General features: G+C 43.7%; 46 protein-coding genes (1 of these 46 running past the window's edge). 27 read left to right on the forward strand and 19 right to left on the reverse strand.

All coding sequences use genetic code 11. The features are described from left to right. Positions 1-50 precede the first annotated feature (50 nt). The 5 genes from Q0081_RS13140 to mltG form a co-directional block, all read right to left on the reverse strand. Positions 51-461, reverse strand: coding sequence for a hypothetical protein (locus tag Q0081_RS13140; RefSeq protein WP_298353970.1), 411 nt, complete (start codon positions 459-461; stop codon positions 51-53). Between the two features lie 11 nt (positions 462-472). After that, complete coding sequence (locus Q0081_RS13145) at positions 473-1,795, reverse strand: tetratricopeptide repeat protein (RefSeq protein ID WP_298353973.1); 1,323 nt, start codon at positions 1,793-1,795, stop codon at positions 473-475. Positions 1,796-1,937: 142 nt separating this feature from the next. Next, positions 1,938-3,959 carry a DUF4331 family protein gene (locus tag Q0081_RS13150; RefSeq protein ID WP_298354145.1) on the reverse strand — a complete coding sequence of 674 codons (2,022 nt, stop codon included), beginning with the start codon at positions 3,957-3,959 and terminating at the stop codon, positions 1,938-1,940. Between the two features lie 369 nt (positions 3,960-4,328). Further along, the gene (locus Q0081_RS13155) at positions 4,329-4,745 is read right to left on the reverse strand and encodes a thioesterase family protein (protein WP_298353975.1); all 417 of its coding nucleotides are present in this window, start codon (positions 4,743-4,745) and stop codon (positions 4,329-4,331) included. 82 nt (positions 4,746-4,827) lie between these two features. Beyond that, a complete protein-coding gene (mltG, locus tag Q0081_RS13160; RefSeq protein ID WP_298353977.1) occupies positions 4,828-5,871 on the reverse strand; it encodes an endolytic transglycosylase MltG in 1,044 nt (347 codons plus the stop codon). A 417-nt stretch (positions 5,872-6,288) separates the two neighbouring features. On the opposite strand from mltG, the gene Q0081_RS13165 reads away from it, so the two are divergent. From Q0081_RS13165 to Q0081_RS13180, 4 genes are all read left to right on the forward strand, one after another. Further along, positions 6,289-6,852 carry a DinB family protein gene (locus tag Q0081_RS13165; RefSeq protein ID WP_298353979.1) on the forward strand — a complete coding sequence of 188 codons (564 nt, stop codon included), beginning with the start codon at positions 6,289-6,291 and terminating at the stop codon, positions 6,850-6,852. Positions 6,853-6,897: 45 nt separating this feature from the next. After that, entirely contained in the window at positions 6,898-7,755 is an 858-nt protein-coding gene (locus Q0081_RS13170) for an alpha/beta fold hydrolase (RefSeq protein ID WP_298353981.1), read from the forward strand. After that, positions 7,756-7,947, forward strand: coding sequence for a hypothetical protein (locus Q0081_RS13175; protein ID WP_298353984.1), 192 nt, complete (start codon positions 7,756-7,758; stop codon positions 7,945-7,947). It begins immediately after the preceding gene. A gap of 64 nt (positions 7,948-8,011) precedes the next feature. Further along, on the forward strand, positions 8,012-10,588 hold the full coding sequence (locus tag Q0081_RS13180) for a phosphocholine-specific phospholipase C (RefSeq protein WP_298353986.1): 2,577 nt from the start codon (positions 8,012-8,014) through the stop codon (positions 10,586-10,588). A gap of 100 nt (positions 10,589-10,688) precedes the next feature. Here Q0081_RS13180 and yidC read toward each other — a convergent pair whose 3' ends face one another. Then, a complete protein-coding gene (gene yidC, locus Q0081_RS13185) occupies positions 10,689-12,563 on the reverse strand; it encodes a membrane protein insertase YidC (RefSeq protein WP_298353988.1) in 1,875 nt (624 codons plus the stop codon). Positions 12,564-13,004: 441 nt separating this feature from the next. On the opposite strand from yidC, the gene rho reads away from it, so the two are divergent. From rho to Q0081_RS13220, 7 genes are all read left to right on the forward strand, one after another. Then, the gene (rho, locus tag Q0081_RS13190) at positions 13,005-14,789 is read left to right on the forward strand and encodes a transcription termination factor Rho (RefSeq protein WP_298353991.1); all 1,785 of its coding nucleotides are present in this window, start codon (positions 13,005-13,007) and stop codon (positions 14,787-14,789) included. Positions 14,790-15,008: 219 nt separating this feature from the next. After that, on the forward strand, positions 15,009-15,815 hold the full coding sequence (locus Q0081_RS13195) for a hypothetical protein (RefSeq protein WP_298353994.1): 807 nt from the start codon (positions 15,009-15,011) through the stop codon (positions 15,813-15,815). A gap of 235 nt (positions 15,816-16,050) precedes the next feature. Then, a complete protein-coding gene (locus tag Q0081_RS13200) occupies positions 16,051-17,841 on the forward strand; it encodes a 7TM diverse intracellular signaling domain-containing protein (protein ID WP_298353997.1) in 1,791 nt (596 codons plus the stop codon). Between the two features lie 54 nt (positions 17,842-17,895). After that, positions 17,896-18,537, forward strand: a complete 642-nt coding sequence (locus Q0081_RS13205) for a response regulator transcription factor (RefSeq protein WP_298354002.1) — start codon at positions 17,896-17,898, stop codon at positions 18,535-18,537. 133 nt (positions 18,538-18,670) lie between these two features. Continuing rightward, positions 18,671-19,720: a C1 family peptidase gene (locus Q0081_RS13210; RefSeq protein WP_298354005.1), complete on the forward strand. Its 1,050-nt coding sequence runs from the start codon at positions 18,671-18,673 to the stop codon at positions 19,718-19,720. 10 nt (positions 19,721-19,730) lie between these two features. Beyond that, positions 19,731-20,390, forward strand: coding sequence for a hypothetical protein (locus tag Q0081_RS13215; RefSeq protein ID WP_298354008.1), 660 nt, complete (start codon positions 19,731-19,733; stop codon positions 20,388-20,390). A gap of 54 nt (positions 20,391-20,444) precedes the next feature. Further along, entirely contained in the window at positions 20,445-21,692 is a 1,248-nt protein-coding gene (locus Q0081_RS13220) for a hypothetical protein (protein WP_298354010.1), read from the forward strand. Between the two features lie 47 nt (positions 21,693-21,739). Here Q0081_RS13220 and Q0081_RS13225 read toward each other — a convergent pair whose 3' ends face one another. From Q0081_RS13225 to Q0081_RS13250, 6 genes are read right to left on the reverse strand one after another with little or no spacing between them, the layout of a single operon-like run. Continuing rightward, the gene (locus Q0081_RS13225; RefSeq protein WP_298354011.1) at positions 21,740-22,441 is read right to left on the reverse strand and encodes an SAM-dependent methyltransferase; all 702 of its coding nucleotides are present in this window, start codon (positions 22,439-22,441) and stop codon (positions 21,740-21,742) included. Next, positions 22,438-23,202 carry an alpha/beta fold hydrolase gene (locus Q0081_RS13230; RefSeq protein WP_298354015.1) on the reverse strand — a complete coding sequence of 255 codons (765 nt, stop codon included), beginning with the start codon at positions 23,200-23,202 and terminating at the stop codon, positions 22,438-22,440. Before Q0081_RS13230 ends, Q0081_RS13225 begins: the two co-directional genes overlap by 4 nt. A 13-nt stretch (positions 23,203-23,215) precedes the next feature. Next, positions 23,216-25,258 carry a M23 family metallopeptidase gene (locus tag Q0081_RS13235; protein ID WP_298354018.1) on the reverse strand — a complete coding sequence of 681 codons (2,043 nt, stop codon included), beginning with the start codon at positions 25,256-25,258 and terminating at the stop codon, positions 23,216-23,218. A 16-nt stretch (positions 25,259-25,274) separates the two neighbouring features. Next, positions 25,275-25,508, reverse strand: coding sequence for a hypothetical protein (locus Q0081_RS13240; RefSeq protein WP_298354020.1), 234 nt, complete (start codon positions 25,506-25,508; stop codon positions 25,275-25,277). Next, positions 25,505-25,693, reverse strand: a complete 189-nt coding sequence (locus Q0081_RS13245; RefSeq protein WP_298354023.1) for a hypothetical protein — start codon at positions 25,691-25,693, stop codon at positions 25,505-25,507. Before Q0081_RS13245 ends, Q0081_RS13240 begins: the two co-directional genes overlap by 4 nt. Positions 25,694-25,750: 57 nt before the next feature. After that, complete coding sequence (locus tag Q0081_RS13250) at positions 25,751-26,362, reverse strand: fumarylacetoacetate hydrolase family protein (RefSeq protein WP_298354026.1); 612 nt, start codon at positions 26,360-26,362, stop codon at positions 25,751-25,753. Positions 26,363-26,437: 75 nt separating this feature from the next. Here Q0081_RS13250 and Q0081_RS13255 point away from each other — a divergent pair, with 75 nt between their 5' ends. From Q0081_RS13255 to Q0081_RS13305, 11 genes are all read left to right on the forward strand, one after another. Continuing rightward, on the forward strand, positions 26,438-27,010 hold the full coding sequence (locus Q0081_RS13255) for a hypothetical protein (RefSeq protein ID WP_298354029.1): 573 nt from the start codon (positions 26,438-26,440) through the stop codon (positions 27,008-27,010). Positions 27,011-27,020: 10 nt separating this feature from the next. Further along, the gene (locus Q0081_RS13260) at positions 27,021-29,951 is read left to right on the forward strand and encodes a T9SS type A sorting domain-containing protein (protein WP_298354032.1); all 2,931 of its coding nucleotides are present in this window, start codon (positions 27,021-27,023) and stop codon (positions 29,949-29,951) included. Between the two features lie 94 nt (positions 29,952-30,045). Next, positions 30,046-31,254, forward strand: coding sequence for an acetyl-CoA C-acetyltransferase (locus Q0081_RS13265; RefSeq protein ID WP_298354035.1), 1,209 nt, complete (start codon positions 30,046-30,048; stop codon positions 31,252-31,254). A 92-nt stretch (positions 31,255-31,346) separates the two neighbouring features. Beyond that, entirely contained in the window at positions 31,347-32,867 is a 1,521-nt protein-coding gene (locus Q0081_RS13270) for a capsule assembly Wzi family protein (RefSeq protein ID WP_298354038.1), read from the forward strand. 101 nt (positions 32,868-32,968) lie between these two features. Then, positions 32,969-35,356 (forward strand): exo-alpha-sialidase, encoded by a 2,388-nt coding sequence (locus Q0081_RS13275; protein ID WP_298354041.1) that lies wholly within the window; start codon positions 32,969-32,971, stop codon positions 35,354-35,356. Between the two features lie 131 nt (positions 35,357-35,487). After that, positions 35,488-37,569, forward strand: coding sequence for an FG-GAP-like repeat-containing protein (locus Q0081_RS13280; protein ID WP_298354043.1), 2,082 nt, complete (start codon positions 35,488-35,490; stop codon positions 37,567-37,569). Between the two features lie 233 nt (positions 37,570-37,802). Beyond that, a complete protein-coding gene (locus Q0081_RS13285) occupies positions 37,803-39,329 on the forward strand; it encodes a DUF4394 domain-containing protein (protein WP_298354046.1) in 1,527 nt (508 codons plus the stop codon). Between the two features lie 156 nt (positions 39,330-39,485). Beyond that, entirely contained in the window at positions 39,486-40,028 is a 543-nt protein-coding gene (locus Q0081_RS13290) for a hypothetical protein (RefSeq protein ID WP_298354049.1), read from the forward strand. 21 nt (positions 40,029-40,049) lie between these two features. Next, positions 40,050-40,343 (forward strand): hypothetical protein, encoded by a 294-nt coding sequence (locus tag Q0081_RS13295; protein WP_298354052.1) that lies wholly within the window; start codon positions 40,050-40,052, stop codon positions 40,341-40,343. A 51-nt stretch (positions 40,344-40,394) separates the two neighbouring features. Further along, a complete protein-coding gene (locus Q0081_RS13300) occupies positions 40,395-43,055 on the forward strand; it encodes a T9SS type A sorting domain-containing protein (protein ID WP_298354056.1) in 2,661 nt (886 codons plus the stop codon). A 185-nt stretch (positions 43,056-43,240) separates the two neighbouring features. Further along, entirely contained in the window at positions 43,241-44,893 is a 1,653-nt protein-coding gene (locus Q0081_RS13305) for a hypothetical protein (RefSeq protein ID WP_298354059.1), read from the forward strand. Between the two features lie 116 nt (positions 44,894-45,009). Here Q0081_RS13305 and Q0081_RS13310 read toward each other — a convergent pair whose 3' ends face one another. Together Q0081_RS13310 and Q0081_RS13315 are read right to left on the reverse strand one after the other, a co-directional pair. Then, entirely contained in the window at positions 45,010-47,484 is a 2,475-nt protein-coding gene (locus tag Q0081_RS13310; protein ID WP_298354062.1) for a hypothetical protein, read from the reverse strand. Between the two features lie 59 nt (positions 47,485-47,543). Beyond that, positions 47,544-48,374: a class I SAM-dependent methyltransferase gene (locus tag Q0081_RS13315; protein WP_298354066.1), complete on the reverse strand. Its 831-nt coding sequence runs from the start codon at positions 48,372-48,374 to the stop codon at positions 47,544-47,546. A gap of 315 nt (positions 48,375-48,689) precedes the next feature. Between Q0081_RS13315 and pfkA the strand changes: the two genes are divergently transcribed. Next, the gene (gene pfkA / locus Q0081_RS13320) at positions 48,690-49,664 is read left to right on the forward strand and encodes a 6-phosphofructokinase (RefSeq protein ID WP_298354148.1); all 975 of its coding nucleotides are present in this window, start codon (positions 48,690-48,692) and stop codon (positions 49,662-49,664) included. Between the two features lie 50 nt (positions 49,665-49,714). On the opposite strand, the gene Q0081_RS13325 is transcribed toward pfkA, so the two are convergent. Beyond that, positions 49,715-50,479, reverse strand: a complete 765-nt coding sequence (locus tag Q0081_RS13325; RefSeq protein ID WP_298354069.1) for a YdcF family protein — start codon at positions 50,477-50,479, stop codon at positions 49,715-49,717. A gap of 100 nt (positions 50,480-50,579) precedes the next feature. Between Q0081_RS13325 and Q0081_RS13330 the strand changes: the two genes are divergently transcribed. Together Q0081_RS13330 and Q0081_RS13335 are read left to right on the forward strand one after the other, a co-directional pair. After that, positions 50,580-52,025, forward strand: coding sequence for a TlpA family protein disulfide reductase (locus Q0081_RS13330; protein WP_298354072.1), 1,446 nt, complete (start codon positions 50,580-50,582; stop codon positions 52,023-52,025). A 45-nt stretch (positions 52,026-52,070) separates the two neighbouring features. Then, positions 52,071-53,486: a TlpA family protein disulfide reductase gene (locus tag Q0081_RS13335; RefSeq protein WP_298354075.1), complete on the forward strand. Its 1,416-nt coding sequence runs from the start codon at positions 52,071-52,073 to the stop codon at positions 53,484-53,486. Positions 53,487-53,571: 85 nt separating this feature from the next. Here Q0081_RS13335 and Q0081_RS13340 read toward each other — a convergent pair whose 3' ends face one another. The 3 genes from Q0081_RS13340 to hisS all read right to left on the reverse strand — a co-directional run bounded on the left by Q0081_RS13340 (position 53,572) and on the right by hisS (position 56,747). Beyond that, the gene (locus Q0081_RS13340) at positions 53,572-54,711 is read right to left on the reverse strand and encodes a hypothetical protein (protein ID WP_298354077.1); all 1,140 of its coding nucleotides are present in this window, start codon (positions 54,709-54,711) and stop codon (positions 53,572-53,574) included. A 74-nt stretch (positions 54,712-54,785) separates the two neighbouring features. Then, positions 54,786-55,373, reverse strand: a complete 588-nt coding sequence (locus Q0081_RS13345; RefSeq protein ID WP_298354080.1) for a Uma2 family endonuclease — start codon at positions 55,371-55,373, stop codon at positions 54,786-54,788. 12 nt (positions 55,374-55,385) lie between these two features. After that, positions 55,386-56,747 carry a histidine--tRNA ligase gene (gene hisS, locus Q0081_RS13350; protein ID WP_298354083.1) on the reverse strand — a complete coding sequence of 454 codons (1,362 nt, stop codon included), beginning with the start codon at positions 56,745-56,747 and terminating at the stop codon, positions 55,386-55,388. Positions 56,748-56,942: 195 nt separating this feature from the next. Here hisS and Q0081_RS13355 point away from each other — a divergent pair, with 195 nt between their 5' ends. Beyond that, positions 56,943-57,092, forward strand: coding sequence for a hypothetical protein (locus Q0081_RS13355; RefSeq protein ID WP_298354086.1), 150 nt, complete (start codon positions 56,943-56,945; stop codon positions 57,090-57,092). Here Q0081_RS13355 and Q0081_RS13360 read toward each other — a convergent pair. Beyond that, positions 57,089-57,397 carry a hypothetical protein gene (locus tag Q0081_RS13360; RefSeq protein ID WP_298354089.1) on the reverse strand — a complete coding sequence of 103 codons (309 nt, stop codon included), beginning with the start codon at positions 57,395-57,397 and terminating at the stop codon, positions 57,089-57,091. The two genes, Q0081_RS13355 and Q0081_RS13360, sit on opposite strands and share 4 nt — an antisense overlap. Positions 57,398-57,536: 139 nt before the next feature. On the opposite strand from Q0081_RS13360, the gene Q0081_RS13365 reads away from it, so the two are divergent. Further along, positions 57,537-57,671, forward strand: partial view of a class I SAM-dependent methyltransferase gene (locus tag Q0081_RS13365; protein ID WP_298354092.1) — the start only. 630 nt of this gene lie beyond the right edge of the window; 135 of the gene's 765 nt are visible here — the first part of the coding sequence; it begins with the start codon at positions 57,537-57,539; its stop codon lies beyond the right edge, outside the window.

Consider the following 57,671-nt stretch of genomic DNA (forward strand, 5'->3'; position numbering starts at 1 on the left):
CATAGCGGTGTCCCTGACTTCGACGTGAATCTGGTAAATCTTTGAAAAATTCATTTAGTGTCATATTCCATATAATATTTGGTCAAATGTAACAAAAAAATAGAACTTAACAGCCCTGTGACCTTTGGGGTATCTGCCAAAGTCAATTCCCGAAAATCGGGAGTAAAGGAGAAGTGAAGTTCGTCAGGCAAGCAGTGGGTATCCACGGCATTTACTACTGACATACTATGATGCGGGGGAAGTTGGGGAGCGTTCTGATAACGACTTTCCATGGATTCAATCAGAAGGTCTTCCAAGCCATCCATGCGCAAATACCGACATTCCTGATAATGTTGCCCTTCGTAGGTCGTTTGCACCATCAAAAGCGTCTGTTGCTCGTATGGTTGCATAATGCAGCCCATCCCCGCTATCAGCAGGTAATTGGCAAGCAGTAAGAAAGCAATCCAAGAGCGAACTAACATGACTCAGAAAATTAAAGCGTAAATTGAGGATTCGTTTTCTTTGCCTGAGCAATCAATTTATTTCCTTCACCGGCATTTCCGGACGCCAATTCGATGGCACCCGCTTTTTGTAACAATTCAGGATTCTTACTGCCTGTACGCAAAGCGGTCTGAATGTGTTGTTGTGCCTGTTTGATATTATTTTCTTTGAAATAAACCCAAGCTAAGGCGTGATTGACATCAATATTTTTAGGTCTTTTCTTGTACTCTTTTAGTCCATACACTAAGGCCGAGTCCAATTTTCCGGCTTGCGTATAGAGTTTACACATTTCTAAATCCACTGCATGACCTGATTTTGCGTCTTCGTCGAGCATTTGGGCTACTTCTGCGTATTTTTTCTGCGCTTTTTCTTTATCTCCCTGTAAATCATAGATTTCAGCCATTTCTTCGTGAAACGAGAATTCAGGCATGATTGCGGCGGCTTTGTCCAATAGTACCAGTGCTTTGTCGTATTCTTTGCGGGCTTTATGAACTCTTGCCAATCCACCTAAAGCAAAAGCATAACTTGGACGCATCACTAATATTTCCTTGTATTGTTGCTCCGCATTCGCCAATTGACCGGTTGTTTCGTATAATTGTCCAAGGATATTTTTACTCCAACATTGGGGTTCCGAGCCCGGCAAACCGGCAACTACGGCCAATTTCATGGCTTCAATCGAACTGGGGTATTGCCCGTAAATCTCCCGTAAGTAAGATGCCCGCGAGTATGATTCCAACGAAGGTTTCAACTGTTGCATTTTGTCCGACATGGCTACGGCTTCTTCATAGTTGCCGAGTTCTACATTGGCACCTACCAACACACCATATACGTATGCATTATTTGGATTCAATTGGCGGGCTTTTTCGGCCAATTCACGTGCTTCCGCAAACTGGTGTTGCGACATTTTTACCGATGCTTTGAACGTAGTGGCTTCAAAATTTTTGTAATCCATCGCCAAAACACCGTCTAAAATGGTCAGAATAGCCGGATAATAATAAGGGTGCTCGCCCGTAATTCTGGCTTCTGCCAAGTAAATCATGGCAATCTGCAAGCGTGGCTTTACGTCACCGGGACTTTTCTTGATCTGTTGCTTTATTTCTTCCACTTTTTCTTTGGTCCGTTGCCATTCTTCGGCTTTGGCCAGTTCGCCTCTGCGCTCATAAAGAGGAGGGATTTCCATCGTTGGAGTGGTAGAAGCGGCCGTTTCGCTACCTGTCTTACTGCTTTTTGTACAGCTGATTTGGAGCACTCCAATCATTAAAATGGGAATCGAGAGCAATAAAGCTCGTTTTTTCAGTATTAATAGTGTTTTCATTTTTAGCAAGGGATGGTTTTTAAATTTTACCCGCAGATTATCGCTGATTTTAAGTCGCAGATTTCAGTATTTTTTTTAAAATCTGTACTATCTGCGTGGCTTTAATCTGTGAAAATCTGCGGGTGAAAAACTATACATTTAATTAATTACGCAGAAGTTTTACGCTCTTCCGGCCGGTGGCAGTTGTCACCTGTAGAACGTACACACCCGGTTGGCGACCCAATTTCATCGTTTGGCGTTCAATCACATTGGCCTTACTGATGATTTGTTGACCCACCAACTGTCCTTGGCTGTTGACCAATCCGATGCGCATTTCCTGACCTTCGACGCCGGTTATTTCTACCATTACCTCATCGTTCAGGATTGGATTGCCCAACACCTTGATTTTAATTCCATTTGTCGCGTCTATTGGCTCAGCCGCTATCCGAACCGGTGCATTGGTAGGTCCTACGTAGCTGTTGCCACGGAAACCTCTCCAAGGATTTTGCTCGTAAGGGAATACCGCTTTCAACGTAGTGTCGTTTTTGGTAACACCCGCATTGTAGGTAAGTACACTCAACAAATTCGGAGTGACCGGACTTGCCGTTACACCAGGTGTAAAGTCATCGTACCACAAACCGATGGCGGCCAATACAACGCCTCCCACTGCCTGCAGTTCAATGGTAGTTACATCATCTTCCAAACGACGTCCGTTCGGGAAGCCATCCATGTTAGGAATAAATTGTAACGCGGTAGAGCCGTTGTAATCAGGGTCGGTCAATCCCAATACCGCCGCCTGAACCAAACCTAATGAACTGAATTTAGGGTGGTTACGCGGTGTAGCAGGTACGGCCATGTTCAGTCGAAGCATATCACCCAAGGTAGGCAGGAAGTTGTTAATGAAAGGTTTTCCTGCTGCCAACGGATTGCCGGATTTACCGGTTGCCAATTGATAAGGAGCTAAATTAGGAACTCCTGTGTATAATATAGGAAGCAAATCCACCGCACGAGGGCTTTTGTCATCGGGCAACAACACACTTCCGAAAGCTGCTTCCGAAAGAGCCGTTCCGTTTAAGGCAGCGTTGCCTTTCAAACCAAACAAGCCGGGTTTGCCGTTACGGAAATCAAATGAACCCAATGATTTACCTTGGATACGCAACTGATTCAACGAGGGTACGGCACCTCCAAATTGCGAATCGTCCATGTACAAGGCCAACTCAGGGTTGGTAAAATACTTGGCAAACTGCAAATCTTCACCATTGTAAGGAGTAGCAGCGTTCCATCTGTCTTTCATTCCAATTGGAATAACGGCTTCGTTGGTCAAAGGCATTCCTAAACGCGAAACTTGTACAAATTTTCCATCGTAACCTACATCAGCACCTTTATACAACGTCTGAATCATTTGACGACTGGCCGAAGCCCAAACGCCGATCACGTAATCAGGGTCAAGAATATTGGCTGCCTGAGATACGCTTTTTCCATCTTTTTGAAGGACATTTACCGGAATTTTAAGCGCAATGGTATGCACGTTAAAACGGTTCAAACCATCTTTGGGAGGATTGGTTGAGTTGCCTTCAGGACGGAAATTGCCTACGTCAAACGCACTGGCCAAATCCACAAAGAAAGGATCATCTACGGGACCGCAGAAGATTTTCTCGCCCGAATTAGCCGTAGAAATAGCGCCCTGCACCAACGCATCGTACGAAGTATTTAACCCAACTCCGCTTTCAATGGAACGAGGTCCGATGTTATTGGGCGGAACCATTCCATTCATCACGATAGTGGTCAAGGTCATCCCACCGTCGGTGCTTTTCTCGCATTTGTAGGTGGTTTTGAGGTTTTGCTTCCCTAAACGAATATTAAAGAAGGTACTTGGGTCTTCGTTGGTAGTAGAGAAAGTGAAGCGATAGGTAATGTCGTCGCCTTTGGTGGTCGTTTTGTTTTTAATGTGAATTTCATAACGAACATTTTGGCCGAAATTATAATAATTGGGGCCACCTTCCGGCGATTCAAACGGAATGTAATTGGCGATAATCGTAATCGTGTTAGGATCATCGGGGCTCTTAAACGCGTACACATCGGTGTTGTCAGCCAACGGGTCTTGGGAAATAAGCTTTGCCTCCCGGTGACTGGAGGCAAAGCTGCTGACCGTTAATAGCAGGAAGGCAGAACTTAGGAATCCCATCCTGAGTTTGCCGCAAAGCAACGGAAACATTCGCATAATGAATAATTGTTTAAACATGAGAAATAGATTGGTGAAAAATTTGAACTTTAATCAGGAAGAAAGAAGCCGTGGTTTTGAAGCCACATCCATACATACGCCAAAGCGTAGCCCAATAGATTTTGAAAAAAGATTAAATTTTTAACCCAGAAAGAATTTTCACCTTTCAATGAAGGGACGTATATACCTCAAAAACATCTCGTATTTACTCAAAAAATTATATTATTCACAGGTATGCTATTGAAAAAATAAAGACACAGGGAATTAGAGCGTGTTTTAAAAAACACAAATAGAAGAAAACAAAGAAGAAAAATGAAAGAAATCAGCGAACTTTTAAGCTATTTCAAAATAGGGTTTCAGCTTTTCAATCAAACCTTTTGGAGCGCGATTGGGGCGATTGGTGTCACGGTTCAGAAAAACCAGCGTTGTTTCGCCAGTATTGATTAAGAGGTTGTCTTGGTTACGAATTTCATATCGAAACACCACCCGTGCGGTGGGCAAATCGGGTATTGTCACTTTTATTGTTAGTTCATCGTCGTAGCGAGCGGGTTGCAAATAGCGGGAATAGTTCTCATAAACGGGCATCATCATGCCGCTTTCTTCCATATCACGGTACGAAAAACCAATACTGCGCAGGGCTTCTACCCGACCGATTTCGTAAAACCGCCCATAATTTCCGTAATAAACATATCCCATTTGATCGGTATCGGCGTAGCGAACTCGAATCCCTTTGTGTTCGTAGATAAACATATTTTAGGAGTCAGGAGTCAGGAGTGAGTAATCAGGAGTAGTACGTTTTTTATTCTCACTTCTGGCTCCTCACTCCTGACTCCTATTTGATATTCAATTTGTTTAAAGCTGCTTGATAGATCCTTGCATTATTGAGGTGGTCTTCGTAGGTGACGGCAAAATCGTGGTAGCCCAGCAGCTTGCCATCGGGGTCAATTTTGACGCAGAAATACAAATAATCGTGCTTTTCGGCATTCAATACGGCGTCTATTGCCACCGTGCTCGGAACATTGATAGGGCCAGGCGGCAATCCCAATACTCGGTAGGTATTGTAGGGCGAATTTAAAGATGATAACTTGCTCGTCACGCGCTTGATGCTAAAATCCCGCCAGGCAAAAATTACCGTAGGGTCCGCCTGAAGCGGCATACTTTGGCTAATCCGATTGAGATAAACCCCCGCAATGCGCGGCATCTCGTCGTTTCTATTCGTTTCAGCATCTACAATGGAAGCTAAAACGGATACCTGTGCCTTGCTGTAACCCAGTGCTTTGGCTTTTTCAATGCGGGCAGGCGTCCAAAACTTTTGGTACTCATCATACATTCGCCCTAAAAACTTATTGGCGTTGGTCGTCCAATAGATTTCGTACGTATTGGGTAAAAACATACTGACCACATTGGTCGTATCAAACCCAAATTTTTCGCATACCTGCGGTTCATCAAGTAGTTTTCCCAAGGAGTCAGCTCCAAATTCAAACTTGTTTCCTATGCGCTGAATAAGGTCCTGTTTCAGTCGAATGTTATTGAAAGTCAATCGTACAGCGTCCTGTTTACCATTGCGCAATTTTTGAATTACGTCCAAGTTTCCCATCGTCCGCGTCAGTACGTAGCGCCCGGGTTTGAGGCGTTCGGGAAGTTTAAGCAACTTGGCCAAAAAACGAAACGACATCGGGTCGTTAAGGACATCGTTTTTTTTGAGCGTATCCAATACGCCTTCGTACGTCCCTCCCGTAGCAATCAACAGGGCAAAATCTTTGTCTTTTTCTACCTGAAAATTAGGCGTTTTGGCTACTTGCCAGAAATAAAAAGAAAAGGTAGTGATGATAACCGATACAGCAATAAATAAGCCTATTTTGAAACTACGCGACATTTCGTTGAGTGGTTTTTAATGAATAATTAAAGGCTGCTAATTCCTAAATGCACCGCAAAAGTACAAGTTAGGTTTGTTTTTTTACGGAAAAACTATTCAAGTTTACTCATTTGAAATTTATGGTACTCTAACAATTTTTGCGTTCGACCTCATCCCTGCCCCTTCTCCTTTCCGGAGAAGGGAGTTAATTAGCTGACTTTCAAAGTCCCTCACCTGAAAGGAGAGGGATTTAGGGCGAGGTTAAAAAGGAGTAATACAAAGAATATTAAACGCTCCAATTTTAAACAGGCTGTGCTTTCCTAAACTGATTCTCAAAAACATGAAAATAATAAGTTTTGAGTAACTTTGGGGTTTCCTGTTCTCTAACAGGCAAAAGCAGTAATAAATAACGAAACATATTGCACGAAAAACACAAAAATGGACGCGAAAGAAGAGTTATTACGGATTATTGACCAGTTTAATCTGATTTATGAAAGTGAAGAAGCATGGCATGGCCCATCAGTAGTGGAAGTATTAAGCGATGTATCATGGGAAATGGCCGCCGAAAAAATCATGCCCAACACACATAGCGTTGCTGAGTTAGTATATCACATGACCACTTGGCGGATTTTCGTCGTAAAACGCCTGCAGGGAGACGGCGAATACGAAGTGACAAAATCCCGCGATTGGAAAACATTCCCTATTTTTGATGAATTTGAGTGGGAGGCCCTCCAAATGGAATTAAGTCTCAGTCAGGAAGAGCTCATTACCGAACTCGAAAAGCGCGAAGATGATGAGTTTTTGGAAGAAATTGTTCCAGGTAGAGAATATGATTACTACACCATGCTTCACGGCATTTTACAACACGATTTGTACCATGCTGGACAAATATCCATTCTCAAAAAAGCCCTCATTTATAAAGGTCTTGGCAAAAAAAGTCGCAGTGAAGACGATGATTACTACGGCAATAGCGGCGCCAATGATTTTGATGATATGTATTGATTTGAAATACGAGCACCTATTAGACTCATACTAACCATTTCTGACATGCGCGTGCTTGTATTCTTGATTTTATTGTCATTTTCCAGTCCAATTATTTTTGCCCAATCCCTCTCATCCGGTATGGCCCCCGTCAACGGGTCACGTCTGTATTATGAAATGGCGGGACAGGGCGATCCCGTTGTTTTCATTCACGGAATGGCGCTTGATAACCGCCTGTGGGATTCACAGTGGGCGAGTTTTGCAAAAAAACACAAAGTAATACGTTACGATGTGCGCGGTTTTGGTCAGTCCGACCGCGCACACGACCCTCATAACCCTACTGAGGACCTGAAAGCATTGCTCGATTATCTAAAAATCGACAAAGCTCATTTAGTAGGGCTTTCGATGGGAGGCACTATTGCTCTTAATTTTGCCGCCAACTACCCCGAACGAGTCAGTAAAATTGTGGCCGTGGATGCTGACATTGATGGGTTTACGAATTACACACCAGAACATAACGGTATGTTCGATAAAATTATCTACTTGGCTTCTCATCAGGGTTGGCACGACGAAGAACAGGCCGTTTGGCTGCGTTCTCGGATAATGCGGCTGTACTCTGCTGACGATAAAGCCATCATTAATCTCAGCGAAATTACCGCCGACTACAACGGTGACCACTTCATCAACCCTCGCATTAATCCTGCTTTCGGTACCCCTACCACTCTGGAATTACTGCCAAACATTAAAGCTCCCACTTTAGTTATTGTTGGCGAAAAAGACGAAGAAAGCATTCATCGCATCGGTCTTGTGCTTACTGAGAAAATCCCTTCTACTCAAAAAGTAATTATCAAAGATGCAGGCCATTTGTCAAACATGGACAAGCCAAAAGTGTTTAATAAAACAGTTATGCAATTTTTAAAATAAATGGAGCCGGAAAAACGTCGTAAATGGTCGAAAATCGCAACCATCGGAATGGGAATTGCGGCTGTATTGAGTGTAGCAGCGGGCTTTTTTCAAGGGTGGAATTTGCCGCGCATCCTGATGACAATCTGTTTCAGCGCCAGTTCTGTCCTCTATTACGTGCAGTATAACAATTTGTTAAAGGAAGAGGATTAGTATTCATTGTACCTTTGCAAGTACTGTAAATTTCCTTCTCACCTCACTACTTTAGTTAAAAATCATGGACTCCAGAAGAGATTTTCTCAAAAAAGCGGTTCTCCTTTCGGGTGGTACAAGTATTTGGGGTATGTTACCTGCCTCCATCCAAAAAGCATTGGAAATCAATCCGGCCCAAGGAAGCACCTATCTGGATGCCGAGCATATCGTGGTTTTGATGCAGGAAAACCGCTCTTTTGACCACTGTTTCGGCACATTAAGGGGAGTAAGAGGCTACAACGACCCGCGTGCCATTACGTTGCCTAACAAAAATTTGGTATGGCTGCAACAAAACGCGGCAGGAGATACTTACGCGCCTTTCCGACTGGATATAAAAGATACCAAAGCTACGTGGATGAGTGCTCTTCCTCACTCGTGGGAAAATCAGGTAGATGCCCGTAACGACGGTAAATACGACCGATGGCTGGATGTAAAAAAATCAGGCAACAAAGAATATGCTCCCATGCCTCTAACCATGGGTTATTACAACCGCGAAGACATTCCGTTTTACTACGCGTTGGCCGACGCCTTTACCGTTTGTGACCAACATTTTTGTTCCTCGCTTACGGGAACCACTCCCAATCGCCTCTATCTCTGGACAGGTACCGTCCGCGAAAAGCCCAGCATTGAATCTAAAGCAAACGTCAGAAATTCCGACGTTGATTACGACGATTTAGCGCATTGGACTACTTTTCCCGAACGATTGGAAAACAACAATATATCGTGGAAAATTTACCAGAATGAACTGAGCCTTCCGATGGGTTTTAAGGATGAAGAAGAAGATTGGCTCGCCAACTTTACCGACAATCCAATTGAATGGTTTTCGCAATATAACGTCCGATTTTCAACCGGTTTTCAAAAATTCCTTGCTGCTCAAGCCAAACAATTGCCCAATGAAATAGCGGATTTAGAGCAGAAACTTAAGGCACTTCCCGAAACGGGCAAGGAAACGGAACTCGCACAAAAATTATTAAAATCAAAACGGGATTCGTTGGTTTTGGTAAAACAAGAACGGGAAAAATGGAGTCCCGAAAACTTTGAAAAACTCTCTCAACGAGAAAAGAACTTACACCAAAAAGCGTTTACAACTAATAGTAACGACCCTCATTACCACGAGTTAACACAACTTCGCTACAAAGACGGTGATACCGAACGTGAAGTATCAATTCCCAAAGGAGATATTTTGCACCAACTCCGAGAAGATGTAAATAAGGGGAAATTGCCCACCGTCTCCTGGGTGGTTGCACCTTCCAACTTCTCCGACCACCCTGGTTCTCCCTGGTACGGTGCCTGGTATATTTCAGAAGTGATGGATATTCTTACCAAAAATCCTGATGTCTGGAAAAAGACCATTTTCGTAGTTACTTACGACGAAAACGACGGATACTTTGACCACGTTCCACCTTTTGTTGCTCCTAAGTCTGACCTTTCAGATGGCTTAGTTTCCAAAGGTATCGACCCAAGCGTAGAACACGTCAGCATAGAGCAGGAAAATAAACGCAAAGAAGCAAGCGCTCAAAACAAGGGCAGAGCAGGTTCCATCGGATTGGGCTACCGTGTTCCAATGCTGATAGCCTCTCCTTGGAGTCGAGGAGGCTATGTCAACTCTCAGGTATTCGATCATACATCGGTGTTGCAGTTTATGGAGCATTTTTTGAGTCATAAAACCAAGAAAAAAATTCAAGAAACTAACATAAGTGCTTGGCGGCGTACGGTTTGCGGAGATCTAACGTCAACATTCCGACCTTACAACGGCGAAGAAATCAAGTTACCGTCGTCGGTGGTCAAAGACAGTTTTATCCAAAGTGTCCACCAAGCCAAATTCAAAAAAGCACCTTCTAATTTTAAAAAACTGACTCCTGAGGAAATTGCGCAAATTAACCGTAATCCCTCCTCGTCACCGTTGCTGCCTCAGCAAGAACAGGGCATTCGTCTGGCGTCGCCTCTCCCCTATCAGCTTTATACCGAAGGAAAATTGAGTGATGATAAAAAGTCATTTCAAATTAAATTGAGTGCTCAAAACGAAATTTTCGGCAAAAATGCCGCAGGCTCACCCTTCCACATATACGCACCCGGCAAATACCGTAAAAATAAAGACACCGCCTTTGAAGATATAAGGGCGTGGTCTTACGCAGTAAGTGCAGGCGATACGTTGACCGATACCTGGCCACTTCAAAATTTCGAAAATGACACGTATCACCTTTGCGTATATGGCCCAAACGGTTACTTCCGCGAATACCGAGGCAACACCAATAACCCACCATTGACAGTTCAATGCGATTACCAACGTTTAAGCCCTCAGGCAAAACAATTGACGGGAAATATTGAATTAAAACTGTGCAACCTTGACTCACAACGGAAGTTGAAAGTAGAGATAACCGACAATGCTTACAAGAAAGGTACTCAATCTAAAACACTCGACATTGTTACCCACAAAGGAAGCATGCTTACAGTACTTCTTGATCTTAAAGCAAGCTTTGGTTGGTACGACTTCAGTGTTAAAGCAGAAGGTTTTGAAGCCTTTGAACAACGTTTTGCGGGAAGAGTGGAAACGGGCAAAGAATCGTTCAGCGATCCTTTAATGGGAAGAATTGAGATATAATCTAAGCAGAGTTAAAACTAAAAAGGGTTAGGAAGTCGTAGCTTCTTAACCCTTTTTAGCAAAACTTATTAACCGTAAACAGTCTACTGTAAACTGCCCACTATTTTTTCTTCGTTTGTTTTTTTGCTTCTACTTGCTTTTTAGCATCTTCTGCCTGTTTTTTGGCATCTTCGGCGGCTCTCATGGAGCGTTCCAAAATATCCGAAAACTTCGATTTCTTTTTCTCACCCGAAGCAATTTTCTTACGGTTTTCTTCCAAAATCTTACGGATTTTATCATCATTGACAAAACGACGGATAATTTGCTGCTGAAGAATCGTAACTACGTTTGAAACCAGATAGTAAAAGCTTAATCCCGCAGGGAAAGAGTTCATAATAAACATAAACATCACGGGCATGAAGTACGTCAGCATCTTCATATCTGGCATACCGGGCTGCTGCACCTGCGTTGGCGTGATTTGGTTGTTGTACCACGCATACACCAACTGAGATATCGTCATGGCCAAGGTGAAAATACTTACGTGTGCTCCATAAAAGGGAATCGAGAAAGGCAGTTTGATAGGAGCATCGTAGGTAGAAAGGTCACTCGCCCAAAGAAACGCCTCCTGACGAAGTTCTATTAAGTTAGGAAACAAAAAGAACAATGACATTAAAATAGGCATCGTAGCCAAAACAGGAATACAACCGCTTAATGGACTCACCCCTACCTGCTGATACAATTTCATTTGCTCTTGCTGCATCTTGGCAGCATCATCTCCTACTTTCTCTTTGAGAATCGCCAATTCAGGAGCAAGCATCCGCATTTTGGCCATACTTACGTACGATTTATACACGAGCGGCGTCATCAACAACTTCACAATCAATACCAGTACGATAATCAACACCCCGTAATTGAGGAAATATTTTTCCAGGAAGTTGAACATAGGCACAAAGAAAAACTTGTTAAGCGGCCTTAGGAAAGCATATCCCAAATCTACGTTATCGCCAAAATCCGGGGCAGCTTTCACATCTTTGACAATCTGGTAGTCATTTGGGCCAAAGAACAATTGAAAATTACCTTTTCCAGCTTTCAGGTCAGCAGTGGCAATGGAACCTTCACTCTGCATCGTTTTGATGTAGGTAGTATCAGTTGCATCCACCAGCGATTTAAGCGTTACGTTGCTCAAGCCTGCGTTTTTCGTGATAAAAGCCGTTAAGAAATATTTGTTTTTGTGAGAAAACCACGAAACAGGTTTCTCAATTTTATCCTCTACGTTATCGCTTTGTCCACGACCAATATCAGACAGACTTCCGTCGGCGTAGTAATTGGTAGTTACTACTTTACGGTTTTCAGCCATGTCATTCTCCAATTGTTTGAGTTTGTCCTGCCATATCAGGCGAGTAGGCTCATTTTTGACGAATCCATCCAATCCTACCAACTGCACGTCGTAATCAATCAAATAACCGCTTCCCTGCACTGTGTAGGTCTGTTCAACATATTGATTAGGGCCTAAAGGCAAACGGAAACTGATTTTAGCAGATTTGCCGGCAGTAATTGTTTGGCTCTTGTCATCGGTAGTAAAGTATAAATCTGCAAGATTGACCGTTCCTTTATTGGTAGGCAGTTCAAGATTAAATTTACTGCTTTGTTCGTCAATTAAATACAAAGGTTGTTTTTGGTACGTTTTGTATTTTTTGAGCAACACCTCTTTTACATTTCCCCCTCTGGTACTGAACGTAAGTTTTACATCCTCATTTTCAACAACAATGTCTTGGGCAGTACCTTGTGTTGCAGCCGCAAAATCTCCGTAGGCTGCTTTAGCAGCTACTGAATCTAACTGCCTTACAGCTTGAGGCGCTGCAACGGCAGTATTGGATTTGTTTTTGACTTGGCTTGCGGGATTGGGCTTTGTGGGTTCGGGACTCGGGACAAGCAACTGATATCCAATCAGCATCGTCATAATCAGCACTAATCCAATGATTTGATTTCTCTCCATTTGTTTGGTTTATACGTTATTTGTAATTCGTTATCCGTAAATCTGTTATCCGCATATCCGTAAATTTGATTATCATCGTTTCTCAATTAACGGTTAACATTTAACTCTCTTTTCAGAAAGCGGCTGCAAAGTTAGTGAGTTTTCAAGAATTCGCACTTGAAGGATGGATAAGCGGTCATATTTTAGTAAAAAAATAACGTATTCGATTAAAAAATCAACAAATGGAAAAATTTTCTTGACACAATCGCGTTTTAGAGTTATAATTGCAAAACAATTCTGACAGTTCGCGGCTATAATCTGATACTATTTCACCCAAACGCCGCCTCTCTAGTTCAGTGCAAGCTATCATCCTAATAATTTCTCGGGTTACTCTCAAATTGTTAAATATCTAATAATAAACAATCTCCTTGCGTAAAGGCTCTCTTTACCTTTCCTTTATTTATGCTCAGCATTGACGATCTGAACCTTAAACTCTTGTCGGAGTTACGGGTACTTGCCGAACAAATCGGTATCAAAGACCAAAATAAGTATTCTAAAAAAGACCTGATTAACAAAATTTTAGAACAGCAGTCAGCCACCGCGGCTGTCGCCGCTAAACCTGTGCCAACAGCAGCTCCCTCAAAGCGTCCACGAAAACCGGCTGAACCCGTAGCGGTTGCGCCTCTTAAAAAATCGCAACCATTACCCGAAGTTTCCATGTCGGTTTCGGCTCAGGAAGCGGCCGATAAACGTTCTAGACGTCAACGTATTCATAAACCCGCTGAGCCGTCGTTGTTTGGCTCGATTCCCGAACCCGTAGAACTACAGGAAGAAGTTGCAGTGACTGAGGCAGAATCCGTACAACCGACAGAGCCGGCTTTCATTTCAGAAGAACTTGTTCTTTCTGCTTTGTTAGAAGAAGATTTTAATGATTCTAAAATAGATTTGCCAGAAGAGGAGTTTTTGGATACTTCTTTTATTACAGAAAGTCTCGAAGCTGACATTTCTTCGGAATCCGAACCGGAAACACCTAAAAACGGAGAGCGGCCTGTCGAAGAACGCCCTCGTGAATACCGCGATGATTATCAAAACAAAATCAAACGTCAGTATAACAACTACGTAAAAGAATTTGATGGCCTCATCGTAAATGAAGGAGTTCTTGAAATCATGTCCGACGGCGGATATGGATTTTTGCGCTCCGCAGATTATAATTATTTAGCCAGTCCCGATGATATTTATGTATCACCGTCACAAATCAAATTATTTGGTTTGAAAACGGGAGATAGCATTCGCGGCTCGGTTCGTCCTCCCAAAGAAGGTGAAAAGTATTTTGCGTTGCTACGCGTCGAAACTGTCAACGGAAAAACAACGGAAGAAATTCGTGACCGTATTCCTTTTGAATACCTGACACCTTTATTTCCCGAAGAACATATCAAATTGAGTGGCAAAAACAGCAATTATTCAGCTCGTATTTTGGACTTGTTTGCCCCAATCGGGAAAGGACAGCGCGGGATGATTGTGGCACAGCCTAAAACGGGCAAAACGGTACTGCTCAAAGAAATAGCCAACGCAATCACTCGTAATCACCCCGAAATCTACCTCATCATTCTCCTCATTGACGAACGTCCTGAGGAGGTTACCGATATGCAGCGAAGCGTGAGAGCCGAGGTAATTTCATCCACTTTTGATGAGCAGGCCGACCGCCACGTAAAAGTGACCGGAATGGTGTTGGAAAAAGCAAAACGAATGGTAGAATGCGGTCATGACGTTGTTATCCTTCTGGATTCTATTACCCGTCTGGCACGTGCCTACAATACCGTTACTCCTGCATCAGGTAAAATTCTTTCGGGTGGGGTAGATGCCAATGCCTTACATAAACCAAAACGATTCTTTGGTGCAGCACGTAACGTTGAAAATGGCGGCTCGCTCACCATCATCGCTACGGCACTGATTGATACTGGTTCTAAAATGGACGAAGTAATCTTTGAAGAATTCAAAGGTACGGGTAACATGGAACTTCAATTGGATCGTCGTTTGGCCAACAAACGTGTATATCCTGCCGTGGATGTCAACGCTTCGGGTACACGCCGCGAAGATTTACTCCTCGACAAGGAAACTCTCCAACGTATGTGGATATTACGTAAGTATCTTTCAGACATGAATCCCAACGAAGCAATGGACTTTTTGCTGGAACGCATGAAAGGTACGCGTAGTAATGAAGAGTTCCTGATTTCGATGAACCGCTAAGAAAATCATATCAATCCAAATCGATTGTGAACTTTACTATTCAAATCCCCAAGCCTGAAAATGGTTTGGGAATTTTTTATTGCTCAAAAAACGTCTTCCAAAACTAAAATCTCTTAAACCGTTTAATAAAATCACAGATACAGGTATTTGATTAGGATGTTGAATTTTAGACTTTTACTTTGCCAATTAATCAAATCTTTCTAAGTTATCCAAGGTTTTATGAAAAATGCGATTCACTTTTTCAGCTTTATCTTCTTGAGTGTAAGCCTCAACGCCCAAATGATAACTTTGCCTACTACTCCTACCAGTAATCTGCCCGTAGATTTTACGATACGCACTTTTAATTTAGATGCGTATATCAACGCCAAGGTGGGACGCGTTGATAATGCCACGAATGGGAATATTTATCTTAATACTGGAGGCTATGACAATGGGAACGTCGGAATTGGCGTAAATGGAGCATTACCCGCTAAACTTACCATCAGAGAAGACTTCGCAACTGATACTCGATTCAGAATTTTAGCCACCGACCTTTTCGGTCAAGTGCAGGGTTTGGAGTTGCGGGTAGAGGGCAACTCGGGAGATAAACACGCGCACATCATACAAAAGGACAATGCCAATCTTTATTTAGGCACTAACAACCTAAATCGAATGTCTATCGCCGCCGGTGGCAATGTAGTTGTGGGAACTACAACACCCAATTCAAAATTGCAGATAGACGGCGATTTTTCACTCAATAAAAAACTGCTTGTCACAACAACGGGTGCTCTCAACAATCTTGACCGAACCGGTTCTTCCATCATCAAGTTTACGGGTAGCGGTTCAGTTACTTTAACGGGAGTAGCAGGAGGTCAGGATGGAATGCTTCTCTATATTTATTCCAACGCAAGTACGACTCTCAATCTGACTGATGAATCAGGCAGCTCTTTGGCAGCAAATCGTCTGAAAATGGGTGCTAACCAAACCATTACGGGCGTAGGCGGCTGCAGAACATCCTGCACACTCTCAGCCGTCACGCCGTGCTAACCAAACCATTACGGGCGTAGGCGGTGCTACTTTTGTATATGATGGAGATGATGACCGCTGGCGATTGGTCTCGTTGCAACAATAATAATTTCACCGATACACAGAATGTTGACAACAACATCCCAATCATAACTTCTCAATTATTATCTCGTCACATCTGCTCCACTTTTGGGCAACTCCTGCGCAGTTAGTATCTTTTGGAAAGTTTTGAAAAACTACCTCCGGATTAAAGCAGATGAACCGTATTTATGCAGGAATTTTATGTGTGTGGTTTGTAGTAGAATGGAAGGCCCGGGCTCAGGTACCTATTGTTTTAGGCGCCTCGAAAGCCCCCATTGCAGTAGGATTGAACTGCACAGTGTTAGAGGACAAAAAGGGGACTTTTACGCTTCATGATGTCCAAAAAGCAGCGTTTGGAAGCATAACCTCAACCATTCATAATTCGGGCTATACTGAATCAGTAATATGGCTGAAAATCAATGCAATAAATACAGAAAAGCATCCGTGGTTTTTAGAGATTGACAACCCTCGCCTCAATGACATTACCCTCTTTGCAGTGCAAAATGGCAAAGTAATTTATACCCAACAATTAGGAGATGCTTTGCCTTTTGAAACTTACCCCATTCCTGACCGAATACCCATTTTCAATCTGCCTTTAGTAGCCCATCAACCGTACACTCTGTACCTGCGTGCCGTTTCTACCGAAGACTTAAAATTTCCGATGACGTTTTGGGGGGAACATCAGTTGTATGCACACTTGGCGGGGCGCAATCTTATTTGGGGAATTTATTTTGGGTTTATTTTGCTGATTACCCTTTATAATTTCTTTTTATGGTTCATGACCCGTGAGGCGATTTACGGCTATTATTGCCTATATGTACTGTTTTTCGGCGCGTTCCAGTTTAGTTTATACGGCTTTGGTTATCAATACGTTTGGGGCAATGCTGCCTTCAACGACCTTTCTCATATCTTCTTTTTAGGCATCTCTATTTTTTTTCTTGCCGTTTTTTCATTGGCTTTTCTGGAACCTTATAAGCGGTTTCCCCGATTAAAAACGGTCATGAAAACGGCGGGTTATGTATTTGTAATAGGGTTTCCCATTTGTCTGATCGGGTATGACTCTTTTATCAATGTCATCACTATTGCGACAGGGACAATAATGGTTGGCATCCAATGTTATTGTGCCATTTTTATGGCTTGGTACGGGTCCAAAGCCGCACAACTTTATTTAGTCGCTTCGGGTACACTTTCGTTGGCCGTTTTGGTGGTTGGGATGAAAAATTTAGGCTGGATACCCGCTGAAAACCAAGACTATTACCTCATGGGTGGCTCTATGCTCGAAATTGTTTTATTTTCGTTGGCGCTGGGTTATCGGCTGCGTTCCATGCAACTTGAAAAGTTACGTCAACAACAGTTAAGGGACGAAATCTCAACCAATCTGCACGATGACTTGGGTGCTACATTGAGTAGTTTGACCCTGTTTTCAGAACTGAATCGCCGCAAAATGCAAAAACAATTGCCCGAACTTGCCGATACCTTTGGACTCATCAGCGAGCGTTCCCGCGAAGCCATGCGTTTGGTGCGGGAAGCCGTTTGGGAAATTAATCCTCAGAACGATACCTCTGATGAGTGGATAGACCGCATGATTACTTTTGCGCAGGAAACCTTAGGAGCTGCACAAATTGAAGTTGAATTGTTGATGGATGATGCGCTCCGAAATGAGCCGTTTTCCATTGAGCGACGACGGAGTTTATTCCTGTTTTTTAAAGAAGCGGTAAACAATATTGCCAAACATTCGGGGGCCACTTACGCACAAATCCTGTTTCAACAAACTAATGGAATATTGAAATTAGTGATCAGTGATAACGGACATGGATTTGAGGTAACTCAAACGACGGAAGGAAATGGGCTGAAAAATTTTAAAAAGCGGGCAGAATCTCTTGGTGCACAGCTAAAAATCAATTCAAACCCGCATTCCGGGACGTCAATCGAGTTAGCTTTTCGGGCACCTGCCTACTTGAATTAACAGTTGACAGACCTACCGTTTATTCAGATATTTACCCGTAGAAAACCGCCCGCTATGATACGTGTTGCTTTATTTGAAGACATAAAAGAAATCCGTGAACTTCTCACGGAGGCCATCCAAAACAGCGAGGGCCTCTTCATAACAGGTGCTTATGCCAATGCCAACGATGCCCTAAGAATCATGAAACGAGACCGTCCTGATGTGGTGCTTATGGATATTCAGATGCCCGGCATATCGGGCATAGAGGCCGTGCGGACTATCAAAGCCAATTTTCCCGAAATACAGATTTTGATGCAAACGGTGTTTGAGGACAACGCCCGCATTTTTGCAGCGCTCTGTGCGGGGGCTTCGGGCTATATTTTAAAAGATGCTTCACCCGAGCGTTATCTGGAAGCCATTGTTGAAGTAGCGCAGGGAGGTGCACCTATGTCGCCGGTGATTGCCCGCAAAGTACTAACCATGTTTCAGGGACAAAATCCGGTATCTCCTAAAGAAGAATACCATGAGTTGAGTCAAACCGAACAGAAAATACTCGGACATTTAGTAAAAGGGTTAAGTTATAAATTGATTGCCGATGAATGCAACATAAGCACCTCGACGGTTAATTTTCACTTAAAAAATATTTACCGCAAACTCCACGTTAATTCCGCTACTGAAGCCATCTCCAAAGCACTCCGGCAGAAATTATCCAATTAGATAGACCCGCCGCCCTCTGTCCTTTGAAAGAGTTTACCTGTTTGATTTAGTAGTTTACACGGGTTTAGTAAAGTCCTACTTTTGAGTCGTTCAAAGTTTAAATAAAAACTCAAAATTACCCTTCTTATTTCTTATGAAAGTAAATACCCTATTGCTTGCGCTGTGTTTATGTATTGGAACTATTTTGTGCAGCTATGCCCAAGAGGAAGAAGAACAGGAACCTGATACACCGGTCAGGAAAGTAAATTTGCAATTACTGATGCAAAATGCGTCTACCCTGCAAAAAAGTAAATTGTCGCAGTTGAAATCATTGGCGCAGGCCAAAAAGTTTTCCTTCACTCCAAGAGTGACAACGGTTTTGGGTACTGACCTGACTAAAATTACGGGTTATAAAGTGGACAAAACGCTCACCGCCGATAAAATGCAGAAGCAAATAGAAGCGGCCAACAAATCATTAAGCGAAGCAAACGAAGGTGGCAACGTAACTACCTTTTCATCAACCCCACCGCCACCGGCTTTTCGCACTGCGGGCTTACCCGCCATCAGAAATCAGGAAACCTGCGGTAGTTGTTGGGCTTTTGCGGCCTGTGCCGCAACCGAAATAAGCTTTCGAAAAAAATACAACTATAGAACCAATCTGGCTGAACAACAACTCGTTGACTGTGCCACTCCTGCTTTTGACGGCTGCTCGGGCTTTTTCTCCGAAGGAGCCATGACATACATGCAGATTTTTGGAGTATTGTACGAAACCCGCTACGATTACAACGCCCGCGATAATAACCGTTGTCTCGACAACGTACCCAAACGCAAGCATAAACTGCTGGCATGGTCATGGTTGGATGCAAACCCCTTCAATATGGACGATGCCACCGCCATCAAAAGAGCCATTATGCGCTATGGTTCCGTTACCTGCGGCATTGCTGCAACGGATGCCTTTTGCAGCTATGGCGGTAGCGAAGGCGAAATATTTGACGAAATTCCTCCGCAGGATTTTAAGTCCGAAGATATTAATCATGCTGTTGTTATTGTAGGATGGGACAATACCAAAGATGCGTGGTTAGTGCGTAATTCGTGGGGAACAGGCTGGGGAAATGATGGCTACGCCTGGGTAAAATACCGCCACAATGGCATTGGGTTTAATTCGGTTTGGGTGAGTGGCCTAAAAACATGGACAAACAATTAATCCTTCAAACATGAAACCATTCCTTTTTCTGGTATTGATTTGGATGTGTTGGAATCAATATTCCTTACAGGCTCAATCGGACGTTTCGTTTGAAAAAGTGAGCATTTGCTTTGCCAATAACGCAACCCGTTGCCTGAGCCGCACTCGGGTTGAAACAGCGGGAGAGAATGACCCATTTACAGTAGAAGTAGTACTGAAAAGCAATAACCCTCGCTTTCTTCAGGATAATGTGCAGCATATTTATGTAGAAGCAGCCCGAATGTCCCCTAACTGTTTAAGAGCCTCTTCCAATCCCGACAACTGCCCACCGGATTCGTATTTCGGATGGTTTGGATTATACACCTCTCCCACTTCATCCGCCTCTCCGCCGCCTTTGATAGAAGATGCCGATTTTATTCGCCCTCAGTTGGCAGCAGTAAAAAAACTGCGTCAGGAAATGCTGAAAATTCCCGTAGAAATCATTGAGAATCGTCCCGGGGTCCCGAACGACAAGCCGGTCGGTCGCTTGGATTGGCCTGATAACAAGCAAAAACCGCCTTACACTTTTCGTTTCAAGGCCAACGGAATGCGATTTCTTACTCAAAATTTTCACAAATACTTGCGAGTGACGGTCACCTTGCGAAACGGCGAAAAAATTTCGTCTGATCATGTCCGCATCAATGTGCAATGAGTCGTATCTTTAAAAGTAGGAAATCAAAACCAACGTTTTTAAAAATCTTAATTCATGATTAAAATCTCATTGATTTCAAGTACCTGTTCTGCCTTCTGGAGCACATTTAAACGCCTGTTGCTCTTGTGTATTTTTGGGATTATTCCTTTTTGTACATTCTCCCAAACTCCCGACCCCTACGTCGGAACTTTCAAGGCTGAACAAGCTGATATTGTACTCAACATTACGCAGCGTAACAATCGCTACGAAGGTATTTTTACGGCAGAAGGCAAGCAATACAATTGTATAGCGACTCGGGTGGTGGCCGGAGTGTCGGGCACCTACACTGACAATGGGCAGGCCATTGAATTTTCATTGGGCAAACTGTTGGGCGAGTATTTCATCACTACCCAGGGTGTCAACATTTCGATGAAGCGAACATCCATCACTCCTTCTTTTTCCAATTCAGCTATTACAAACCCTCCAACCAACAGTACTCAATCAGCTCAAACAACCGTACCCTCCGCTTCTAAATCTTCGGGAAAAATGTATACAAGTGCTTCCGGTTTCAGTTTCAATGGCCCTACCGGCTGGAATTTGCAGGGACAGCAAAACGATGGCTTTGTTTTTATGCGTACCGCACAGCAGACAATTTTATCGGTGACGCCTCATGCCTATTCAAGTATCGAAGCCATCTCCAATGACCTATTTGACCAAAATGATGCCGCCTCCAATACGCATTTGAAGGTACGGAAAGAGCGGTATGGCTCCAACGGAGTTTTGGCAGTTTTTGAAGGAACCATGCAGGGTACTCCTGTCGTTATAACAACCCTCTCGCTACTCTCACCATACGGCGGCGGTGTAAGTTTCTCAACCATTACACCTCGTACTGAGTACAGCAATGAGTTTTTGCAGATACTCAAATCCATGGCCGCGAGTGCCCTATTCAACAAACCACAATCGTCACCTGCGGCGGAACAATGGCGTAATCGACTCAATGGAAAGCAGTTGTTGTATCTTTATACCGGCAGCGGTTATTCCGAGAAAAAGACCTTTGATTTATGCTCCAACGGAACTTTCATATCGGGAGGCGACACATCTGCCAGCAGTTCGGGAGGATTTGGCGGGGATTTTTCGGCCGTTACACAGGGCGGAGGTTCCGGCACTTGGCGCACCGGCTCTGAAGGTGGACAAGTGGTTTTGATATTTACATTTCGCAACGGAAGCACGTCCCGGTTTTCTTTAGCAACGGCTCCCAACGGAACAAGCGTTTTGCTCAACGGTAAAAAATACTTTGTACAGGCAAGCCCAAGCTGTCGATAATTCAGCGCTGCAATAATTGTTTTAGGCAGCAATTATTGCAGCGCTGCTTAACTTCCTATCAAAAATACGGTCGGTTTTTTGTGCAAATCCAACGTTTTTGTTTTCCAGTCTTTAATGGTATACGTTTTTACAAAACTATCGGGGGCAGTCAATTGGCAGGCTACGCAAAGCCGGGTAGTAGGCTGGCAGTGGATGAGAATATCTTCAAAAACTTGATTATTACGGTAAGGCGTTTCAATAAAAAGCTGGGTTTGATGCCGACCAAGTGCCTCTTTTTCTAAACTCTTAATTACTTTTACCCGTTGAGGACGGTCTATCGGCAGGTAACCGTGAAACACAAACGATTGTCCGCTCATTCCCGATGCCATCAGCGCAAGCAGCAACGACGAAGGTCCCACCAACGGTACGACCTCAATCCCCAATTGATGCGCCAGTTTCACAGCCACCGCACCGGGATCGGCTACACCGGGGCAGCCTGCTTCCGAAAGTACCCCCGCATCTTTGCCTTCTTTCAAAAGCGCTTTGAGTTGCGCAAGCGTATCGGCTTCGGGTGTCTTTTTGTGAAGTTCGTAAAAAGTCAACGATTCGATGACCTTCCCTACTCTCAAACCACTGATAAAACGCCGTGCCGTTCGGAGTTCCTCCGCGAAAAACACGTCCAGTTCTTTCACAGAATCAGGCACTTGCGATGGCAAAACAACGTTGGAAGTATTGTCGGCGAGGGGCGTGGGAATCAGATATAACTTCATTTCAAAAAATTAACCAACGATTTTACAAACGCCTCGGGCTGTTCGGCCTGTACCCAATGACCGGCACCTTCGATGGTATCTATTTGCGCATTGGTGAAAATCTCGTTGATGTGCGGAATATCCGAATCTTTAACGTAGTGAGAGGTGGCACCGCGCATAAAAAGCGTTGGTTCCGTCACGGTACGGACATTTACCAAGTCATTGCCGATTATCTCAATATTTTTGTCAATGACGGGTAAATTCAATCGCCAGGCAAATCCTCCTTCGTCGTTGCGATAAAGATTTTTGAGCAAAAATTGACGTACCGAAAGACTTGGTTCGTATTGACTCAGTATTTCATCGGCTTGGTTCCTACTTTGCAAAGTAGTCAATGGAATTGCTTTGAGCCCCTTCAAAATTTCAATATGATGAACCGGATAGTATTTGGGGGCAATATCAACCACCACCAATTCACTGAAACTATCAGGGTATTGCATCGCGTATTGCATCACTGTTTTCCCTCCCATCGAATGCCCGACAAGAATGGGTCTTTCCAATCCCTGTTGTTGCAAAAACTCGTGCAAATCATCCGCTAATTCCGGATATGAGTGCGTATCGGCATGAGGTGAGCGACCGTGATTGCGCTGATCTACAGCATAGACCGAAAAACCTTGATCTGCAATGACCTTACTGATGGTGAGCCAGTTATCGCACGACCCAAACAGGCCGTGAAGAATAATCATCGGGCGGCCTGTACCTACTTGACGGAAAAAAAGTTGCATATCAATACTAGTGTTATCGTTTTCGGCGCTTAGCCGACTTTTTAGCTTTGGATGAAGATTTTGATTTTGCTCGGGATTTACCGCGTTTTACGGCAGCTGCTCGTTTTGATTTTGAACGGGCAGCAGGTCGAGGAGTGGCCTCCTTGATTTCAGTTTCTATCAAGGTACTGTTTCCTGCTCTGTCAGTCACTTCAAGCCGTAACGGCCCTTCAAAATCAAGCGAGTCAACGAGTTTATCCGACCAAATGTAGTTGCGTTTGTAATCATAATTCATCAAAACCCATTCTCCATTTACATACGCATTGAATTTATCAATGCCCGACATTCCATCAGAAATACGCGCTGAAATATTTTTTTTGTTGGACTGAGTCAGGTGAACGGAAGGCGGTGCTGTATCGGTACCAAGAGCAAAATTCCCTAATTCCCGCGTTGTAAAATCAATAAAATTGTCTTGCCATGTTCCGCCGACAAAGCGCATTCGACCACCGTCAATCCGATACGCATGGGTTTTTTCGGGATTTTCAGGCATAAAATCAGGGCGAAAACTTACACCGACCGCATCCCTCAACGGCGTATCTTCATCGTTGATAATAAGCCCGTTAGGTCGTGGCTGTACAGCTAAATACAGCGTATCAAAAATGCTTTTACTGCCAAATCGTATCGTATAGCGGTCGTCTTTGTAGGTTTCCACCCTATCAGAAACAATACGTTGTCGGAAGTCAGTTTTCAGTATTTTGTTGCCAATTCGGATAGAATCCGGAAGCGCTTCCCGTAAATCAAGCAGGTACACGGTTTCACCGCTTGATTTATACGCCGGTGCTAAAAGAAAACTACCTTTTTTCATGAATACCTCTGCGGGCACCAATTGAGAAAGCCCTAACGCATTGATTTTAAATACGTTTTCATCCACTTCTGTTTTCATATAGGCCAAATTCGGCGAACCTTCAGGTTCTACCGCAGGCAGAGGCAAATCTTCTGGAGGCTCTCCTTTGATTTTCAGGCGCAGCACCGATGAGTTTTCGTAGGAATCAAAAAGGGTAACTTGTACTTCGTGCGTAAGCGTGTCCCGAATTTGTAATTTCCCTCGAAAAGCATCCGTTTTTTGAATGGCAAATTGATTCCCATCGGGATTATAACAACGCAAAAACCGCGAACCGGTACGCTGCTCAGTGGCGTAATCAATCAGGTTATTATAATCACGGGTTGACCAGCTTGGAAACGAGGTCATGTTATAAGCAAAGATTTCCTGACCATCAATTTTGATTTCAACGCAGTTGACTCCATTCCGAAAATTGACCCCGTTCATGGCATCAAAAGCAATAAGTTCAAGCCCGAGTTCTCCCCATGCTTTTACTGGTTGGGAAAGCGTATAACTGCCGTCTTTTTGGCGAACAGGTCGAAAACTTACCCGCTCAAATTCGCCGTTTACCCGACTTTGTAACGACATCGGCCGAATAGCCAATGCATTGAAATAAGGGGATACATCGTCTTCCACTTCAGGAAAGTCAAAAAAGAGCGGGTTGAGATAGCTGTCTTTCGAGTCGCGAATTTCAAAATGCAAATGCGGTCCCGCCGAACCTCCCGTATTGCCCGAAAGCGCAATCAACTGTCCTTTTCGGACAGGGAATTGCTCGGGTGAAGGGTTCAATTCAATGTCAAACGTTTTACGTTCGTACTGCTTTTGGCGCAGGTAACTCCCCATCGGCTCGGCATACGACAGCAAATGCCCGTACACCGTCGTCATTCCGTTGGGGTGTTTGATAAAAATTACGTTTCCGTAGCCCGTCGTTTGCACTTTGATTCGGGAAATATACCCGTCGGCAGCGGCCAAAACCTCCAATCCTTCCCGTTGCTGCGTTCGAACATCTATTCCTGCGTGAAAGTGATTGCTGCGAAGATCACCCAAAACCCCCGCCAAGGTATTTTTCTGTCCGGGATTGATAGGAAATAAAAAATAGCCTTTGGGAAATGTTTGTTGCTGTGTACGCTGTGAAAATGAGTAATAAGAGGCAAGAATTAAGAAATAGAGAACGGGCAAAAAAAGTTTTTTTATCATGCTTTACATGTCTTTTTTAAGAAGCAAATTGGATATAATCATTTTTCAAGGCTTGATAAGCATCTACCAATTTATCCATAACCTCAAATTTGCTTTCAATAGAAGCAATCACAGTTTCCCGATAGCGTTTTTGTTCTTCAACCGACAGGCCATTGATGTGAATCTTTAACTCGGCAATCAGTTTCTGTTTTACTTCTGCTTCTTCGGCAACCCGTATCTTATTGTAGAAATCTTTGATTATTTGATTCATAGCTCCTCTAACTCTTGGTTTATTCTAACAATTACATCTCGATAGCTTCTCGCTTTTTTAATGAGAAAGTCAAACTTTTCATCGTATTCTCTTGGGTCGTAAGCTTCAATCTGAAAATCAACTTCTTTTAATAACTGAACTAACATACGTCTCAGCTCAAGTAATTCTTGTTTAGTCAAATTCATTAGTCAAATAAAGGAAATTTTTGTGAAAATTCAAAGGCAAAAAACCGTGTTTCAGTCTCATTTTACCTCGAACTCCAACATTCTCTTTCCTTCAATATAAGCCGTAAGGGTATCACCTGCTTTAACGGCACTTACGCCTTTAGGCGTACCAGTAAAGAGCAAATCGCCTGTTTTAAGCGTAAAGAATCTTGAAATGAACGAGATAATATAGTCAATCTTGAACAACATTAATGACGTATTCCCTTTTTGACGGGTTTCACCGTTGACTTCCAAATGAAAATTCAGGTCTTGTAAATCAGCAAATTCTGATTTTGAAACAAAAGAGGATAGTGGAGCTGACCCATCAAATGCTTTAGCCAATTCCCACGGCAATCCTTTTGCTTTGAGTTTGGATTGCAAGTCCCGCGCCGTGAAATCAATACCGATTCCGATTTCGTCGTAGTACTTGTGAGCAAACTTCTCGTCAATATTTTTTCCCATCTTGCTGATTTTGACCACAATCTCTACTTCGTGGTGAATGTCTTCCGAAAAATCTGGCAGGTAAAATGCCGAATTTTCCTTTAACAGCGCGGTGTCAGGCTTCTGAAAAATAACGGGATCTTCAGGAATGGCATTTTGAAGTTCGTGAATATGATCAACGTAGTTACGACCGATGCAAATGATTTTCATAGAATTAGGCTTTTTTAAGGACACAAAACTAAGTACTCCAACGCGGAAAAGGAAATCTATTCTTAGCTTTGTGGGATGAAGTCCTTCTATCAACTCCTGTTTCAAAACGAAACGCTTTACCGATCGCAAGAGGTAGAAGCCGTTGAAAAAATTGTAGCCCAAGTAGCCACCTCTTTAGTGGCCGAAGCAAAAAATGAGCCCATTAAAGTTGCTCCACCAAAGCCCATTGCCCCCACAATGCCACCTGTTCTGGTTCAGCCGCCGTCTGCTATTCCTGCGCTTAATCATCAAATCCTGATTTTGGTCAATGAAGCCCCGGCCATGTCGCCAAGCAATACTATTTTTCTGGAAAAGGTATTAAAGGCGGTCAATTTAAACTTGGACGGGGTGGACATTTTGAACCTATCGGGGGCTAAACAAATGGATTTCAGGCCGTTGCTTCAAAACAAAAAAGTGCATCATTTTATCTCTTTCGGCGTACCGTTTATCCAGATCAATTTGGAAATCATGATGAATCGGTATGACCCAAAGCGCATTGCAGGCGTTAATTTTTTATTGGCCGAATCGTTGGATATTATTCAGGCCGATGATAAAAACAAACGCGCGCTGTGGAACGCCCTGAAAAAGCTTTTTATGGAGGCTAATTAATCGTAATTTGATGATGAGAAGTCTAACAATCGGGATTCTGCTTACTATTTTTCATTCCTCAGTATTTGCCCAGAATTTTACGGGAGGTTTTAATTTTACTATTCCCTACAACGATGGTGTTTCGTCTGCTTTTTTGCCAAAATTTCCCGCAAAAACTATCTCTGCTCAAGACCGGGTAACTGCCAACGGAGCCCATTTTATAGTTGGAGGTCAACCGATTCGATTCTGGGGTGTCAATATCGCTGCATCAGGCGCATTTCCTGCCAAAACAACCGCCCCCGACATTGCTGCCCACGCCCGTAAAATGGGAATAAATTTGGTGCGATTTCATCATTTGGACAACCCATGGGGAGGCAATGATGGCAGTATCTTTGTGTCAGGACAATCCACCCGAAGTCTCAATACAACTACCCTCGACCGCTTAGATTTTTTCATCAACGAGCTCAAGAAAAACAACATTTATACCAATATGAACCTCAACGTGTCACGCACGTTTAAGGTATCGGATGGGATAGCTAATGCCGATTCGTTGGTCGAATTTGCCAAAGGAATCACCATTATTGACCCTCAACTCATTGCTTTACAGAAAGAATACGCCACTCAATTGCTCGCCCACGTCAATCCTTACACGGGGCTGAAATTGGCCGAAGATCCGTGTTTGGGAATGGTTGAAATCATCAATGAGAACTCTCTTTACGGGATGTGGAAAGGTAACGTCCTGAAAACCACCAAGCAAGGCGGTTGGTTATTGGTGCGCCACGCGGTACGATTAGACAGTCTTTGGAATGCTTTTTTGACTGCCAAATACCAAACTCAAACCGCATTACAAACCGCCTGGCAAACGGGGAATGCCGGTATTACAGAACGCATTACCGACGGTGGGTTTGAAGCAGCAACACTCAATGCCAATTGGGTGATGGAGCAAAACGCCGGTGCCGCCGCAACTTCTGTTCTTGATGCTACGCAAAGCCAAACAGGCAGTAAATCAGCCAAAGTAACCGTAACCGCCAAAGGCACGGAAAACTGGCATTTACAATTCAAATATACTAATTTCTCGCTTCAGAAAGACTCCGCTTATGTCGTTCAATTTTGGGCCAAAGCCAATCAAAATACGACCATCAACGCCTCCCTTACTCGCGACGATTCACCATACACTTGGTATGGCGGACAGGAAATCAATCTCACTGCCAATTGGCAGTTGTTTAAAGTCACTATCGTTGCTACTGAAAACAACACCGGAAAAGGACGACTTGCGTTCCAAATCGGCAAGACAACGAATGGAACCACAATCTCGCTTGATAATGTATCGTTGTCCCAACCGGTGCGTACAGCTTTTCTAACGGGAGAAAATTTAACCAACAAAAACATTCGTCGGTTTGATTACGGCGAACGGGGAAGCTTTGCCAAGCAACGCGTGGCCGATTTAGCGCAGTTTTATATTCAGCTTCAAAAAGGATTCATGGAAGACATGCGTAATTTCCTGAAAAATACCCTTGGCGTACAGGCTCCCATTACGGGCACAAACGCGCTGGTAGGGATTCAGGAAGGTTTGGAGCATGAAAATATGGACTACTACGATGACCACAGTTATTGGGACCATCCGCAGTTTCCGGGTGTGGCATGGGATGCCAACAACTGGCTCATCAATAATACACCCATGGTAAAAAATGGCTCTTTTGCCGCCATGACTACGGCTTTTTCCGGCGTGCATTTAAACAACAAACCTTACACCGTCAGCGAATACAACCACGGATACCCCAACCGCTACCGCGTTGAAATGGTGCCGGCCATGGCAGCTTACGGGGCATTTCACGGGATGGACGGGGTCATGTTTTTTGAATACAACAGCGATGTAAACAGCACGTGGTCACTTGATAAAGTCGGCGGTTATTTTTCCATTCACCGCGACCACAGCACCATGAGTTTGTTTCCCTCCTGTGCATGGGCGTACCGAAACGGCCTCATCACCGAAGCTACTCCTACATTAGTCAACTATTCAGAACGGGACGTGTTTTGGTCGTTTGAAAAAGACAACAATGGGCGTTGGAGCAAATACGTCCCCTATGATTTACGGCTACAACTTACTCACTCCCTGCAGGTTGGCACCTACCACCACGCTCAGGGAATTACTTCTCAAACGCTACCTACACCGAGTACCAATACGTTTCAGACCAATACACAACAGACGCTCTTAAACACCCAAACGGGAATTTTAACAACCAATACACCGCGTTATGTTTCCATTTCAGGGTTCCTTAATGCCGCTCCCAATACGCAAATCGGGAATTTACAACTGAAAAGTGCCAATGAGTTTGGGGCGATAACGTGGGTTTCGCTCAACAGCAAGACGTTAAACGAATCGGACAGTTCGTTGATTACCATTGCGTCGCAAACGCAAAATACCGGTATGGTTTGGAACGGCACCAATACGAGCGTTAATAATAATTGGGGAACTTCTCCTACTGCCGTACGTGCTTTGACGGTCGAGACTCGCCTCAACATCCAAGCCGAAGCATTACGAATCCACCGACTTTCACCTTCAGGACAAATTATGTCTACGTTTGACATTTTACCAACCGCTGCCAATACATTTGATGTCAACTTTCAGCAAAGCACCGACCAAACACTTTGGTATGCCGTCCAAGCCATCAAGAAAACGGATCTGGTACTTTCCGTTACCACTTCCAATCCTTCCAGGGATGTGGTTAATGTGTATCCCAATCCGGCACAGAACTTACTGACGGTCGATTTTTCACTTAATTCTCCTAAACCCGTTACCATCGAAATCATCAATGCGGCGGCGAGTATCGTTTTCAACACTACCAATACATTGGGACAAACAGGCTCAAACAGTATGAAGATTGATTTAAAAAACCTTCCCAACGGCACTTATTTTCTACGTGTTGGCAGTGAAGTAAAAAAGTTTATCATCAGTAGGTAAACTATAAAAACCTGTTTCATTTTTTCAAGAACTTTTATAATATACCCTGCGTATTTCAAAGACTGATTGATTCAACCTCTTACTTTTTCAAAAAATGGCCGAAGCTTATGTTTATGACGCTGTTCGTACCCCACGCGGGCGCGGCAAATCGGATGGGTCGCTGCACGAAGTGCAACCCATTCAATTGTTAACCTCTGTTTTAAAAGAAATCCAACAGCGTAACCAACTGGACACCAACTACGTTGACGATGTAATTATGGGTTGTGTTACCCCCATCGGTGAGCAGGGTGCCGACATCGCCCGAACGGCCGTTATTGAAGCAGGTTATGCCGAAAGTGTGGCAGGAGTGCAATTAAACCGTTTTTGTTCATCAGGCTTAGAAGCCATTAACCAAGCCGCCGCTTACGTGATGTCGGGGCAGGTGGATTTGATTGTAGCAGGCGGTGTAGAATCCATGAGTCGCGTGCCGATGGGCTCTGACGGTGGTGCATTGTTTATGAATCCGCAAATTGTAGCACGTCACAACATCGTTCCTCAGGGAATTTCGGCAGATTTGATTGCCACTAAATACGGTTATTCTCGTAAAGATGTGGACACATTCGCGGCCGAATCGTACCGTCGGGCCATGGAAGCTCAAAAAGCCAATCGTTTTGCCAAATCATTAGTTGCCTACAAAGATGAGATTGGTCTTATCCTTCTTGACCGCGACGAAGGCGTTCGTCCGGGCACTACGGTCGACTCATTAGGCGCATTAAAACCTGCTTTTGAAATGATGGGAAGTATGGGTTTAGACGCGTTGGCCTTGATGAAATACGCCGACATAGACAAAATAAATCACGTTCACCACGCTGGCAATTCTTCCCAAATCGTGGACGGTGCGGCTGGTTTATTGATTGGCTCCAAAGAAATTGGTGAAAAGTTAGGTTTAAAACCTCGTGCTAAAATAAAGGCGTTTGCCATTGTGGGTTCTGAGCCTACCATCATGCTTACTGGTCCCGTGCCTGCGGCGCACAAAGTACTCAAAAAAGCAGGCATGGACATTGGCGACATTGATTTATTTGAAGTCAACGAAGCTTTTGCAGCGGTGCCGTTGTTTTTTATGGAACAATTAGGGGTTGACCATTCTAAAGTAAACGTTAACGGAGGTGCTATTGCATTGGGGCATCCGTTGGGCGCAACCGGCGCTATAATCTCAGCTACGCTAATTGATGAATTGGAACGTTCGGGCAAGCAATTTGGGCTCTCAACGCTCTGCATTGGCGGCGGCATGGGCATTGCTACGATTTTTGAACGAGTAAACTGACATGGACATTGGTGGGAAATATCACACTAAAATAATAGGGTGGGTGACGTCTAAAAGCGTTTTTCCTGCGTATATGCTTATATGATTTTCTTATGAACACCCACTTTAATTCTATGCTGTTTCGATACATATCGGGTTTCACGGCTTTTCTGTTGCTGAATGCTGTACAGGCACAAGTAAAGAAACCATTCAGTGAACTGAAATACGATACAGAAATAGGCGGGGCGTTTGCCGGCAATCGGCAAACGCCCTTTTGGCTTAGAACCAATCAATACGGAATTGTTCCCTTAGAAAGCAATTTCTACACCCTTAGAGCAAGTGTAAGCCGTGAATATGTCCATAAATCAGACTCTGCAACGGCTAAAAAGCGCAAATTCGACTGGGGATTCAAGGCAAACAGCGTGTTCAATTTTATACCTTCCCGTACAGTCAAAACCAAAGAACTCCTGTGGCCTGAAGTATACGTCAAACTCAAATTTGGAGCCTTTGAACTTTACGGCGGCAAACGGCGCGAATTAGTTGGGTTAGGCAACAGCACCTTATCATCGGGATTTATGGCCTGGTCGGGAAATGCCATGCCATTTCCCAAAATCCAGTTTCAAACCGTTGATTTTGTTCCCCTCAAATTCATCAAAAGTATTCTATCCTTTAAAGCGGGCTATGCTCACGGTTGGTTTACAGTGCCTTACATTCAGGGAGCGTATCTCCACCAAAAGTACCTGTATGCTCGTTTTGGCAAACCGCATTGGCGCGTCAAATTTTACGCTGGACTCAATCATCAGGTTCAATGGGGAGGAAAAGCGGATTATTTAATCGGCTCGCCCGTTGCTGAAAACGGTCAACTTCCTGCCACTTTTCGAGATTATGTGTCATTGGTCACGGGTCGTTATCCCGACGATTATTCCAACAATCGCTATAATTCATTCGACGGAGCAAACCGCATCGGAAACCATATAGGCAGCTACGATTTTGCCTTGGAATGGAATGACGCCAAACGAACCATCCTTTTCTACCACCAACATCCTTACGAAGATGCTTCGGGGTTAGCCTTCCAAAACTTCCCGGATGGTTTGACAGGATTACGACTTTTGCGAAAACCGAACAGTTCCAACAATTCGTTTCAACTGCGACGGATCGTAATGGAGTTTTTACAAACAACGGATCAAAGCGGTTCCACCTATGTTACCTTGGCTCAATATCAAGGCATTGACAGCTATTTCAATCATGGACAATACAAAGAAGGTTGGTCATATTTGGGTAATACCATTGGCACGCCTTTTATCGCACCCTGTGCTACACTTCAACCAGGAATAATTCCTCCTTCCAATGCAAATTTCTTCCCGAACAATCGGGTTTTAATGGGCTATTTAGGAAGTGAATGGACGATATTCAAGAAAGTCAGTCTTCTGTCACGCAGCTCGTTCAGTCGCAATTTCGGGATGTATGGAGAGCCCTTCTCGCCTACTCTCAACCAATTTTCCTTTCTTTTAGCTGCCTCCATTCCCATTCCTAAATGGCCGGGCTGCTCGGTTAAAAGTTCAGTGGCTTTGGATCAAGGCCAATTATTTCCTACTTCAATAGGAGGGCTTATCAGCCTTAAAAAAACATGGTAATAATTACCGTTTCAGTAAATAAGTTGCAGATAACGCTTTAAATTTGGACATTCAAAATTTCATTTTTCACTCCATATCTGCCTACAATGAGCCTAAAACCTTTGTTTTCCCTCCTATTTACTCTATTTAGCGTAACTCTCTTTGCTCAAACCCCCGCCATTTCATTGGTCAAAGAAGAATTTATTTTTAACACCCTTCCCACCCCTTCCTGTCATGCGTCAAGCATTGTTGAGTTGGGCAACCAACATTTTATGGCAACTTGGTTTGGCGGTACGCACGAAAACAATCCTGATGTGGTCATTTGGATTTCCGAATACAAACAAGGCAAATGGGGCACGCCCAAACTCATCGCAGACGGCATTGTTGATGCAACTAAACGCTACGCCTGCTGGAATCCGGTTTTGTTCAAAACCAAAGAAGGCAAACTGATGCTTTATTACAAAGTTGGCATTAACCCGCGGGAATGGTGGGGAATGGTACGAACGTCCACCGACAACGGAAAAACGTGGACGAAGCCCGAAAAACTGCCCGATGGAATGCTGGGACCTATCAAAAACAAACCGGTACAACTCGCCAACGGTGACATTTTACACCCCACCAGTACGGAGAGTGTAAAAGGAAATGTTTGGCACGTACATTTGGAAAAGACGGATAAAAATGGCAACAATTGGCAGAAAATTGACATCGACAACGGCAATTTTGGCGCTATCCAACCCAGTATTTTGACCTATCCGGATGGAAAAATGCAGTTGTTGTGTCGGAGCAAACAAGGTTATGTAGTACAAACCTGGTCGAGCGACGGCGGTAAAACCTGGAGTCCGGTAAGTGCCACCACCCTTTTGAATCCCAATTCAGGAACCGATGCCGTAACGCTTAAAAACGGTACACAAATTATCATTTATAACCCTATTCAAAAAGGACGCCATAAACTTCGGGTAGCCGCCTCTAAAGACGGAACCAATTGGCAGGATATTTACAATTTGGAAGACGAAAGCGAGGGCGAGTTCAGTTACCCAGCGGTCATTCAATCAACCGATGGTTTGGTGCACATTACGTATACTCACCACCGGACAAAAGTGAAACACGTAGTACTGAAAGTACCTGATGTGTTACCTCCAAGAGCCATCGGCCCGCTTCCTTCCAAAGCGCAGTTAGGTTGGCACGACATGGAACAAAACGCCTTTATTCACTTCACAACCAACACCTTTACTGATTTGGAATGGGGATACGGAGATGAAAAGCCTGCTATTTTTAACCCAACGCAATTAGACGCTGACCAGTGGATTAAAACCCTCAAAGATGCTGGTTTTAAGGGAGCCATTTTAACTTGCAAACACCATGATGGTTTTTGTTTGTTTCCGAGCCAATTCACCGAACATTCCATTAAAAACAGTCCCTACAAAAACGGTAAGGGTGACTTGGTAAAAGAAGTGGCCGACGCCTGCAAAAAATACGGCCTGAAATTCGGGATTTATCTTTCGCCTTGGGATCGCAATCATGCCGAATATGGCAAACCCGGCTACGTTGAGTATTATCGCAATCAACTCAAAGAGATTTTCACTAACTACGGCCCCGCTTTTGAAATGTGGTTTGACGGTGCCAACGGTGGCGATGGCTACTACGGAGGTGCCCGCGAAAAACGCCGCATTGACGGAAAAACGTACTACGATTGGCCTACGACTTTGGATATCGTTCGTAAAATGGCGCCCGAAGTTATTTTCTTCAGTGACGCCGGGCCGGGCGTCCGTTGGGTAGGTAATGAAAGGGGTATTGCCGGAGAAACCAATTGGAATACGATATCACCCGACACACTTTACGCAGGGAAGGGCGGCATTGAAAAACTCCTGAATACAGGTTCCGCCGATGGTACGCATTGGATACCGGCGGAGGTAGATGTTTCGATTCGTCCGGGTTGGTTTTATCACGCCAAAGAAGATGAAAAGGTAAGAACTCCCGAAAACCTGTTTGATATCTACCTTACTTCGGTGGGTAGAGGCTCTACTTTATTGTTAAACGTCCCTCCTGACCGTCGCGGGCTTATTCACGAAAATGATGTAAAGGCATTAAAAGGCTGGCGCGAACTACTTGACCGTGAATTTAAAACCAATTTGGCGGCCAAAGCCAAAGTGATGGCGAACTCATACCGCGGCAACGCTGCCAACTACGCAGCCACTAATCTCACCGACGGCAATAAAGACACCTACTGGACAACCAACGACGACGTAACTACGGGAAGCATTGAACTGGATTTGGGCAAAACTCAAACCGTAAAATACATTACGCTCAATGAGTACATTCAATTAGGCCAACGGGTCAAAGAATTTAACGTGGAGGCTTGGCAAAACGGTGCGTGGCAAAAAATAGCCCAAGCCACGACCATTGGTCACAAACGAATTTTAAAACTTAACCCAATAACGACCAATAAAATCAGAGTCAATATTACCTCATCAAAAGCTTCTCCCATCATTTCTGCGATTGAGGTATATTGATTTTCAGTAATGATTTTTGATTTTGGGTATACGAATTAAACTTTTCCGCTAATTCTTATTATTTTCACAATAAGACTTAGCGGAAAAGCATTTTACAGGGATATCCAAACACATCAAAAACCATTTCTATCATGAACAATACACTACTTGCTTTCCTTCTAATGGCTGTTGCCTTTCAGTTTGTAAATGCTCAGGCGCCCATTATTACCAATTTTTCACCCACCAGCGGCCCCGTTGGCACAAGTGTCACCATTACGGGTACCGGTTTTGATGCTACTAATAACATTGTATTTTTCGGTGCCACCAAAGCCTCAGTTACCGCTGCCGGTCCCACAAGTTTGACTGTAACAGTACCAACAGCAACAACCTATCAGTACATATCAGTTACTAATTTAACCAATAATTTAACGGCTTATTCCGCCAAACCATTCGTTGTGACCTTGGCAGGTACCATTGCTTTCGATGCTAAACAAGACCAAACAACCGGAACAACTCCAAAATCGGTGAGTATCGGCGATATAGACGGCGATGGAAAGCCCGATTTGGCCGTAGCAAATTCAGGCAGCAACACGGTATCCATACTGCGCAATACTTCCACTTCAGGTACAGTCAGTTTTGCCACTAAAGTGGATTTTACTACCGGCTCCTCTCCTGTTTCAGTAAGCATCGGCGATATAGATGGCGATGGAAAACCCGATTTGGCCGTGGTCAACGGCGTTGATAACAGTGTATCGGTATTGTGCAACACTTCCACTTCAGGTACAGTCAGTTTTGCTTCCAAGGCAGATTTCACCACCGGAACCGGGCCTACTTCAGTGGTTATCGGTGATATTGATGGAGATGGGAAACCTGATTTAGCCGTGACTAATGGCGGAAGTAATAATGTATCGATATTACGCAATACTTCTTCATCAGGCGCAATCAGCTTTGCGACTAAAGTGGATTTTTTTGCAGCCTCCAATCCTACTTCAGTAGCTATCGGCGATATTGATGGAAACGGGAAAGCCGATTTGGCTGTCACTCAAGGCGATGGTGGTGACGTCGCTGTATTGCGCAATACATCCACCTCAGGTACAATCAGTTTTGCCACAAGGATAGTTCTGGGTGGAGGGCCGGGTAATTATTCTGTGGCCATCGGCGATATAGATGGCGATGGAAAACCTGATTTGGCTATCGCAAATCTGCTGTTTGCGGGCGGGGGAGTATCCCTCTTTCGCAATACCTCTACTTCAGGGACAATCAGTTTTGCTGGCAGAGTGGATTTTGTCTCTGGTAAATTTCCTAAATCTATCACTATGGGTGATATAGATGGAGATGGGAAACCCGATTTGGCCGTGGCAAACAGCACAACTAATACTGTATCTGTATTTCGTAACACCTCAAGTTCGGGGACTGTAAGTTTGGCCGGTAAAGTAGATTTCACCACAGGAACAGCACCTTGGTCTGCCGTTATCGGCGATATAGATGGCGATGAAAAGCCCGATTTGACCGTTGCTAACAGTAGCGGCAACGATGTATCCCTATTTCGACAATCAGTACCGCAGGGCAGTTTAACAGCTAATGGGCCGTTTTGCGCATCGGGAACAGGACAATTAACGTGGACTTCAACCGCAGGTCCCGGGCCTTATACCGTGGTTTACAATGACGGTACTGCAAACCGAACCGCTTCCAATGTGACAAGCGGCACTCCGTTTAATGTGTTTACCAATCCTGTCAACAGCACAACTACCTATACGTTGGTGTCTGTAGCCTATCCGGACAATTCTGTTCAAACGACCGGTTTTGCCGTAGGTACCGCAACCATAACGGTCAATCCACTGCCTATAGTTAGTACCTCCGCGGCTTCAGTCTTTGTGGACAGTACCATTACCTTAACCCCTACTTCAGGAGGAACATGGGTGAGCAGTGACCCTGCCAAGGCAAGTATAACTAACGCAGGGCTGGTTACAGGAAAGTCATCGGGAGTAGTTAATTTTACATTTACGGCAACGGCTACCGGTTGCTCTGCCACTACGAGCAATGTAACAGTAATCAATTCCCTTTCTCCTGTTCAAGCTACAGAATTCAGTCCTAATTATATTTTGGTACCTCAGCTTACCTTTGCGCAGATTTCAGCGATCTCTTCTCCCAAAAGAGGAATGATCGTGTATGATTTGACCAACAATTGCCTGCGTGTGTTTACCGGCGAATGGAAATGTATTTCTTTAAATTAGCTGCCCACAATTTCTTTCACAAAGTGGTTACAGCATTTTAAAGAAACTGCTTCTAATTCCTGTCTGCTTTTTTCAGCACAACTTAAACTTTTGTAACTCACACTATTTCAACAATATAACACCAATAATTCAAAAATACATTTCTTCCAAAATCCAAAGCATACATATCTTCGTACATAGCAATAGTTTTCAAGAAGTTGTCCTCACACGCTAAACACTTTAAAATTATTGCTATGTGTTACAATCAGAAATTGCGTTCCGTTGGGTTTCTTGTAGCCCTTACCTCGCTAATTACCTTCAATTCCTGTCAGGATCACCGTATGTCTCCTGCCCCTCAGACCCTTCCCGAAGCGCCTTTTTATGCACTTACCTCCGGCAATCAACTGCTTGCCCTCAACGTACGTTCTACCAATACTCCCACTGCTAACGTAACGATTTCGGGATTACCGCAGGGAGAGCAAATTTTAGCGATTGATTTTCGCCCTGCCACCGGTCAATTGTATGGGGTAGGCAGCAGCAGTCGTTTGTACATTATCAATCCTGTAACAGGCGCTTCTGTGGCTCTGGGTACAGGGCCTTTTTCTCCGGCATTAATCGGAAATGCAGTAGGTTTAGATTTTAATCCTACTGTTGACCGTATCCGATTGATAACAAACACAGGCCAAAACCTGCGTCTCCATCCTGAAACGGGAGCAGTAGCGGCTACTGATGGAAACATTAACGGAGTAGTAGGAGCAGTCATTATGGGCGGTGCTTACACCAACAATAAATCGGGTGCTGCGACGACGACACTTTATGAAATTGACCCGGTTACGGATCGGCTTTATCGCCAAGATCCGCCTAACAATGGAACATTGGCCGATGTAGGCCCACTGGGATTAGACATCACGGCCGTAGGTGGCTTTGATATTTCTCCTAATGGAGATGCCATCGCCTCGGTAACGTTTGGTGGTGCAACGGAATTAGATCAAGTCAATCTTACAACCGGACGCCTTCAAAAATTAGGTGATTTACCAAGCAACGTCATTGGAATCACCATTCCAACCGAACCTACTGCTTATGCCGTAGACAATACCAATAATCTCTTGATTTTCAATCCCACGAATCCGGCACCTATATCGAAGGCTATCGTGGGCTTGCAACCGGGAGAATCCGTACTTGGCATTGATTTCCGTCCCATCAATGGACAATTGTATGCATTGGGAAGTACCAGCCGCCTTTATACGATTAACACTTCAAACGGAGTGGCTACGGCCATTGGAGCAGCCCCGTTTTCGCCTGCACTGAGCGGAGCCGACTTTGGATTTGACTTCAACCCTACCGTTGACCGTATCCGAGTAACCAGCAATAGCGGTCAAAATTTACGCCTTATCCCTGATACCGGTGCAGTGGCATTTACGGACGCCAACTTGAATCCGGGAAGCCCAAGTGTAACCGCTTCGGCCTATACCAACAATTTTGCCGGAGCAGCTGCTACTACGCTTTACAACATTGAATCTACCGGGGCAAATGCAATGCTTTACATTCAAAATCCGCCTAACAACGGCACACTCGTACCCGTAGGTTCATTGGGAGTTCAGACAGAAAGCACCAATGGCTTTGACATTGGCGGAATGAGCGGCATAGCGTATGCCTTACTTCGTTCCGGTGGAACAACCAGAGTCTATTCCATCAACCTCGCCAACGGCGCTGCTACTGGTGGAGGCACATTACCGGGAAATCCTGTTGTGCGCGGTATGGCACTGGGATTAGGTTTCTAACACTTACGTATTCACACAGTTTCAATCCATTAAAAAAGCTGCCGCGGGCGAACCCCTCGGCAGCTTTTTTAATGGATTTTTCACACCAAAAGTATGCCTTTTTGTTACCTTCGCGGATTCTTTAATTTTCTTCTTAAAAATCACTACTCAATATTTATGAAAAAAACTATCCTTGCCCTTATTTTATGTTTTACTACGCTTTCCGCCTTCACACAAACAGAAGAACGAATCACTATCGTTTCAGCCATCCCCAGTGAAAACACGGGGCAGGATTATTCCTCCTGGCTTAATGACGATTTGAACAATTTAGTACCCAGTGCCTGGACGGGCAACTCAAAATGGGTGGATGTAACCCTGAAATTAGAGAAGAAAGCCCTGATTAGCCGTCTTTCCTTTTATGATTTTGAAGGCGTTTTTACAGACAAGCCCGCTTACATTTATGTGTTGAACGGTACACAAAAGATTTTTTTGGGCTTGTTTGAAGGGCTTACCTACAAAACTTTTGTTGATTTGAAACTTACGCAACCATTGGTGGGGGATGCTATCGTAGTGCATAAATTCGGCAATAACATTCCCCAAAAAATCAAGGTATTCGGTCAATCCATCACAGCAACGACCGTCCTTGCCGTCGTCGAAGACCGCATCAAATTACTATCCATTTCTGCAAGCGAAAATACAGGGCAGGGCTACACACCCTGACTCAACGACGACCTGAACAGCATGGTAGCAAGCGCTTGGACGGGCAACTCAAAATGGGTGGATATAACCGTAAAATTAGCTCAAAAAGCCCTGATCAATAAAATAAGTCTGTACGATTTTGAAGGTGTATTTACCGACTATCCGGCCCAAATTTATGCCCAAAACGGAACACAAAAAACGCTTTTAGCTACTTTTGACAGCTCTACTTACAAAACTTGGGTGAGTTACAAACCCGGTCAATCTGTATTAGCCGATGCCATTGTGGTACATAAGTTCGGCAATAATATTCCCCAAAAAATCAATGTGTACGGATAGGCCGTACTCAATGACCCGCTTGATGTTCCTGCGCCTCCGGCCGAAGAACGAGTGAAAATAACAGCAGCTACCCCGAGCGAAAACACAGGGCAGGACTACACGCCCTGGCTCAACGACAACCTGAACAGTTTGGTAGCCAGTGTCTGGACGGGCAACTCCAAGTGGGTGGATGTGAAGTTGACCTTTGAAAAACGAAGCAAAATTACCCGTCTGTCTTTTTATGATTATGAGGGGGTATTTACGACCAACCCCGCTTCTATTTACGCACTCGACGGAACAACCAAGACTTTTTTAGGAGTGTTTGAAGGGCTTACCTACAAAACATTTGTTGACTTAAAACTCGCTCAACCACTCGTAGCCGATGCTATCATCGTACACAAGTTTGGCAATAATATTCCGCAAAAAGTTCAGGTGTATGGTCAGGCGGTGTCAACTGCCACTGTTGATCCGCCTACAACTACACCCCCTACTCCGCCAAACCCAGCGGTTGTCGGCACAAAAATTCCGATTGATGCGAAACGCTGGTATCAACTAAATACATTGGACAATGGTTTGGGAGGGCTTTTTGACGGTGTCACTGACATATCCGTTCAAACCATATTGAGTAATTATGATGCTTATTATCCACTCCTCAGCGATGAAGAAATATCGCTCCAAAGCATTAGGTTTTATGACTGGGAAGGGATCATTAAGGATACTCCAATGACGCTTTCCGTGATTACTGACCAATGGCAACGAATTCCGGTGGCAAGTTTTACGGGTGAAACATACAATCAATGGGTAGGCCCCAATCCAGCCAACAGCGGAAAATTCACACTCGATACACCTCCCGTTGGTAAAATTCGCTACTTACTCATCAATAGTTCTGGGGGTTATCCTTCCGAAATCGAGCTATACGGCACTTACAAAGCCAGTGTCAAACCCGTTACGCTCGCCCCTAAAAGAGAAGTAAAATTGAAAAATGGCTTCGGGGTCAATGCTTTTGAGTGGAATTTTCTGGGCATTACCAGTGACGTCATTGACGAATCCAAAATCAAGCCTATCAAGACATTCTCAGGATTTCGTCACTACATGGACTGGGATAAACTCGAACATACCGAAGGAAGCTACACCTACAATCCTACCGACAGTGGTGGCTGGAATTACGATGCCGTTTACGAACGCTGTAAAATCGAAGGGATTGAGGTATTGGCCTGTCTCCAAACCATCCCCCCGTGGCTGATAGCCACTTATCCTGCCGCTGACCAGGATTATGACAATGTGCCCGTCAGATACGGAAAAAGTTTTTCCGATCCTGCCTCTTACATCGAACAGGCAAAAACAGGTTTCCAGTACGTAGCCCGTTACGGAAGCAATACCTTGGTCAATCCCGCATTGTTAAGTGTAAACAGTAAACAGCGTTGGACAGGTGATGGCATCAATACGCTGAAAATCGGCTTGGGGCTTGTTAAATACATTGAGTGCGGAAACGAACGAGACAAATGGTGGAGAGGACGCAAAGCGTACCAAACCGCTCGTGAATACGCGGCCAATCTCTCCGCTTTTTATGATGGACACAAAAACACGATGGGCGCGGGAGTTGGGGTGAAAAATACCGACCCAACTATCAAAGTCGTGATGACAGGCTTAGCTTCGGCAAGCACTGATTATGTACGGGGTATGATTGACTGGTGTAAAGAATTCAGAGGATACAATGCCGACGGTTCGGTAAATATTTGCTGGGATGTGATCAACTACCATTATTATTCCAACAATTCCAACGCCTCACAAAACGGCATTTCTACCCGAGGAACTGCCCCAGAAGTCTCCAATGCCGGAAAAGTAGCCGACGAATTTGTACAAATGGCCCACCGTGAACAAAATGATATGCCTATTTGGATTACGGAATTGGGCTACGATGCCAACCAAGGCAGCCCTTACAAAGCCATTCCAATCGGCACTAAATCAGAATATATTACGCAGGCCGACTGGAGTTTGCGCTCTGCCCTGATGTACAATCGTTTGGGTATCGACCGAGGGTTCTTCTATGAATTGTACGATGACAACTTTCCCAATCCTACCCAGTTTGCTTCATCGGGATTAATCAATGATGACAAGACCCGTAAACCCGTATCAGATTATTTTTATCAAACCTCCAAACGGTTTGGCGATTACGTTTATAAAGAAACCCTTTCCAAAGACCCTTCGGTAGACCGCTATGAACTGAACGGTCAATCAGTTTATGCACTGTACGTTCCAGATGAAACAGGCCGTACTGCCAACTATACGTTATCAATGGGCAATTTTAACCAAGCGAACGTTTACTCGCCTAAAGTTGGAAGCGATTCCATGAATGTAGTTAAAATGCCAGCTAACCTCGGTAAGCTTACACTCACACTTACCGAAACTCCTGTCTTTGTTTTACCCTCCAACGGTGCGGCGCGTTTGGCCGTTGCCGAAACCACGAATGAATTATTCAATTCACTGGTTGTATATCCAAATCCTGCCAGTGATTTCGTCTCTTTTTCACTGGAAAATGAACGTACCGGCCCGCTTGAGGTCAAACTGTTTGATGTAAACGCAACTCAGATTGTGAAACAAAATCACTTCTTGAAAACGGGAAAATCGTTCGTGGGAAAAATTGACATTCGCTCACTACCGTTTGGATTGTACGTTTTGGAACTAACTCAGGACAATGAACAAACAACCCGAAAAATACTGAAGATTGATTAGATAAGTCTGCGGTTTAGGTAAATCCCTCCCTGCACATTGGTAAAATCCAAGGCGGGGAGGGATTTTTATTGCCGCTTCTCCTTTGTTAAAACCAAACAATTCTATTATTTGAGTATTTTTGCCCAATAAACCGATTCGCACCAAGAAGCTGTTTGGGGCTTCAAGAAGACTCTAAATACGTAACTATGATACTTTTAAATTGGATTGACTTCGATACTCGTCCCCTCATTTGGTGGCTATTTGGACATTTATTTTTAGGCATTTTCAGTAGTTGGCTCATTCTTCGCAATCGTCCTGTATCGGATTTTATTCTCGTTGGCGTTATTTTCTTCATCTCGGGTTTTATGCGCCTCCCTATTCTTCTACACAATCTTCCGCTTAATCCAGACGAAAGTCAGATGTTAGCTCAAGGCTTGACCCTGACCTTCGACCCTTTGCTTTATCGTTCTGTAGACCCTACTACCAGCGGCCCCATCAATAATTATGTATTGGCTTTTGTACATCTATTAGGGTTCAAACTGGATTTTCGTTTAGCCCATATTTTAAGCTGGCTGATTACCGCATCCTCGGTAATTTTCCTGTACAAAGCCCTAAAACAGTTACAGTCCGTTTTCATAGCTCAACTGGCGGTAATCCCTACCATAGCATTCATCACTTTTGCCCAAAACGCTAATTATCTGCATTATTACAGTGAAGGAATTGCCATTTTATTCCTTAGTTTCAATGTTTACCTTATCGCTCGCTGGACACGAAAAAAAGACTTTCCGTTGTTGGAATTAATCGCCTTTGGAATCTCTACAGCCTTGATTGTCCTTTGTAAAATCCAAGCCCTTCCCTTGTCTTTTGTTCTGGGAGTTTGGAGCCTGTTTCTGTTATTTTTCTTTCAAAAACAAAAAGCGTTCCTCTATGGCAGTGTTCTGGCAGGCAGTATTATAGCGGTGTGGGGAGGCTGGCTATGGTATATGCAGGCCAATGACGTACTGGATGACTTTTTTTTCTATTATATCAAAGCCAATGCGCAATTGAAAATGCATTTTTCGGACAGCACCGTCCGTAGTCCTTTTTATCTACTTATCCGATTTCCCCTGATTGTTTTCAAGCGTGCTTTTGGATTAGAGTACTGGTTTTTCCCGTTTGTGCTGCTGACAGGAGTATTTCTTTTAAAAATCACCGCGAAAGAAGCCTTTCTAAAAACCATAAAACTCAATTCTTATTTTTGGGTAATGCTTTCGGGCTACTTTTTTATGGTGGTAGCAACTATTATTCGCACGGGCAGTTTTTACCCGCATCATTTCCTGTATTTTATTCTCCCCTGTTGTTTGTTTATAGGTTTGTATTTAAGTCAAATCAAGCCGATTTGGCGGTGGGCTATTTTATCTACTCAAGTTATCTTTATTGCCCTTTGCGTTAAGCGTCTTGCCACGGGTTCCTACTTAAATTTATACACAACAGCCGTTTCTGACCAAAGGGAGCTAAGTCCGGTTGGACAGGCCATTCTTAAGTACGGAAAACCCGGAGACTATTTAGTGGTTTGGGGATGGGCTTGCCAGTATTACGTAGAAACCCAAATGCCTCAGGGTGTTAATGAAAACCACTCTGTAAGAAGCGCGATGAAACATCCGCTTCAAGCGGCTTATTATCAGCGTTACATTCAGGATATCAAACGAACTCGACCCAAGGTTTTTGTAGATGCCATGACCCCAAAAACGTTATGGATGAACGATCCGAAAAAATACGGCCACCAAAACTATCCAGAATTAGCTCAATTCATCGCCGACAACTATACGTTCAAAGAAGAAATCAAAGGGATAAAAATCTACGCCCTAAAACACAATTAGAGCCAAATTGCTTTGGCTCTAATTGTATTGAAATGAAGATGCAACTTTATAGCTTAAGACTCTGTAAGAGAAAAAATTCGTCATTCGTCACTCCTACATTCGACATTTTTTCAGCATTACGCTGCTTTTGATTTTTGTCGGTATTCCATAAATATCGCGCCGGCCATCAACAAAATCCAGGCAAATGCTGCAAATCGGTCAATTTGTTGGCCTGTTTTTACCGCAGGCGGATCAAATTTGAATTCAATCTTGTGTTTTCCTGCCGGTACCACCATACCGCGCAGAATATAATCAGCTCTAAAATGCGAAGCTTCCTGCCCGTCCACGTAGGATTTCCAATCTATACCTCCTCGGTAGTAGATTTCGGAAAAAATCGCTACTTCTGCGGTCTTTGCGTCAGATTCATACGTCAGGTGATTGGGCTTGTACTCCGTCAATCGAATTTTGGCAGCAGTATCTGCCTGCGGCTTCACATTTTGTACTTGGTCCGCAAAACGCTTATCAACAAACGCCGTTTGACGAGGTTCAAACTTATCCAACGCTTTCAGTTCTTCATCAGCGTTATTGACCAGTTTTACCTCCTTCACAAACCACGCATTACCCAAGGCTTCCGGGTTGCGCTGTACCGTTGGCTGTCCATCCTGACCCGGAACGATGAAATAACGTGTATTCAGCATATTAAATACCGCCATGTTGTTTTTAGACATTTGCGCATCCACCACTTCCCGATACCTACGCAGGGTAGCACCATGATACCCCCCCAGAGATTTATGGAAATAGGACAATTTCGCATCCTGAAATGGACTGGTTGTTAAGTCAATCACCCGATAGTTAGGGTCTGTATCCTGCATAATTTGCTGATTGGCCGGACTCGGTTGAAACAGGTCATCGTACAAATACCATTTTTGTTGGAAACTGTCATTGTTTAGATAGCGGCGATCTACTGTCCACATATCAACGAGCGTCAGAAATGCCAATGCTCCCGCAACGATGGTCACATTTTTAAGTTTTTGGGTGGCATAGGCCCAAATAAGACCCGCCGCCAATAAAATAAAAATCAAACTCCGAAAAGCATCTGAACGCAACATATCCACTCGGTCCGTGAGTAAAGCATTGTAAATATCGTTGGCGGCGGCTTTGTTATTCCCAAACTGTTGGGTCAAATTCTCAACCAATCCTGCATCTTTAGGTGCCTTAAAATCAAACAGACCCGGAATGAGGGTAAACAGAAGTGCTACCCCTCCCGTAAGGGCTAAACTAATAAAAAATGGTCGTTGAAGTTGTTTCCAATCTGGTTTTTCGTCCATCAATTTCTTTACTCCCAAAGTAGCTATAACAGCAACGCACAATTGAACCAACGACAGGGCCATACTTACGGCCCGAAACTTATTGAACATCGGAAAGTTGTCAAACAAAAAGTAGTTGACCGAACTCAAATTTTCTCCCCAAGAAATAATCAGGAAGAAAAGAGCCCCTATTCCAAAAGGATATTTATAACGCTTATCGGCAATAAACAGCCCCAATACAAAAAGAAAACAAATAATGGCTCCCGCATAGACACCACCACCTACAAACGTCTGATCGCCCCAATAAGTGGGAAGGGAGCGAGCAAATTGAATCGCCGTTTCGGGAGGGATATTATAACGTCCCAGTGTTTTATACACTTCTGATTTCTCATCCAATTCACCTCCTGACGCTCCTCCTGAAAAATTAGGAATCAACAAAGTCAACGACTCCAATTTACCATAACTCCAACCAAAAGCATAATCCCGATCTAAGCCCTCGCTTACTTTTGCAGTACCGGGTTTAGGAGACAATTCAGATTTACCGCGAATTGTTTCTTTGGTATATTCATAAGTGGTCCATAACGTAGAGGTATTATTTGCTACCACGATGAGGCCGAATACGGCCATAAATGCCGTAGCTATCAAAAATTTTCCTACATGCTTTTCCTGTATAGCTCTTACTAATTCAAATACTCCCAAGATTATCATCAATAACCCCGAATAGTAGGTGATTTGTGCGTGGTTGGCCCATAAATCCAATCCCAATCCAAAACTAAAAATGGCCGATCCCAACCAACTTCGACCTCGATAAGCCCAGACCACCCCTGCCATCATGATGGGTGAGAAAGAAAGCGCATTTACTTTGGAAATATGCCCTGCTTCGATGATTTGAATATTGTAGGAAAAAAAAGCAAAGGCTATAGCGCCCAATAAACTTGCCGTTAACCCACATTCCATGGAAATCAGGAGCAAATAAGCTCCCAATAAATAAAAGAAGATATAGCCTCCCTGCCCAAATGTGCTCGTAAACATCCCAATAGGGGCCACAGCGCCTTTAGAAAGCCGTCCCCAAATAAAATAAGTAGGCATCCCTCCAAAGGTACTGTTGGTCCAACCTGACCACTCACCGGTTTGTTTAAAGTATTCTGCCACCTCATGAGAAGCTCCCGCTGCCTGAACAGGGTCATTTTGAATCAGCACTTTGCCTTTCAGAACAGGGCTCATGTACCCCCAGGAAAGGGCCGCAAAGCCCAACACAACCAACAAATGTGGCAACAGCGATTTAAGATTTATTACTTTTTTCATTTCAATAAAAAACCCCTGTGTCTCCAAGGGGAAAATTTAGATTTTAGACGAGTTGTACTTTATGATTCTTTACCGTAGGCCACTGCAATACTCGCGCCAAGGTACCAATGGTTTTTAGGAATTTCCTGAAAATACAGAAATTTACGGTTTGTTTTTAGGGCAAACTCGTGAAGTTTGGTGTTACAATGGGCATTATCAGCGATGACGTAAGAATTGGCACTCAATTGGTTCTTGATTGTCTCGTATTCCTCCGCCTCATAAGTGGCTGAGTGGTCGCTGTCATTGATAAACACGTCAATGGACTCATTTATTTTCTTCAAAGACTCAATGGAATCCCCGTATAGAATTTTACCGACCTGATTATAAGGGGCTTTAAATAAAAAACCCGCGCTGGGGTTAATATCCGTACCGTAGTAAGACCCTTCAAAACCTTCGGCTCTATTTCTTAACAAAGCTGCTGCAATCACACAACTTCCCAATCCTTTGTCGACGCCGGTTTCTATCACTAATTTAGGTTTGGTGATTCTTATAATAACGTACCAGCCCAGCCGACGTGCCAACCGAACTTCTTTATCCGACTTAAATGCATCAGCTCCGTGTTGATATAAGTCCTGTATGTGCTTATAAAATGCCTGGTCTTCTAAAATCTCCCTGAAATACAAATGGATTTCTTGGTAGGTTTTACCTGTTACTGCCGCAACGAAGTGTTCCAAATAAATCAAATTGTCATCTCGCAGGTCGTAGGTCAGGTTGGTTGTTTCTTTCGACGTAAACAGCCACTTGATATATCTCCCAACAGTAGTCAGTACAAAATTCAATCCTACTCTAATTCGGTAAATTATCAGTACCAACCGACCGAGAACAGGCAATTTAGCAATCGTTCTAAGCATAATTTAAAGTTTATATCACTTGGGCAAAAGTAGTAATTTTACGGATTGGGTCGTTTTAATTGCTAAAAAGTTTTAGCGGAATGATGAAGTAGGATAAGATACTGATAAGTGCTTAAAAACAATGATATTAAATGATTAAATTTACCTTTCTCAAAATTACCCGGGATTTTGCTGTCGGGTTAAATTTTCAAGAAAATTTCAAAATATTCGGTATTTCATCGAAATAGAAAATAAATTTGTGTGTTTGATGTACAAAGCCATACTCTAAGTTTGATTTGCTACTGAAATAAAAACCACCTTAATACCTAACTTATGATTAAAAAAATTGCAGTTTTTACCTCCGGCGGTGACGCCCCCGGTATGAATGCTTGTATCCGGGCCGTCGTACGCAGTGCAATGTATTATGGTATAGAAGTCTATGGCATCCGCCGCGGTTACAATGGTATGATTTCCGGTGACATTTATCAGATGACTTCTCACTCTGTCAGTAATATTATTCAACGCGGCGGTACCATTCTCAAGTCTGCGCGAAGTAAAGAATTTATGACCAAAGAAGGCCGCCAAAAAGCCTACGAACAACTCCAAAAATTTGGAATAGAGGGATTGGTTGCCATTGGCGGAAACGGAACGTTTACGGGAGCCACTATCTTCTTTGATGAATACGGTATTCCTACCGTAGGAGCACCGGGCACCATTGACAATGACCTTTACGGTACTGATTATACCATTGGCTACGATACAGCCGTAAACACGGCCCTCGAAGCCATTGACAAAATCCGGGATACGGCCGATTCGCATGACCGGGTATTTTTCATTGAAGTAATGGGACGTGACTCTGGCTATATTGCCATTCAATCGGGGATTGCGGGAGGTGCGGAAATTGTGATGGTACCAGAAGTACTGACTCCTATATCGGAAGTGGTGGAAACCCTGAAACAAGGATGGAACCGCTCCAAATCTTCTTCCATTATTATCGTGGCTGAAGGCGACGAAGAAGGAAATGCCGCCCAAGTTGCTGAAAAAATCAAGCAACGGGTAGATGTAGAAATTGACATTCGAGTGACTACCCTTGGACACATTCAGCGGGGTGGGATTCCAACGGCTTACGACCGCATTCTGGCGAGCCGTTTAGGGCTTGGTGCCGTTGAGGGTCTGATGAATGACCTTCAGAATGTGATGGTAGGTATTGTTAACAATGAAATCGTTTATACTCCTTTCAAAGATACGATTCGCCTGCCAAAGCCCATCAACGAAGATATGCTGCGAATGGTAAAAATTCTGAGTACCTAACATACGACTTTATTACCGGCAGAACGTTTCTGATTCTGTCGGTAATAAAATCAAACATACCCCATTACCTTATAGATGGTAAAGCCAACCATCTCATGCCAAACGTAGTAAAAAGCTTCCAACGCCTGTTCTGAGGGGAAAAATTTATCTATCCACAGCTCATAATTTTCCTGCATATAATGCGCAGGAAATGCAGCGACATCAACGCCTGCTTTTTGGAAACATCTAACCGCCCTCGGCGTGTGGAAGGCAGAAGTAATCACAATGCATTTATTGGTATTGAATTGCTCTTTCAGGATTTTTGCCGTATTGATTGCATTATCCTTTGTATTTCGGGATTGCGATTCCTGAATTATATCCTCGGCAGGCACTCCAGAGTAAATCAAATATTGGCGTATACCGTCATTTTCGGATACATTTTTTTTGTTTCCCAACAACGATTTACCACCTCCACTGATAATGATTTTCTTTATTTTCCCTTTTTTATACAATTCAAACGCCTGCACCGCCCGATCACCGCTGAAACCAAGCCAAATATGTTTTGTGGTATAATCATATCGTTTCACCATTCCTCCGGTAAGTACCGCCGCGACTTCATAGCTTGGGCTTGGCGGATAACTTTTGGGCTCCCACCATTTTAACAACAAATTAACAAAAATGGGACTGCTTACAATGTATAACATCAGAAGAGCACTGCCAATAATCCAACGGCTTCGGGCACGGTTTTTGAGAAACAGAGCGTAGATGATTGCAATAAAAGCCATCGTTAATGGCATCAGTAAAACATCAAAAGTCTTAGAGAGAAAATAAAACATAGGGCTGTTTAGTGAAAACGAACGCTAAAAACGCTAAAATTTCGTTTAATTAACTAAAAATAAATACGCTAATTTTGGGATTCTAAAAAAAGTACAAAAAATGAAATTGAAAATTACCTTTTTCTTTCTACTAATTTGTATCAGCAGCGGAGTTGTCGCTCAGGCAGGCTACCGTATCGAAGGGCAAATAAAAAATCTTAAGGGAGGAAGTTGCATTTTGGCAAATTATTATGCCGCCCAAATTTATGCTAAAGATACCGCTCAGGCAGATGCCAACGGCCGTTTTGTTTTTGAAGGTGCCCAGCCATTGCCGGGAGGGATTTATGAAGTAGTACTCCCCGACCGAAAAACTTTATTTCGAGTATTAATTACCGATGACCAAACCTTCAGTTTTACTGCCGACACCACCGATATGATTGGAAGCAGTCGCATCACTGGCAGCCGAGACAATGAGTTATTTTATGATTTCCAGCGGTTTATGAAGGGAAAAGAAGACGAGTATCAGCGTTTGAAAGCCCAAAAAGTACCCGATACCGATAAGCGTGTCAAGGATTTGCAGGAGCAGCGTAAAAAGTTTTATGATACCTTCATGAAAGAAAACGAAGGCTCATTTACCGTAAAACTCTTCAAAGCCTCGGCAGAGCCTGAATTGCCCCCGGCGCCTAAACTTCCCAACGGAAAAACGGACTCTGCATGGGTATTCAATTACTACAAAAATCACTTTTGGGACAATTTCGATTTTGCAGATGTCCGAATGATACAGACTCCTTTTTTACATCAAAAACTGGAGCGTTATATCAAAGATTTGACCGTTCAATCGGAAGATTCGATTATCAAAGAGGTTGATTTTGTAGTGAATAAAGCGATTGCAGGAAAGCAAAAAGACGTTATTTCCTATTGCATTTGGTTTATTACCAATCAGTACGAAAATGCGAAGATTGTGGGAACCGAAGGAGTTTTTGTGCACATGGGCGAAAAATACTACCTAACGGGAATAATGCCCGTAACAGATAGTTCTACCTTGAAAAACATTTCCGAACGCATCAAAATTCTTAAACCGCTTCTTGTTAACAAGACGCTGCCGGACATCGGCGTAATGAGCTATCGGGACGCCAGTCGTCTTGATTATATTCATGGCGTTAAAGCGGATTATCAGGTCATCTTTTTTTATTCTCCTACTTGCGGACACTGCCGCGAGTCAGCGCCTAAACTTAAAGTAATCCAAGAAAAATTACACTCACAGGGAGTGGAAATCATGACCATAGCCATTGATGGAAGTGAAGACGACTGGCGAAAGTTTGTCAAAGAATTTAAGCTTGAAAACCTCATTAACAGTTACGGTTTAGTAGCTTCACGTCAAGTAGTTTACCGTAACGACTACGATACCTACTCAACACCTACCATTTATATATTGGATAAAAACAAAAAAATTATCGCTCGTAGGATTGGAGTCGAAGATTTGGAACCATTTTTGAATGTGTATAAAAAACGCATTGCTATGGAAAGCAAAGCGGGACAGCCTACATCGACAAGCAGTCGGCAGTAGGGACAAACCCAGCTCTTTCCATTCCATTAAAATCGGTTGACCCACATGAGAAAATACTATTTTCTTTTTATTTCCTTTATTTTTATTTCTGCTGTTCAGGCGCAAAACGGCTATCAAATCAAAGGGACCATCAAAGGAGTCAAGCCCGAGCCTCTTACCTTGGCGCATTACTTTGGATATGGCCAATACATTGTAAAAGACACGGCTGTTGCCGATGCAAACGGCAACCTGACTTTTAGCGGTGACAAGCCTCTGCTGGAAGGTCTTTACATGCTATTGTTGCCCAGCAAACGCCGATTTACGGACTTTGTAATTGGAAAAGAGCAAAACTTCACTTTCAGTACCGATACGGCCAACGTGATTGGAAATATGAAAATTGAAGGCTCTCCCGACAGTGAACGTTTTTATAAATACCAAAAACAATTGGTGGGCTATAACAGCGAAATAGGTTTTCTTCAAGCCCAACAGAAATTACGCCAAGACATGATGACACAGGCTAAGATAAACAATATCCGACGCCAAATCATGGAATATTACCAAGAATTTGCCAAAGAGAACAGCAACTCGCTTACGGGTAAGATTCTTTCAGCAAGTGCAGAAATTCAGCTTCCTGCCGCTCCCAAGCGCCCCGACGGTCGTCCCGATTCCGCTTGGTTGTTCCATTATTACAAAGCACATTATTGGGACAATTTTGATTTTTCGGACGAAAGGCTGGTACGTACGCCCGCTCTTCAACGAAAATTAGATCGGTACATTCAGGAATTGACCTTTCAGGACCCTGATTCTCTCATTAAATCATCCGATTTTGTGATTGGGAAAGCACTCAAAGGCGGCAGTAAAGAATTGCAGGCCTATTGCATCTGGTATTTGACCAATCAAGCCGAAAACCCCACTACGATTGGTGGCGATGCGGTATTTGTGCATTTAGCTGAGAAGTATTATCTCGGGGGTATTATGCCCATTACGGACTCCAGTACGGTTCAAAACATTCGTTCCAAAGTAAAAACCATCAAGCCTTTGCTCGTTGGGAAAATTATGCCGGCACTTGCCTTGACAGATACGGCCGGCAAACTACGCCCCCTTGCCGACTTAAAAGCGAAATATACCGTCGTCTTCTTTTACGACCCTGACTGCGGACATTGCAAGGAATCAACGCCGGCGCTGAAAGCATTTTACGAAAAAAATAAAACGACTGTACAGGTTTATGCCGCCTCAGTAGCCCGCGCCCCCGAGCAATGGAAAAAATACATTCGCGATTTTGGCGTAGGCGAATGGGTGCACGGCTACGATTACACCTTCCGAATTGACTTCCGAAAGGATTTTGACGTCACTACCACGCCCATGGTGTATGTCTTGGATCAGGATAAAAAAATCATTGCCCGCCGCCTTCCCGTGGAGCAGTTAGAGGGTTTTATGGATTTTTACGAAAAGCGCTTGGCTTACGAGAAGAGTTTGAAGTAGTTACAATGCAAAATCAACAAACCCCGCGTAGATTAAATCTGCGCGGGGTTTGTTAGTTAAAGTACGGCTCTAATCTTTATACTTCTCAATAATTCTTATAATAGTCCCGAATCTTACTCGTCAGGCGGTCGTAGATGGGCTTGCTGAACTCAACAAAAAGTTGCTGTGACGGGGGTGGATTGATTTCACGGGTATTGCAAATCCGTTTTTGGTCAGCCGTCAATGCGCGTTCATCCCCATTGTAATTTCCCCACTCACAAAACCAACTGTAATCACCACGAAATTTTTCCTGATTTACGACTGACTTGCTCCGAAAATCCATAATCTGCATATCCAATACGCCCGACGACAGTACGGATTTACGTGACTTTGTCAACTTGGCCGTTACTTTGTTATACACCGAAATTTTCTTGCCCGCTACCGTCGTTTCCCCTACTTGCACCGAGTCTTTACTGGTCACGGTTTCGGTATTGGATTGGATGAGAGTTTGGCCCACCACAAAGTCATCAAATTCTAGCTTAATCACGTGGTCGGGTTTGAGGCGAATACTCGAAGCTTCTTCGGGAGAATAAAACCGCACAAACTTGTTGAGTCGCTTATTGGTTTGCAAGAATTCATTGACTTTGTTCTGAAAATACTCATTACTCAGCTGATACGCACGGGAAGTCACAAGTACCTGCTCTACTACTACTTTGTGCGAACCATATTCATACGATTCGTCCAATTTGGAAAGCACATCCCTAAAACCTCCCAATAGTGCATCGCACTTTTCAAAATTTTCGTATGCCTGACGAGCCATTTGTCGGTTTTCTTTATTCCTCATAGACACCATCCCTGCTTCGTAACGCTCACCGGCCGCTTTTTCGCGGGCATCCCGTTCTTCGGGGATAAAACTACGCACGGTCACCAATCGCTCACAGGCAGGACATCTGCGCAAAGCATCGTACATTTTATTGAGTCGTTCGTAAGCATTCACAACGGGCTCCCAATGAAAGGCCTCGGGAGAATTTTGATAACGAGCAACATCGTCTAAATTTTGCTGCAAAGCCAAGGGATAAGCCTGTTTGAGCACGTCAGCCGAGGTAGAAGCGTTAGGACTGTCTTTGAGTTTATCGGCGGCACGCAATACCGACTCATCATAATCACCACGTTTGAGGGCTTTTTTAGCCGTTTTGCAGCCAATAAAACAGAAGATCGTAAAGGTTAAAAGGAAAAGATTTTTCATAATATTTAAAAAAAGAGAACCCTTCTCCTGAAAGGGCGGGGACGCCCGTGCGGAGGGGGTGAGGTTAAATTATTTCATTCTATGGGTAAATCATCCGTATTGAGATACACATCTTCCATTGGCAGCGTCACATCTACAGACTTCAAATAAATAGATTCCAGTATATCAATGGCTTCTGAGGCTAATAACCAAAAACCTTCTTCATTTTTTCGATACACTTCAGCATGGATTTTTTTAGAGTCCACAAGCACATACTCTTTCAAACTCTCCAACTGACGATACAATAAAAATTTATCCCCACGGTCATACCCTTCGGTACTTTTGAAAAGTACTTCAACGATAACGACGGGATTCATGACCGTATCTTTGTAAAGGTCTGAAAACTGAGGTTTACCGCACACAATAACAATATCAGGATAACTATAAAGTCCATCTGTATGACGCGTCAAAATACGCTGGTCGCTCGACATCGTACGGCATCCCTTTCTTCGGAGTGCCATATTCAGATTTGCGGAGAGATTATCTGACACTACATTATGCCGCGTCGTTGCACCTGCCATTGCAAAAATTTCGCCTCGAAAGTATTCACTTTTGTAGGGGGCTTGACGCTCCATTTCGAGGTATTGTTCGGGCGTATAAGAAGTTGGTGGTTGTGCGCTCATTTCTGTCTCCTTTTAAGCAAAAATAGATAAAATATGCTCTAAACCCAATTTCTGCTGCTCACCCGATTTCATGTTTTTTAAGGACAATATTCCCGTCTGAATTTCATCGGAACCGATAATTAACACGTACGGAATAAGCTTACGGTCCGCATAATCGAACTGTTTTTTCAGTTTGGAAGCATCGGGATACAACTCCGCATTAATCCCCGCTTCCCGCAACTGACGCAAGATACCTAATCCATACGCTTCAGCATCGGCGTCAAAATTCGTAATCATCACCTGCGTAGAAATCGACTGATTTTCAGGAAAAAGTTTCAATTCTTCCATCACATCGTAAATACGGTCAACGCCAAATGAAATACCCACCCCTGACAAACCGGGCATTCCAAACGTACCCGTCAAGTTATCGTAACGTCCTCCACCCGAAATACTTCCGATTTGTACCTCATTGGCTTTCACTTCAAAAATAGCTCCTGTATAGTAACTCAGTCCACGAGCCAGTGTCACATCCAACTGAAGTTGCGGCTGAGACAAACCGAATTTATCCACTTTGGCCCATACTTCTTCCAATTCCGTTATCCCCTTTGAACCTATTTCAGAACCCTCCAACCAGACACGAAGACTGCTGAAAATATCCGTTTGGTTGTTGGTCAATTCAAAAATCGGTTGGAGCTTTTCAATGGTTTCGGCCGAAAACCCTCTTTCTTTCAGCTCTTCTTCTACTTTCTCTTTGCCGATTTTATCCAATTTATCAATCGCCACACACATAGGACCTTCCTGACCAGGTGCCCCTATTACTTCCGCAATTCCGCTTAAAATTTTTCGGTTATTGATTTTTACGGTAAAACTCTCCATTCCCAATCCACGTAATACTTCGTGAATCATCAGCACAATTTCGGCTTCGCAAAGCAACGAATCGGTTCCTACAACATCGGCATCGCATTGGTAAAACTCCCGGTAGCGACCGCGCTGAGGACGGTCGGCACGCCAAACGGGCTGGATTTGGTAGCGTTTGAAAGGCATGACCAAATCACTGCGATTCATCACTACGTAACGGGCAAATGGAACGGTCAAATCATAACGAAGTCCTTTTTCGGAGACCTTGAGTGTCAATTTCTTATACCCTTCCTGTAATTGAGTTTCGGTCAGTCCTTCGGCAAAATTTCCTGAATTGAGTATTTTAAACAACAATTGATCGCCTTCATCGCCGTATTTTCCCATCAATACGGAAAGATTTTCGATGGCAGGGGTTTCTAAGGGCAGAAAGCCATATCGCTGAAAAACACGTCGAATCATATCAAAAATATAATTGCGCTTAGACATTTGCGCGGGGCCAAAATCGCGGGTACCACGGGCCAAAGAAGGTTTACTCATTATGTTGGTGATTGGTGATTAGCAGTTGGCGGCTGATCAGCAATAAACACTGCTCACAAGCCGCTACCCGCTGTTAGACCACAAAAGTAGCACCTATGTTGAAAAAATTAGGCGTAGGGTTTACTTTTTTGAAAATGAATCCGTATTTTTGCGGCTCATTTTTCAGAAACAATCATATATTAAGATAATACGACAATGGCAGTAACTAAACTTTTGCGCAAAGCAAAGCGTAACGTAATGATTCCACAGAACAAGCAAACTTTAATGAAACAACGTTCTTGGAAACCGGAAATTAAAAAAATAGATGTAGAGGCAATTAAGGCAGAATTTGCCGCTAAAGCCTAACCAATCTTGCCGCCTTGTGCGGCATTTTTCTTTTTAAGGACAGCTTCAAATTCTTTCTGCATTTTCTTCAATCTGCGACGGGTTTCCTGACGATATTGATATTGAACACGAAAAATAATGGCCTGCCCCAAAAACGAAAGTCCTGCATTAATTACAATCAGGCTATAGGTGCCCATTAAAATCCATTGACGCATTGGAGCATCGGTGTGTTTTAAATGTCCCGCTTCGCTGAATAAACACAAACCATACCCAATCAAAACCAAACTGAAGGGTGCTAAAAGCAACGATTTGGTGCGGGAATTCATCCGCTTAACTAATTTTTGGCCCGGTGGTTTTGAAGTTTTTGGTATCATCTTTGTTATTGGTGTCGTGGCGTTTTACTTTTATTGCGAAAAGTAAAAACTTTACAGGACTTGTAGAATAAAAATCTCATAAAATTCGCGAATGAAAGATATTATCAGTTGGGTTCTGCGGCATGTTCCGCGCAAATATTTGCAGTTAGTAAGTCATTTTGGAGTCAAAGTCCTGTCAGTTTTTTATAGTGGAAAGGGCGTCGAATGCAGTGTCTGCGGCAGCGAA

Source organism: Runella sp., assembly GCF_027484545.1.
In the GTDB taxonomy this organism is placed as follows: domain Bacteria; phylum Bacteroidota; class Bacteroidia; order Cytophagales; family Spirosomataceae; genus Runella.

Bases quoted from the DNA above. Each gene is read 5' to 3' on its own strand.
- Q0081_RS13225 (WP_298354011.1), bottom strand. From the start codon at position 22,441: ATGAAGTTATATCTGATTCCCACGCCCCTCGCCGACAATACTTCCAAC.
- Q0081_RS13200 (WP_298353997.1), top strand. From the start codon at position 16,051: ATGAACCGTATTTATGCAGGAATTTTATGTGTGTGGTTTGTAGTAGAA.
- Q0081_RS13345 (WP_298354080.1), bottom strand. From the start codon at position 55,373: ATGAGCGCACAACCACCAACTTCTTATACGCCCGAACAATACCTCGAA.
- Q0081_RS13270 (WP_298354038.1), top strand. From the start codon at position 31,347: ATGAACACCCACTTTAATTCTATGCTGTTTCGATACATATCGGGTTTC.
- Q0081_RS13250 (WP_298354026.1), bottom strand. From the start codon at position 26,362: ATGAAAATCATTTGCATCGGTCGTAACTACGTTGATCATATTCACGAA.
- Q0081_RS13170 (WP_298353981.1), top strand. From the start codon at position 6,898: ATGCGCGTGCTTGTATTCTTGATTTTATTGTCATTTTCCAGTCCAATT.
- Q0081_RS13330 (WP_298354072.1), top strand. From the start codon at position 50,580: ATGAAATTGAAAATTACCTTTTTCTTTCTACTAATTTGTATCAGCAGC.
- Q0081_RS13325 (WP_298354069.1), bottom strand. From the start codon at position 50,479: ATGTTTTATTTTCTCTCTAAGACTTTTGATGTTTTACTGATGCCATTA.
- Q0081_RS13305 (WP_298354059.1), top strand. From the start codon at position 43,241: ATGATACTTTTAAATTGGATTGACTTCGATACTCGTCCCCTCATTTGG.
- Q0081_RS13285 (WP_298354046.1), top strand. From the start codon at position 37,803: ATGTGTTACAATCAGAAATTGCGTTCCGTTGGGTTTCTTGTAGCCCTT.
- Q0081_RS13180 (WP_298353986.1), top strand. From the start codon at position 8,012: ATGGACTCCAGAAGAGATTTTCTCAAAAAAGCGGTTCTCCTTTCGGGT.
- Q0081_RS13355 (WP_298354086.1), top strand. From the start codon at position 56,943: ATGGCAGTAACTAAACTTTTGCGCAAAGCAAAGCGTAACGTAATGATT.
- Q0081_RS13155 (WP_298353975.1), bottom strand. From the start codon at position 4,745: ATGTTTATCTACGAACACAAAGGGATTCGAGTTCGCTACGCCGATACC.
- Q0081_RS13245 (WP_298354023.1), bottom strand. From the start codon at position 25,693: ATGAATTTGACTAAACAAGAATTACTTGAGCTGAGACGTATGTTAGTT.
- Q0081_RS13150 (WP_298354145.1), bottom strand. From the start codon at position 3,959: ATGGGATTCCTAAGTTCTGCCTTCCTGCTATTAACGGTCAGCAGCTTT.
- Q0081_RS13260 (WP_298354032.1), top strand. From the start codon at position 27,021: ATGATGAGAAGTCTAACAATCGGGATTCTGCTTACTATTTTTCATTCC.
- Q0081_RS13340 (WP_298354077.1), bottom strand. From the start codon at position 54,711: ATGAAAAATCTTTTCCTTTTAACCTTTACGATCTTCTGTTTTATTGGC.
- Q0081_RS13255 (WP_298354029.1), top strand. From the start codon at position 26,438: ATGAAGTCCTTCTATCAACTCCTGTTTCAAAACGAAACGCTTTACCGA.
- Q0081_RS13205 (WP_298354002.1), top strand. From the start codon at position 17,896: ATGATACGTGTTGCTTTATTTGAAGACATAAAAGAAATCCGTGAACTT.
- mltG (WP_298353977.1), bottom strand. From the start codon at position 5,871: ATGTCGCGTAGTTTCAAAATAGGCTTATTTATTGCTGTATCGGTTATC.
- Q0081_RS13295 (WP_298354052.1), top strand. From the start codon at position 40,050: ATGGTAGCAAGCGCTTGGACGGGCAACTCAAAATGGGTGGATATAACC.
- Q0081_RS13140 (WP_298353970.1), bottom strand. From the start codon at position 461: ATGTTAGTTCGCTCTTGGATTGCTTTCTTACTGCTTGCCAATTACCTG.
- rho (WP_298353991.1), top strand. From the start codon at position 13,005: ATGCTCAGCATTGACGATCTGAACCTTAAACTCTTGTCGGAGTTACGG.
- Q0081_RS13230 (WP_298354015.1), bottom strand. From the start codon at position 23,202: ATGCAACTTTTTTTCCGTCAAGTAGGTACAGGCCGCCCGATGATTATT.
- Q0081_RS13175 (WP_298353984.1), top strand. From the start codon at position 7,756: ATGGAGCCGGAAAAACGTCGTAAATGGTCGAAAATCGCAACCATCGGA.
- Q0081_RS13165 (WP_298353979.1), top strand. From the start codon at position 6,289: ATGGACGCGAAAGAAGAGTTATTACGGATTATTGACCAGTTTAATCTG.
- Q0081_RS13220 (WP_298354010.1), top strand. From the start codon at position 20,445: ATGATTAAAATCTCATTGATTTCAAGTACCTGTTCTGCCTTCTGGAGC.
- Q0081_RS13195 (WP_298353994.1), top strand. From the start codon at position 15,009: ATGAAAAATGCGATTCACTTTTTCAGCTTTATCTTCTTGAGTGTAAGC.
- Q0081_RS13280 (WP_298354043.1), top strand. From the start codon at position 35,488: ATGAACAATACACTACTTGCTTTCCTTCTAATGGCTGTTGCCTTTCAG.
- Q0081_RS13335 (WP_298354075.1), top strand. From the start codon at position 52,071: ATGAGAAAATACTATTTTCTTTTTATTTCCTTTATTTTTATTTCTGCT.
- Q0081_RS13290 (WP_298354049.1), top strand. From the start codon at position 39,486: ATGAAAAAAACTATCCTTGCCCTTATTTTATGTTTTACTACGCTTTCC.
- Q0081_RS13235 (WP_298354018.1), bottom strand. From the start codon at position 25,258: ATGATAAAAAAACTTTTTTTGCCCGTTCTCTATTTCTTAATTCTTGCC.
- hisS (WP_298354083.1), bottom strand. From the start codon at position 56,747: ATGAGTAAACCTTCTTTGGCCCGTGGTACCCGCGATTTTGGCCCCGCG.
- Q0081_RS13315 (WP_298354066.1), bottom strand. From the start codon at position 48,374: ATGCTTAGAACGATTGCTAAATTGCCTGTTCTCGGTCGGTTGGTACTG.
- Q0081_RS13240 (WP_298354020.1), bottom strand. From the start codon at position 25,508: ATGAATCAAATAATCAAAGATTTCTACAATAAGATACGGGTTGCCGAA.
- Q0081_RS13360 (WP_298354089.1), bottom strand. From the start codon at position 57,397: ATGAATTCCCGCACCAAATCGTTGCTTTTAGCACCCTTCAGTTTGGTT.
- yidC (WP_298353988.1), bottom strand. From the start codon at position 12,563: ATGGAGAGAAATCAAATCATTGGATTAGTGCTGATTATGACGATGCTG.
- Q0081_RS13145 (WP_298353973.1), bottom strand. From the start codon at position 1,795: ATGAAAACACTATTAATACTGAAAAAACGAGCTTTATTGCTCTCGATT.
- Q0081_RS13215 (WP_298354008.1), top strand. From the start codon at position 19,731: ATGAAACCATTCCTTTTTCTGGTATTGATTTGGATGTGTTGGAATCAA.
- Q0081_RS13310 (WP_298354062.1), bottom strand. From the start codon at position 47,484: ATGAAAAAAGTAATAAATCTTAAATCGCTGTTGCCACATTTGTTGGTT.
- Q0081_RS13210 (WP_298354005.1), top strand. From the start codon at position 18,671: ATGAAAGTAAATACCCTATTGCTTGCGCTGTGTTTATGTATTGGAACT.
- Q0081_RS13265 (WP_298354035.1), top strand. From the start codon at position 30,046: ATGGCCGAAGCTTATGTTTATGACGCTGTTCGTACCCCACGCGGGCGC.